Source organism: Spartinivicinus poritis (genome assembly GCF_028858535.1).
GTDB lineage: Bacteria > Pseudomonadota > Gammaproteobacteria > Pseudomonadales > Zooshikellaceae > Spartinivicinus > Spartinivicinus poritis.
Map to the genome: position 1 here is coordinate 57,672 of NZ_JAPMOU010000012.1, position 57,671 is coordinate 115,342.

General features: G+C 43.2%; 50 protein-coding genes and 1 pseudogene (2 of these 51 cut by a window edge). 30 read left to right on the forward strand and 21 right to left on the reverse strand.

What is annotated here, in order from left to right; translation table 11 throughout:
* The 3 genes from ORQ98_RS11380 to ORQ98_RS11390 all read left to right on the forward strand — a co-directional run.
* A protein-coding gene (locus tag ORQ98_RS11380) for an amino acid adenylation domain-containing protein (protein WP_342455197.1) crosses the window boundary here: on the forward strand, window positions 1-5,966 show its 3' end. Its footprint begins 8,137 nt before the window's first position; only the last 5,966 of its 14,103 coding nucleotides appear in the window; its start codon lies beyond the left edge, outside the window; the stop codon is at window positions 5,964-5,966.
* Window positions 5,956-7,362: an MATE family efflux transporter gene (locus ORQ98_RS11385; protein WP_274688932.1), complete on the forward strand. Its 1,407-nt coding sequence runs from the start codon at window positions 5,956-5,958 to the stop codon at window positions 7,360-7,362. The genes ORQ98_RS11380 and ORQ98_RS11385 overlap by 11 nt, the downstream gene beginning before the upstream one ends.
* 171 nt (window positions 7,363-7,533) lie before the next feature.
* The gene (locus tag ORQ98_RS11390) at window positions 7,534-7,908 is read left to right on the forward strand and encodes a GMC family oxidoreductase N-terminal domain-containing protein (protein WP_274688933.1); all 375 of its coding nucleotides are present in this window, start codon (window positions 7,534-7,536) and stop codon (window positions 7,906-7,908) included.
* Window positions 7,909-7,969: 61 nt separating this feature from the next.
* On the opposite strand, the gene ORQ98_RS11395 is transcribed toward ORQ98_RS11390, so the two are convergent.
* The gene (locus tag ORQ98_RS11395; RefSeq protein WP_274688934.1) at window positions 7,970-8,128 is read right to left on the reverse strand and encodes a hypothetical protein; all 159 of its coding nucleotides are present in this window, start codon (window positions 8,126-8,128) and stop codon (window positions 7,970-7,972) included.
* A gap of 175 nt (window positions 8,129-8,303) precedes the next feature.
* On the opposite strand from ORQ98_RS11395, the gene ORQ98_RS11400 reads away from it, so the two are divergent.
* Window positions 8,304-8,558 carry a type II toxin-antitoxin system Phd/YefM family antitoxin gene (locus ORQ98_RS11400; protein ID WP_274688935.1) on the forward strand — a complete coding sequence of 85 codons (255 nt, stop codon included), beginning with the start codon at window positions 8,304-8,306 and terminating at the stop codon, window positions 8,556-8,558.
* Between the two features lie 175 nt (window positions 8,559-8,733).
* Here ORQ98_RS11400 and ORQ98_RS11405 read toward each other — a convergent pair whose 3' ends face one another.
* From ORQ98_RS11405 to mfd, 12 genes are all read right to left on the reverse strand, one after another.
* On the reverse strand, window positions 8,734-10,683 hold the full coding sequence (locus ORQ98_RS11405; protein WP_274688936.1) for a DNA topoisomerase III: 1,950 nt from the start codon (window positions 10,681-10,683) through the stop codon (window positions 8,734-8,736).
* Window positions 10,684-10,774: 91 nt separating this feature from the next.
* Complete coding sequence (locus ORQ98_RS11410; RefSeq protein WP_274688937.1) at window positions 10,775-12,157, reverse strand: site-specific integrase; 1,383 nt, start codon at window positions 12,155-12,157, stop codon at window positions 10,775-10,777.
* Window positions 12,158-12,169: 12 nt separating this feature from the next.
* Window positions 12,170-12,685 (reverse strand): hypothetical protein, encoded by a 516-nt coding sequence (locus ORQ98_RS11415; RefSeq protein ID WP_274688938.1) that lies wholly within the window; start codon window positions 12,683-12,685, stop codon window positions 12,170-12,172.
* Window positions 12,678-13,151: a hypothetical protein gene (locus ORQ98_RS11420; RefSeq protein ID WP_274688939.1), complete on the reverse strand. Its 474-nt coding sequence runs from the start codon at window positions 13,149-13,151 to the stop codon at window positions 12,678-12,680. The genes ORQ98_RS11415 and ORQ98_RS11420 overlap by 8 nt, the downstream gene beginning before the upstream one ends.
* Window positions 13,152-13,384: 233 nt before the next feature.
* Window positions 13,385-14,194 carry a hypothetical protein gene (locus ORQ98_RS11425; RefSeq protein ID WP_274688940.1) on the reverse strand — a complete coding sequence of 270 codons (810 nt, stop codon included), beginning with the start codon at window positions 14,192-14,194 and terminating at the stop codon, window positions 13,385-13,387.
* Between the two features lie 133 nt (window positions 14,195-14,327).
* Window positions 14,328-15,080, reverse strand: coding sequence for a hypothetical protein (locus tag ORQ98_RS11430; RefSeq protein ID WP_274688941.1), 753 nt, complete (start codon window positions 15,078-15,080; stop codon window positions 14,328-14,330).
* Window positions 15,070-17,406: a hypothetical protein gene (locus ORQ98_RS11435; protein ID WP_274688942.1), complete on the reverse strand. Its 2,337-nt coding sequence runs from the start codon at window positions 17,404-17,406 to the stop codon at window positions 15,070-15,072. Before ORQ98_RS11435 ends, ORQ98_RS11430 begins: the two co-directional genes overlap by 11 nt.
* A 108-nt stretch (window positions 17,407-17,514) precedes the next feature.
* Complete coding sequence (locus ORQ98_RS11440; protein WP_274688943.1) at window positions 17,515-18,156, reverse strand: toprim domain-containing protein; 642 nt, start codon at window positions 18,154-18,156, stop codon at window positions 17,515-17,517.
* A 196-nt stretch (window positions 18,157-18,352) separates the two neighbouring features.
* Window positions 18,353-19,123: a substrate-binding periplasmic protein gene (locus ORQ98_RS11445; protein ID WP_274688944.1), complete on the reverse strand. Its 771-nt coding sequence runs from the start codon at window positions 19,121-19,123 to the stop codon at window positions 18,353-18,355.
* Window positions 19,124-19,176: 53 nt separating this feature from the next.
* The gene (locus ORQ98_RS11450; RefSeq protein WP_274688945.1) at window positions 19,177-19,587 is read right to left on the reverse strand and encodes a CsiV family protein; all 411 of its coding nucleotides are present in this window, start codon (window positions 19,585-19,587) and stop codon (window positions 19,177-19,179) included.
* A gap of 37 nt (window positions 19,588-19,624) precedes the next feature.
* Window positions 19,625-19,849 (reverse strand): hypothetical protein, encoded by a 225-nt coding sequence (locus tag ORQ98_RS11455; protein WP_274688946.1) that lies wholly within the window; start codon window positions 19,847-19,849, stop codon window positions 19,625-19,627.
* A gap of 206 nt (window positions 19,850-20,055) precedes the next feature.
* Window positions 20,056-23,526: a transcription-repair coupling factor gene (gene mfd, locus ORQ98_RS11460; protein ID WP_274688947.1), complete on the reverse strand. Its 3,471-nt coding sequence runs from the start codon at window positions 23,524-23,526 to the stop codon at window positions 20,056-20,058.
* A 315-nt stretch (window positions 23,527-23,841) separates the two neighbouring features.
* Here mfd and ORQ98_RS11465 point away from each other — a divergent pair, with 315 nt between their 5' ends.
* Window positions 23,842-24,801, forward strand: coding sequence for a glycerophosphodiester phosphodiesterase family protein (locus tag ORQ98_RS11465; RefSeq protein ID WP_274689022.1), 960 nt, complete (start codon window positions 23,842-23,844; stop codon window positions 24,799-24,801).
* Between the two features lie 605 nt (window positions 24,802-25,406).
* A complete protein-coding gene (locus ORQ98_RS11470) occupies window positions 25,407-26,612 on the forward strand; it encodes a hypothetical protein (RefSeq protein WP_274688948.1) in 1,206 nt (401 codons plus the stop codon).
* On the opposite strand, the gene ORQ98_RS11475 is transcribed toward ORQ98_RS11470, so the two are convergent.
* Window positions 26,569-27,591: a TIGR00341 family protein gene (locus ORQ98_RS11475; RefSeq protein WP_274688949.1), complete on the reverse strand. Its 1,023-nt coding sequence runs from the start codon at window positions 27,589-27,591 to the stop codon at window positions 26,569-26,571. The genes ORQ98_RS11470 and ORQ98_RS11475 overlap by 44 nt on opposite strands.
* A 339-nt stretch (window positions 27,592-27,930) precedes the next feature.
* Here ORQ98_RS11475 and ORQ98_RS11480 point away from each other — a divergent pair, with 339 nt between their 5' ends.
* From ORQ98_RS11480 to sthA, 10 genes are all read left to right on the forward strand, one after another.
* Window positions 27,931-29,319 carry a glyceraldehyde-3-phosphate dehydrogenase gene (locus ORQ98_RS11480; protein ID WP_425347683.1) on the forward strand — a complete coding sequence of 463 codons (1,389 nt, stop codon included), beginning with the start codon at window positions 27,931-27,933 and terminating at the stop codon, window positions 29,317-29,319.
* Window positions 29,320-29,713: 394 nt separating this feature from the next.
* Window positions 29,714-31,057: a Na(+)-translocating NADH-quinone reductase subunit A gene (locus tag ORQ98_RS11485; RefSeq protein ID WP_274688951.1), complete on the forward strand. Its 1,344-nt coding sequence runs from the start codon at window positions 29,714-29,716 to the stop codon at window positions 31,055-31,057.
* 2 nt (window positions 31,058-31,059) lie between these two features.
* The gene (locus ORQ98_RS11490) at window positions 31,060-32,271 is read left to right on the forward strand and encodes an NADH:ubiquinone reductase (Na(+)-transporting) subunit B (protein ID WP_274688952.1); all 1,212 of its coding nucleotides are present in this window, start codon (window positions 31,060-31,062) and stop codon (window positions 32,269-32,271) included.
* Window positions 32,261-33,037 carry a Na(+)-translocating NADH-quinone reductase subunit C gene (locus tag ORQ98_RS11495; RefSeq protein ID WP_274688953.1) on the forward strand — a complete coding sequence of 259 codons (777 nt, stop codon included), beginning with the start codon at window positions 32,261-32,263 and terminating at the stop codon, window positions 33,035-33,037. Before ORQ98_RS11490 ends, ORQ98_RS11495 begins: the two co-directional genes overlap by 11 nt.
* A gap of 2 nt (window positions 33,038-33,039) precedes the next feature.
* A complete protein-coding gene (locus ORQ98_RS11500) occupies window positions 33,040-33,705 on the forward strand; it encodes an NADH:ubiquinone reductase (Na(+)-transporting) subunit D (protein ID WP_274688954.1) in 666 nt (221 codons plus the stop codon).
* The gene (gene nqrE / locus ORQ98_RS11505) at window positions 33,705-34,316 is read left to right on the forward strand and encodes an NADH:ubiquinone reductase (Na(+)-transporting) subunit E (RefSeq protein ID WP_180567017.1); all 612 of its coding nucleotides are present in this window, start codon (window positions 33,705-33,707) and stop codon (window positions 34,314-34,316) included. The genes ORQ98_RS11500 and nqrE overlap by 1 nt, the downstream gene beginning before the upstream one ends.
* A 24-nt stretch (window positions 34,317-34,340) precedes the next feature.
* Window positions 34,341-35,573, forward strand: a complete 1,233-nt coding sequence (gene nqrF / locus ORQ98_RS11510) for an NADH:ubiquinone reductase (Na(+)-transporting) subunit F (protein WP_274688955.1) — start codon at window positions 34,341-34,343, stop codon at window positions 35,571-35,573.
* Between the two features lie 84 nt (window positions 35,574-35,657).
* Window positions 35,658-36,686 (forward strand): FAD:protein FMN transferase, encoded by a 1,029-nt coding sequence (locus ORQ98_RS11515; protein ID WP_274688956.1) that lies wholly within the window; start codon window positions 35,658-35,660, stop codon window positions 36,684-36,686.
* A gap of 14 nt (window positions 36,687-36,700) precedes the next feature.
* Window positions 36,701-36,943, forward strand: coding sequence for a (Na+)-NQR maturation NqrM (nqrM, locus tag ORQ98_RS11520; protein ID WP_274688957.1), 243 nt, complete (start codon window positions 36,701-36,703; stop codon window positions 36,941-36,943).
* A gap of 44 nt (window positions 36,944-36,987) precedes the next feature.
* The gene (sthA, locus tag ORQ98_RS11525) at window positions 36,988-38,382 is read left to right on the forward strand and encodes a Si-specific NAD(P)(+) transhydrogenase (RefSeq protein ID WP_274688958.1); all 1,395 of its coding nucleotides are present in this window, start codon (window positions 36,988-36,990) and stop codon (window positions 38,380-38,382) included.
* Between the two features lie 300 nt (window positions 38,383-38,682).
* Here sthA and ORQ98_RS11530 read toward each other — a convergent pair whose 3' ends face one another.
* Genes ORQ98_RS11530 through ORQ98_RS11540 form a run of 3 tightly spaced genes read right to left on the reverse strand, consistent with a single transcriptional unit; the run spans window position 38,683 to window position 40,298 of the window.
* The gene (locus tag ORQ98_RS11530) at window positions 38,683-39,411 is read right to left on the reverse strand and encodes a glycerophosphodiester phosphodiesterase (protein ID WP_274688959.1); all 729 of its coding nucleotides are present in this window, start codon (window positions 39,409-39,411) and stop codon (window positions 38,683-38,685) included.
* A 9-nt stretch (window positions 39,412-39,420) separates the two neighbouring features.
* Window positions 39,421-39,708 carry a hypothetical protein gene (locus tag ORQ98_RS11535; protein ID WP_274688960.1) on the reverse strand — a complete coding sequence of 96 codons (288 nt, stop codon included), beginning with the start codon at window positions 39,706-39,708 and terminating at the stop codon, window positions 39,421-39,423.
* Entirely contained in the window at window positions 39,705-40,298 is a 594-nt protein-coding gene (locus tag ORQ98_RS11540) for a PilZ domain-containing protein (protein ID WP_274688961.1), read from the reverse strand. Before ORQ98_RS11540 ends, ORQ98_RS11535 begins: the two co-directional genes overlap by 4 nt.
* Window positions 40,299-40,420: 122 nt before the next feature.
* Here ORQ98_RS11540 and ORQ98_RS11545 point away from each other — a divergent pair, with 122 nt between their 5' ends.
* Window positions 40,421-41,665: a lipoprotein-releasing ABC transporter permease subunit gene (locus ORQ98_RS11545; RefSeq protein ID WP_274688962.1), complete on the forward strand. Its 1,245-nt coding sequence runs from the start codon at window positions 40,421-40,423 to the stop codon at window positions 41,663-41,665.
* A complete protein-coding gene (lolD, locus tag ORQ98_RS11550) occupies window positions 41,658-42,356 on the forward strand; it encodes a lipoprotein-releasing ABC transporter ATP-binding protein LolD (protein ID WP_274688963.1) in 699 nt (232 codons plus the stop codon). Before ORQ98_RS11545 ends, lolD begins: the two co-directional genes overlap by 8 nt.
* A gap of 104 nt (window positions 42,357-42,460) precedes the next feature.
* Here lolD and ORQ98_RS11555 read toward each other — a convergent pair whose 3' ends face one another.
* Complete coding sequence (locus ORQ98_RS11555) at window positions 42,461-42,769, reverse strand: hypothetical protein (RefSeq protein WP_274688964.1); 309 nt, start codon at window positions 42,767-42,769, stop codon at window positions 42,461-42,463.
* Between the two features lie 45 nt (window positions 42,770-42,814).
* Window positions 42,815-43,354 carry a DUF2062 domain-containing protein gene (locus ORQ98_RS11560; RefSeq protein ID WP_274688965.1) on the reverse strand — a complete coding sequence of 180 codons (540 nt, stop codon included), beginning with the start codon at window positions 43,352-43,354 and terminating at the stop codon, window positions 42,815-42,817.
* 109 nt (window positions 43,355-43,463) lie between these two features.
* On the opposite strand from ORQ98_RS11560, the gene ORQ98_RS11565 reads away from it, so the two are divergent.
* The 8 genes and pseudogenes from ORQ98_RS11565 (at window position 43,464) to murB (ending at window position 50,489) form a co-directional block, all read left to right on the forward strand.
* A complete protein-coding gene (locus tag ORQ98_RS11565; protein WP_274688966.1) occupies window positions 43,464-45,791 on the forward strand; it encodes a DNA internalization-related competence protein ComEC/Rec2 in 2,328 nt (775 codons plus the stop codon).
* A 42-nt stretch (window positions 45,792-45,833) separates the two neighbouring features.
* Window positions 45,834-46,466 carry a MotA/TolQ/ExbB proton channel family protein gene (locus tag ORQ98_RS11570; protein WP_274688967.1) on the forward strand — a complete coding sequence of 211 codons (633 nt, stop codon included), beginning with the start codon at window positions 45,834-45,836 and terminating at the stop codon, window positions 46,464-46,466.
* Window positions 46,463-46,885, forward strand: coding sequence for an ExbD/TolR family protein (locus tag ORQ98_RS11575; protein WP_274688968.1), 423 nt, complete (start codon window positions 46,463-46,465; stop codon window positions 46,883-46,885). The genes ORQ98_RS11570 and ORQ98_RS11575 overlap by 4 nt, the downstream gene beginning before the upstream one ends.
* Window positions 46,886-47,033: 148 nt before the next feature.
* Window positions 47,034-47,954 (forward strand): annotated as a pseudogene (gene lpxK, locus ORQ98_RS11580) (tetraacyldisaccharide 4'-kinase); the annotation flags it as partial.
* A 51-nt stretch (window positions 47,955-48,005) separates the two neighbouring features.
* A complete protein-coding gene (locus tag ORQ98_RS11585; protein ID WP_180567185.1) occupies window positions 48,006-48,191 on the forward strand; it encodes a Trm112 family protein in 186 nt (61 codons plus the stop codon).
* A gap of 39 nt (window positions 48,192-48,230) precedes the next feature.
* On the forward strand, window positions 48,231-49,010 hold the full coding sequence (gene kdsB, locus ORQ98_RS11590; protein WP_274688969.1) for a 3-deoxy-manno-octulosonate cytidylyltransferase: 780 nt from the start codon (window positions 48,231-48,233) through the stop codon (window positions 49,008-49,010).
* Window positions 49,003-49,479, forward strand: a complete 477-nt coding sequence (locus ORQ98_RS11595) for a low molecular weight protein-tyrosine-phosphatase (RefSeq protein ID WP_274688970.1) — start codon at window positions 49,003-49,005, stop codon at window positions 49,477-49,479. Before kdsB ends, ORQ98_RS11595 begins: the two co-directional genes overlap by 8 nt.
* The gene (gene murB, locus ORQ98_RS11600; protein WP_274688971.1) at window positions 49,479-50,489 is read left to right on the forward strand and encodes a UDP-N-acetylmuramate dehydrogenase; all 1,011 of its coding nucleotides are present in this window, start codon (window positions 49,479-49,481) and stop codon (window positions 50,487-50,489) included. Before ORQ98_RS11595 ends, murB begins: the two co-directional genes overlap by 1 nt.
* Before the next feature lie 105 nt (window positions 50,490-50,594).
* On the opposite strand, the gene rne is transcribed toward murB, so the two are convergent.
* Window positions 50,595-53,339 (reverse strand): ribonuclease E, encoded by a 2,745-nt coding sequence (rne, locus tag ORQ98_RS11605; protein WP_274688972.1) that lies wholly within the window; start codon window positions 53,337-53,339, stop codon window positions 50,595-50,597.
* A 652-nt stretch (window positions 53,340-53,991) separates the two neighbouring features.
* On the opposite strand from rne, the gene rluC reads away from it, so the two are divergent.
* From rluC to sppA, 3 genes are read left to right on the forward strand one after another with little or no spacing between them, the layout of a single operon-like run.
* On the forward strand, window positions 53,992-54,933 hold the full coding sequence (gene rluC / locus ORQ98_RS11610; protein ID WP_274688973.1) for a 23S rRNA pseudouridine(955/2504/2580) synthase RluC: 942 nt from the start codon (window positions 53,992-53,994) through the stop codon (window positions 54,931-54,933).
* Between the two features lie 22 nt (window positions 54,934-54,955).
* Window positions 54,956-55,654 (forward strand): HAD-IA family hydrolase, encoded by a 699-nt coding sequence (locus ORQ98_RS11615; protein ID WP_274688974.1) that lies wholly within the window; start codon window positions 54,956-54,958, stop codon window positions 55,652-55,654.
* Window positions 55,655-55,676: 22 nt separating this feature from the next.
* The gene (gene sppA, locus ORQ98_RS11620) at window positions 55,677-56,654 is read left to right on the forward strand and encodes a signal peptide peptidase SppA (RefSeq protein WP_274688975.1); all 978 of its coding nucleotides are present in this window, start codon (window positions 55,677-55,679) and stop codon (window positions 56,652-56,654) included.
* Between the two features lie 72 nt (window positions 56,655-56,726).
* Here the strand turns inward: sppA and ORQ98_RS11625 are convergent, their stop codons facing one another.
* Window positions 56,727-57,317 (reverse strand): Maf family protein, encoded by a 591-nt coding sequence (locus ORQ98_RS11625; RefSeq protein ID WP_274688976.1) that lies wholly within the window; start codon window positions 57,315-57,317, stop codon window positions 56,727-56,729.
* Window positions 57,318-57,444: 127 nt separating this feature from the next.
* Between ORQ98_RS11625 and ORQ98_RS11630 the strand changes: the two genes are divergently transcribed.
* Window positions 57,445-57,671: the start of a YceD family protein gene (locus ORQ98_RS11630; protein ID WP_274688977.1), read on the forward strand. 307 nt of this gene lie beyond the right edge of the window; the window shows 227 of its 534 coding nt (coding positions 1-227); it begins with the start codon at window positions 57,445-57,447; the stop codon falls past the right edge of the window.

The following is a 57,671-nucleotide window of genomic DNA, read 5'->3' on the forward strand; positions in this document are numbered from 1 at the left end:
TTGTAGGAGCCATGTATCAGCAGTACGGCAATACGGGTTCTTTTTATGCCACTATTGCTAACCGTGTTTCCCACTTCTTTGGCTTTCAGGGCCCCAGTATTGCTATTGATACGATGTGCTCTTCTTCGACGATTGCAATACACATGGCGTGCGAAAGCTTAATCAAGGGTGAATGCCAGCTTGCCATTGCCGGTGGAGTCAACCTTTCATTAACACCAGAGAAGTACATCACTTTAAGCCGATTTCATATGGTTGGTAGTGGCCCTGACAGTAGAAGCTTTGGCGATGGTGATGGTTATCTTCCCTGTGAGGCTGTGGGAGCGGTACTGCTGAAGCCACTTGCTGCAGCCATTGAAAACCAAGATACGGTGTTAGCTGTAATAAAGTCTTCAGCCACCAATCATGGCGGGTATACCCAGGGATTAACCGTTCCCAGCCCCGGCGCACAAGCACAACTGATTGAGGATAACTTTACTAAGTCGGGCATTGACCCTAGAACCATCAGTTACGTTGAATCAGCAGCTAATGGGTCATCCTTGGGTGATCCTATTGAATTGAGTGCACTCAATAAAGCTTTTCGACAATTTACAGCAGATCAGCATTTTTGCGCGATTGGTTCAGTTAAATCCAATATTGGCCATGCGGAAGCGGCCTCTGGAATTTCACAGCTGACAAAAGTAGTGCTACAGCTACAGCATCAGCAATTAGTCCCCTCAATTAAAGCAACCCCTTTAAACCCGAGTGTCAGCTTTGATAACTCACCTTTTTATCTACAGCAGGAAACAAGGGAGTGGCAACAGCCGGTTTTGGCAATTGATGGTGAAAAACACACATTGCCACGCCGGGCGACCATTAGCTCTTTTGGTGCCACTGGATCAAATGCGCATCTGATTATTGAAGAATACTTGGCGGCAGAGCCAGCAAGGGAAAAATTAACCCATAGGGAAGTGACGCAACAGATTATTGTCCTTTCAGCGAAAAACCACGAGCGTTTGCAAGAGATGGTGAAAAACCTTTACAACCATCTTCAAGCTCAGTTGAGCAATGACCAGCTACCTGGATTTGTAACTGATTCAGCTAGTTTGGGGGACCTCGCCTATACACTACAAGTCGGGCGTGAGGCGATGAGTTACCGGCTAGCGATAGTGGTATCAACTCAGCAGGAACTGAGTCAAGCATTGCAGGACTGTCTGCAAGCGGGGCTCAGCCTGTCCTCTGACTTTCCGCCTGCTAATTTTTTATTCCCTACGTTTATTGGTAGTGCTGAAGCAACCCCGGCCAATGTGAAAGCATTATTTGCTGGTAAAACGGCAGATCTCATGTTGCAGTCGCTGTTGGCAGAAAACAACCTGGAAAAATTAGCGTTGTTTTGGGTTCAAGGCGGGCAGCTCCCCTGGGAGAGTCTTCATCAGGGGAGCGCTGTTCGCCGAGTGGCACTACCGACCTATCCATTTGAAAGACAGCGCTACTGGGTAGAAGCGGGCGGTTCATCAACGAGTGATATCACCTCGATACCTGAAGTGACGCCTATTCAGCCATTGTTGACGGGATTTATACCTTCTGACCAGAAGTTGCTGCAGGATCACCTAACCGGCATTGTTTCAGCTGTTATGCAAATTCCTATAGAGCAGATCAACCCTAATACACCCTTGCCAGCCCTTGGTTTCGACTCGATGCTTGCGGTGCAGATGTCTTATAGTTTGCAGGAAACGTTAGATATCACCATAACTCATCGCGAGTTGCTAGAACATACATCAATTGCTGCTATCACCCAGTTACTATTAGCTAAAAGGGCAGAACGGGAAACCCAGAATGCTGGGGCGGTTGAAGATCATGATCAGGTCACACCCTTTAACAGTGAAGCAAATGAAGCAATAGTCACCCAGTCACATGGGCTTTCCGAAGGGCAAAAAGGCTTGTGGTTATTGCAGCAGCTTAACCCGGAGATGAGCGCCTATAACATACCCATTGCATTGACAATACACGATAAGCTTTGTATTGAGAGTTTAAAAAAAGCATGCCAATGGGTGCTGAAACAGCATCCAATTCTTCAAGCCTCCTTTATGGCCGATGCTGACGGTCAACCATACCAAGTTATTCACCCAGAAAAACCGTTGTTTTTTAAACAAACATCTCTTGAGCAAACCTCCGCAGCCGATTTGACTGATGAGGAAATTCTGTCACGGGTTAAGGCCCGATTTAAGCAGCCATTTGATCTTAACGGTGATGCGCTGATGCGCGTTGATCTGTTTATCATTGCACCGGCAAAAGCGATTTTATTGATCACTGTCCATCATATTGTGATCGACGGCACTGCTGTATTGACATTAATCGAAGACATCTTATCGGCTTATGCGCTTTTCCGGCAGGGCCAAAAGCCTGCTTTATCAGCGCATGACAAACCGTTGTATTTTGATTTTATTGATGAGGAACAAAAATGGCTGGCAGGTGCAGCGGGTAAAGCCAATCTGGCCTATTGGCAGCAGCAATTGACAGGGGAACTGCCGGTTTTGAAGCTTCCTCTAGATAAGCCTAGAGCGGCGCGACAAACCTATACCGGGGCTACTTATTTAGTCGAGCTTCCTGCCCTGTTAACGGGTCAACTGCGTCAATTGGCGAAAGCGAAACAAACCAGTTTGTTTGTTGTGCTATTGGCTGTTTATAAAACCCTCTTGCATCGATATACCGCACAAACGGATGTTATTGTTGGTATACCCACTGCCGGGCGTTATGAGCGACGCTTTGAAAAAGCGGTTGGTTATTTTGTCAATTTGTTGCCTATTCGTAGTCACTTGGATGGTAGCCACTCATTTTCAGAGTATCTGGAGACTCTCAAGTTTATTGTGGCTGATGCTATGGATCATGCCCGTTATCCTTTCCCAGCCTTGGTCTCAAACCTGAATATGCAACGGCCGGACAATCATGCTCCAGTTTTTCAGACCACCTTTGTGCTGCAAAGCTTCTTATCATTGCAAGCACAGGATACCTTGACGGAAGCTTATCCCAATATCTCGCTATATTCAGAGCTGCATCAGGAAGGTGAAGATGATCTAGGACTTGAGGTGATTGAACACCGAAAAACATTATCATTGCAGTTGTCGTACAACCCAGACCTGTTTGAAGCAGAAACTATCGAAAGGTTAGCGGCGCATTATCAACAGTTAGCCCTGGCTGTTTGTGAAAACAGTCATCAACTGTTGGCTCACTATGAGTGGTTAACCAGCGCTGAACGAAACAAATTGCTGGTGGAGTGGAATAACACGAAAAGGGATTATCCTCGGGATCAGTGCATTCATTCCCTAGTGGAAGTGCAGGTGGGTAAAACCCCTGAAGCCATTGCTGTGGTATTTGGCAGTCAGCAATTCACCTATAAAGCGCTGGATAGCAAAGCCAACCAATTGGCCTCCTACCTCCAACAACAGGGGGTTAAGCCAGATAGTTTAGTGGGGATCTGCATGGAGCGATCCCTGGAAATGGTAATCGCTATCTTAGGTATTTTAAAGGCCGGCGGGGCTTACTTGCCGATCGACCCTGAATACCCCTCACAGCGAATCCGCTATATGTTGGAGGATAGTCAGGTTGCGCTGTTGCTGGTGCAGGATCAGTTTTCTCAACGTATCAAAGACCTTGGTAGCCAACAGACGTCGGTGTTGGCGTTGGACACCCAGTGGCCACTGATCCAAGCACAGCACAGCAAAATCCAACAAAATGTCTGTCCAGAACACTTGGCCTATGTGATTTATACCTCGGGCAGTACCGGCAACCCAAAAGGGGTGATGGTAGAGCACCGTGCTATCTGCAATCGCCTGGTATGGATGCAAAATCAGTATGGGCTAACGGCTGAGGACAGGGTATTACAGAAAACCCCTTATAGCTTTGATGTATCAGTATGGGAGTTCCTGTGGCCGTTGATGACGGGGGCAAGGCTAGTTGTTGCACAACCCCAGGAGCATAAAAACCCCCAGTATTTGGCAAACATCATCAAACAGGAAAGCATCACCACCCTGCATTTTGTCCCCTCCATGTTGCGCGTCTTTTTGGAGGAGGCAACCCTGTCTACCGAGGATATGGCATTAAAACGCATCTTTTGCAGTGGCGAAGCGTTAGCGCGGGATATTATGGAGGACTGCCTGGAGTGGATGGGCTGTGAACTACATAATCTCTATGGTCCCACCGAAGCGGCGGTGGATGTTACCTATTGGGCCTGTCAAACAGCCTATTCTAATGGTGTTTCTATTGGTCGTCCCATTAGCAATACGCAAATTTATCTTTTGGATGGCCAGTTAAAACCCTGTCCTATTGGGGTGCCTGGACAGCTGTTCATTGCCGGTGAAGGGCTGGCCAGAGGCTATCTCAACTTGCCTTCATTAACCCAAGAAAAGTTTATTGAAAACCCGTTTAACGGCACTAGTCGAATGTATGCAACTGGCGATTTAGCCCGCTGGCTTCCTGATGGAAATATCGAGTATCTTGGGCGTATCGATGATCAAGTGAAGATCCGCGGATTTCGGGTTGAGTGTGCGGAAATTGAGGCCGTGATTAATCAGCAAGCTGGAGTCGATGCAGCTGTTGTGGTAGCAAAAAGCATCAATGGCAGCACCCAATTAGTTGCTTACTATACGTTAAAACCCTCTGCTAACAGCTCACAGGCTGTGCCTGATGAAGCCGCTTTAAGGCGGGCTACCAAAGCGAGACTAGCGGCTTATATGGTCCCTGCCGTTTTTATTCGATTGGATACGCTGCCGCTATCTGCCAATGGCAAAGCTAACCGTAAAGTGCTGAAACAACGGGAGGTAACACTGGCTAGTAAGCGGCGGTATCTACCACCCAGTACCGAAACAGCACGTCAGTTGGCTCAGCTGTGGTGTGATATGTTAGCGCTGGAAAAAGTGGGTATGGCAGATGATTTTTTTGAGCTGGGAGGGCACTCGCTTTTAGCCGTGCGAATGATTGCGCGGATCAACCAGCAATTTGGGCTAGCGCTGCCATTATCAGTGATGCTTGAATGCAAAACCCTGGCTGAAATGACCCGGTTAATCACCCGCTCATTGGAAAGTCCATCAGCTGAAAAGCAGCAGCCTTATCAGTATCTAGTGCCTATTCAGCCAGCGGGTCAACAGGCGCCACTGTACTTGGTACACGGGGCTGGAGGAAATAGTTTTGCCTTTATTCCTTTAAGCCAAAGGCTTGGCAATGAGCAACCGTTGTTTGCCTTCCAACCGCCTGGCAGTTACGGCGAACAGCCACCACTGAAAACGGTAGAAGCACTGGCCAGTTTTTATGTGGACCAATTATTAGCCCACTCAGACCAGGCCCAGTTTATGCTAGGTGGCTGGAGCATGGGAGGTGTTATTGCTTATGAAATGGCGTGCCAGCTTCAGGCAAAAGGTAAGTCAGTGAAGCGATTGGTGCTGATCGATAGCTACCTTCAAGCGCATATTGAACTGCTGACACAACAGGCCACGTCAGACGCTATATCGGCAAGTTTATTGGATGCCCAGGAGCGTTTATCTGACCTGTCTGTTTTCACTCACCTAGTTAAAGAACTGAATCCCAATATTACGGACGAGGCTTTACGAACATTTGCCAGTCGCCATCAGGGCAAAAACCAACAGGCATTGATTGCTGCTTTGGGGGAGGATGCTTTGCTAAATGCTTGGGTGGGTGACGTGGGCCTTGACAGAATACAGCAGTTGCTTGATATCAACCTGGCGAACTTGAATGCGCTTAAGCATTACCAGGCTAAGCAAATGTTTTCTGGTGAGGCTTGGGTTTTTCAAGCGGCTGGGGAAAAGTATTTTCCTGCCATCGAGCAAACCCATCGGGCTGTTTGGAATAAATACCTTGAGCCGTCGCAGTCCCGCTTTATCCCTATCCAAGGCTCCCATTACACGATGATCCAAGAGCCTGCAGTGAAAGCAATGGCCGTTATTTTTGAAAAGGAAGTGTGTTCACATGCTCTCTAGAACAGGGAATTATCTATCGACCAAAGCTGAAATAAAACAATTGGGTTTGTTGGCGTTGCCCATCATGTTTTCACGTTTTAGTTTTGTTGCTATCGGTTTTATCGGGATTGTGATGGCGGGTCAAATTAGTACGGTTGACCTGGCAGCAGTCGCCACCGGCAGTAATATTTTTGGTTTTTTAGTGCATATTTCAACGGGTGTCTTATCAGCGTTAACCCCGCAACTGGCGTTTTTTTTCGGCAAAAAACAATATGATCGTATGGCTATCAAAATGACCCAGGCGCTCTGGGTTGCTTTGGCTTTAGGGTTAGTTATGGCCTTTTGCTTTCAAAATATTGAGCCTCTACTGCAATGGTATGAGGTTTCTCCTGAGCTAAAAAATAGAATCAGCCAGTACCTCTACATTATTTCTTGGGGAATGCCGGCGATGATGTTAGTGCAGTTATTAATTAGCTTCTTCAATAGCATCGGCCAACCAAAGCCTGTTATGTTTATCGTATTGATAGCTATGTTGCTTAATATTCCTGTTAACGCCCTGTTTATTTATGGTTGGTTTGGGCTGGAGCCGCTAGGGGGGATCGGTTGTGGCTGGGGAGTTACCTTTACGGCAGTGTTTATGTTGATGGCACTGTTTGTTTACTATTTAAAACAGTACGCCCATTTCCGGTTATTTCGTTTTTACCTGGCAGTCAGAATTAATCAGCTGAAGCAGTTTTTAAAGCTTGGTTTACCGATTAGTGGTCAGATTTTTGCGGAACTGAGTATTATGACCGCTATCTCTTTATCGATTGCCCATCTCGACCCAACCCTGATTGCTGCCCACCAGATAGCCATTAATGTGTCAGAGTTTTTGCTAACGGTATTATTTGGTATCAGTATTGCCATCACGATACGAACAGGACAGACCTTAGGGCAAAAAGAGCCGCAGCTCGCTGCTCGGCGCAGTTGGTTTGCAGTGAAACTTGCTGCATTAATAGGGTTTGTGTTTATGGCGGTGGTTTTACTATTTTCCCAAAAAATACCCATGCTCTACAGCAATGATGCAGCTATTTTAGAGGTTGCCAGCCCATTGATGTTTTTTGTGGCTATTTTGCATTTTTTTGCAGCTCTAAAAGTAGGGGTTGTGGGGGCATTAAAAGGTTACCATGATACCGCATTGACCGTTTTAATTTATATTATTGGGTATTTTTGTTTAGTGTTTCCTTTGGGTTCCTATTTCAGCACTTTTAAAGGCCAGGCAGTACAAGGCTTTTGGTATGCATTGATTTTGGGCACAGCACTGATTGCGCTGTTAGTCAGCTTGCGGCTTCGGTATATCACCGAAAATAAAAGTTTTTTTCGTAAGCAATTTAAAAATGCTGGTGAAAAAAAGGATTCTGTTGCATCTAGCATTTAGGGTCTGTTGACCCTTGCTCTACAGTTGCTGCTAAAAAGCCATTCTGTATTGTTCGCAATTGTTTTGGAATTTTTAACGCTATAAAAATAGTGGCTTCAGCAGCAAAATACGACTAGAGACGACAGAGTGGAGAAACCCCTCAGTTAATAAAGTAAACAGGTAAGTTTAAAGATGTACGATTACATAGTAGTAGGTGGTGGGTCTGCTGGTAGTGCATTGGCAGGGCGATTAAGTGAAATAAATGATGCTCGCGTGTTGTTGCTGGAAGCTGGACCCGTAGATAGCAATCCTTACATCCATATTCCCGTTGGTTTTCTTAAAATGAAAGGCGGGCCTTTGACATGGGGTTACAAAACGGCGCCTCAATCTCACCTCAATAATCGCGAAATCCCATTTGCGCAGGCGCGAGTTCTCGGTGGTGGTGGCTCAATCAATGCTGAAATATTCACGCGTGGTTGTCCTCAAGATTATGACCGTTGGGCCAATGAAGAGGGTTGTGTAGGCTGGTCCTTTGCTGATGTGCTCCCCTATTATGTAGTGGTATAAGCCCACTTGCTCTTTCAAAAACAAGCCAGCCCCTAGAGTCGCCATGAAAGGAGATAGGTCATTAAGAGCGCGATGCCTTGCCAAAACGAGTATATCCAGTTTGAACTAAGGGTTTGGTATAGGATTGTTTGGGTGCTTGGCCTTTCCCTTTTAGCTGACTAAATGCGCTCACATCTACCTGAGTAATTAATTGATGAAGGGTGTTTGTCATCGGCTCCATAAAGCTTTTATAGCTGGCTTCTTTGTTACTGATGGATGTTAAGTGTGACTCCCATGCCTGGTGCCGAGGTATTGGAAACAGTAAGGCTTTTTATTCAGTATCAGTCAGTGCATGATAGTTAAGCCGCAATAAACGTTAGTGTAAAATAAAGGTATTTATCTGGAAAGCTATCTTAATGAAAACAGTTAAATCTATATTTGCAGATTTTTCAGTCAGTATTACAGACTTTAAGCAGAACCCCATGGCAGTGGTTGAACAAGCTGAAGGGGAAGCTGTCGTCGTACTAGATCATAATCAGCCAGTATTTTATTGTGTTCCAGCTGAAGCTTATGAGCTGTTAATGGATAAACTAGAAGATGCAGAGCTTGCAGCAGTTATTGAATCTCGCAAAGTGCAGAGTGAGCAGGAAGTGAGTATTAATGACTTATAGCAAGTTTTTATTTAATCTGATCTTACCAATTTTTCAGTGTTAGATGCTTTTTTAATATTTATTATTCACTAATTCAAGTAGAGTTAACAGGCACTGAATAAAAAGCTTATGGCAAGTTAGTAAGTCAATAAGCCTACTACACTTGCCACTTTTGAGTCCTCATAGTTGAGGGTTGCTAAGCTTTCGTGGAGCTGGCTCTTCTTTTAGTTTTTTGCTTACCACTGGTTCTTTTACGTTTAAATTTAGGTGGCTCAACCTGAGGAAGATGACGTAAAGATTCGGGGACATCGCCCATTTTAATCTTTGTCATAAGAGTTTGTACTCTCTGTTCGAGCGCGTCCATAAATGGTCGATAGGCCTGGTTTTTTTCTGCCATTGCTTGTAGCTGATGCTCCCAATGGGCTGTCATATCTGGGTATGTAGCCTCAAGTGGTAATGCGTGTATAAGCCCCCTTGCTGCCGGAGTGCTGATAATAATTTTTCCATTACGTGCTAATAGCCCTCGCTTAAACAACGTTTCTAAAATGCCTGCTCTTGTTGCTTCTGTGCCAAGCCCATCAGTTTCTCTCAAGATTTTTTTTAGATCTTTATCTGCAACAAATCTAGAAATACCTGTCATTGCTTGTAATAAACTGGATTCAGTGAAAGGCTTCGGTGGTTCTGTTTTTCGATCTTTGATTTCACCCTCACGGCACAGTAATTCCGTCCCCTTTTTAATTGCAGGTACGCTGTTTTGATGCTCATCTTGACCTTCTTTGCCAATCAATGTTTTCCAGCCTGCATCAATAAGTACACGCCCCTTAGCAATAAAACAGCCACCAGCAATATCAAAAACTAACTTGGATTCTGCATAACGTGCACTAGGGTAAAATTGAATGATGTATTGCCTTGCTACTTGCTGGTAAATCTTTAATTCATTGGCAGTTAAGCCACTTAGGGACTGCTTTTTGGGTGTAGGAATAATGGCATGATGTGCATCTACTTTACTATCATTCCATGCTTTAGACTTGAGCTGTCTATCTGCCTTTACAACTGCGTTACTAAGAATTTGTTCATTGTTTGCGATGGCATCCAGCACTTGCTCTGACTGTTTGTAATGATCATTAGGTAAATATCGGCTATCTGAGCGTGGGTAGGTAATCAACTTATGTTTTTCATAGAGGGACTGGCAAGTATCTAACACTTGTTGAGCACTCAAGCCAAATCGTTTGGCGGCATCTATCTGAAGCGAAGATAGCGAATAAGGTAGGGGAGGGGCTTGTTTAGTTTGTTTCTGTTCAGATTCAATAACATGGGCCGGCTGACCGGCGATTCTTGAAGCAACATTTTCTACCAGTTTGCGGTGAATTACTCTTCCTTCTTCGTTTTGCCAGGGCTTGCAAGCTTCACTGGGCTGCCAGCGGGCACGAATCTCTATCATGGGATTTTGCTGGTAAGGTATGATCGCATCAAGTGTGAAATAATCTTTTGGTACGAAGTTCTCTATCTCTTCATCACGGCGCACAACTAAGCCAACCAGAGGCGATTGAACTCTTCCGACTGATAGAACTCCTTTATAGCCCGCCTTCTGCCCCAGTAAGGTATAGCCTCTGGACATGTTAATACCGTATAACCAGTCGGCTCTTGATCGAGCTAGGGCAGAAATAGACAGTGGTATGAACTCTCGATTACTGCGCATTTGATTTAAGGCTGTCTTGACGGCGGGCAAGTTCAGGTCACTAATCAATAATCGTTGAATCTGATCTTTCTTTGCATTACTTACCTTACAGTAGTCAATTACCTCGTCTACCAATAGTTGGCCTTCTCGATCTGGGTCACCCGCATGGATGATTTGATCAAACTCTTTAAGAAGTTTACGAATAACAGAAAGCTGCTTTGATGCAGATTTTCGTGGTTTGAGCTGCCATTGTGTCGGGATTATTGGTAAATCAGTAAGCGACCAGCGCTTATATTTTTCATCATAAGCATCGGGTTCCACTTGCTCAAGTAGGTGACCAATACACCAGGTAACAACATCCCCGTTACTACACTTGATGAAACCTTGCTCCTTTTTTTGTGGGCTAGGCAATGTTGCGGCAATTGCTCTTGCTAGGCTGGGTTTTTCTGCAATGAAAAGACGTGACATATAGGATAACCAGAATAAAAATAAATAACTAGACGGCTTGCTAGAAACTCATGATGACACAACATAGTACTTAGCTACCGAAGTGGCAAAACTAATTGGTGCTTAACACATTATCTCGAAACTGAAAAATTATCTCTTGCATAGTATCAATGACATCTCTAGTAATAATCTGATGGTATTTAGCTTCATCAGTGGTCTGTAACAGTCTATCAAGCATAATTTCTGCTGACCTAGCAAGCAATACTGAATCAATCGTCTCTTTATAGTTTGTTATTTCGTGAAAAGCTAAATCAATATATGTATCTAGTGATGATGTGTTTCTATGGCCTGTATACTGTTGAAGCTCTAGTTTCAAAGATTCTACATTGAGTAGTGCACGCCTAAACTCATCTTTGTTGTTTATATTATGCCTGCTAATTAAGTCGACCATGATCCGAGTAATATAACCATGTCTAAAAAGATGTCCATGACCTAAGCTTGAGTCAATGGACATTGATTTACAAAGACGATTCATTTCCCCTGTCATTGTCTCTGGGGTAAGAGGTTTTCCGGTTTGATGATTTATAAATAGATAACCATGATCATTTTTGATTCCTATTGTCTTGCGTATGACTCTTTTTCTTGAGAAATCCATATAAAACAGACATTCCTGAAGGAATCCACGTGGTACTGGAATCAATCTTGGTGTGCCTTTTTTTGCTGTTATCATACTAAGTAATGGTGAACTCTCACTTGAATTTAAGGCCTCATTGATGTCCTCTGTCTTGATATTAGCTATTTCAATACGCCTTCCCCCAGTCACTTCATAGGCGTAGATCATGATCTTTCTTCTGAGCCTAATATGTTTGTCTACTGTTTGGATAGCAGCTTGTTTTAATTTTTTAATAATGTTTAGGCTGATAGGGCTACGAGTCTTGACCGGACTAGGTTGAGGAAAGGATGAGTGATGCCAATATTTCTTTTTTATAAGCCTAGCCTTGGTGCTAATACTAAATTCTTTTCTTTGCACTACAATAGAGCAGTTCATTGTACCAATGAAGTTTTCATGGGAATGAAATTCACCAATGAAGTTTAAAAAATCAATGCAACGTCGTCCTATATTAAGGATCGTGTTTGTTGTTCTAATGATCTGGCCGGATTTATCCTTAATGCTTAGCCCATTGATAAATTGAGTGAATCTATTGTCAGTTAGCTCAATAAAGCTGATTTGATTATCAAAGCAAAACCGGATCAATGGTGATATATTCTTAGCGTAAGTTGCTACAGTTCCTCCCCTGGTTCTTCTGCTAAGATGTTGAGACCAAAGTTTAAGCATGTAAGCATTTGCCTCTATACAAGGAACCTTATTGGGCCAGGTTAAAAATGGAAGATTAGCTGCCTCTCTCATTACAACTTCACCTGTCGTAGTATCGACAAAATAGGGCAGGCTAGTGCTTTCAGGTAAAATTGAGAACAGTTGTTTTATTTTATTCAAAAAACTACCTACCTACAAAGTATGAGTTGGATGAGATAGAGAAAGTAATGAATTTATTCTCTTCATATCTTTTTTGTAAAGAGCTTGAATTTTTTCATCTCCACTAGATGCATAAGTATGTGCTATTCTCTTTAACTCTTGACAGATCAAAACTAAATGCATGTTTTGCTGTTGTAGCAACACAATTTCAGCTTCTTTTTCCTTCAATAAATTGATAGCTCCCTTTTTAGTAGTCTTATTTCCTCTTGTCTCTATCTGCTTAGCTGACTCGATAGCTTCAAGCGCATGGAGTCTAAGCCCGTCTAATCCTGAATAGCCACGACTTAATAACTGATCTGCATTGGCTTTGAGCGTATTCAATGCGCAAGGGTAAATGGCTAAGTCATCATTCTGATATGCAGATAGCTTTCGCTGTGATTTCAAAGCAGCTATACATCCTTTTTCTTTTAAAAATGCTTTTGGATCATTTACAATATTTAGCAGTAGAGTTTCTAGTGCCTGAATAGATTTAATCCGAGTATTAGACACACACATTATTTATCTCTCTTACTATCAGTGTTAGATGAATCTTATCTACTACTTCACCTTGTTCATTTTCAACCTTTAAAAACTGTGGTTCCAATCGAATAAAATCTTCTTCAAGTAGCTGAAATATGTTGGATTCTAGCCGTTCCTTTAGTTCACTAATTGATGGAATGGTATCAATATGACCATTGATAAAATCTTCTTCCAAAAACTCAACCGCTTCCTGTAGGGTTCTGATCTCGACATCAGACACGCCAAAACGATTTTTAAGAATTATGCGTAACTTATCTGTGCTTTCAATATCATCAGCACTTAAACCATATAAAATACGTTGTGCTTGAACACCTCTTAAGACGGTTCCTGGTACAATTTCAGTGATATAGTGATAGAGGTGCTCTGTATCAGTATGACCAAGAAAATAGCGTAGTGTCCCTAACCCTTCATATCCTGACCCCCAAAAGAATGCCATGGCGAAAAATCTTCTAAGCTGATGTTGTCTAATGTAATAACGATGTTTCTGGCCATCTTTTGCTTTTATAGTTGGTGTTTCAAAATAATCACAAAAAATATTTAAACATCGATTTGATGTATCTGTATTGAAGATTTTCTCTTGGGTATAGCTGGAAATCTATAATGTGGCATAAATAGAATGCCTCTACCCTCAGATACAGCCTGTTTATTGAGCGAATCGACTATGTCACTTTATGATTTTCTAGCTATATATTTCTTTTTAAAGAGTACCCATAGGCACTGGCTTGGTTCAATTAATTTCTTATCAGTAAGGTTTTTCTTGAACAACTTTAGCTTCCATATAAGTCCCGCCACTGACCTAGGAATAGGCCTAGAAAGTCGTTCACGGTCTGTTTCATCCCCTGATTTTCTATTATAAAAGGATAGAAAAAAATTAATGTTTTTGTTTTTCAGTATGTTGGGGTTTATGTCAGGAATAAGTGCATCATCGTGTAAATCGATAATCTCTCCCTGTCTACGAGCAGCAACGCTACCCAAAACGACCAAAATTGAACCTAAAAGTACTTCATATAGCTCAATAAGCCCTTCATCGGATCTAAGGTGATCAAATGAGTTTTCAAAATTATTATTCTTATAACCAATGGTATATTTTTTTACACCCATTGCTTGGAGAGTGCTTGAAATATTATTTTTTATTATCTCATCCATATTTTTAGACGTTGTATTGGTGATAATACCTTTCTTGCTGGCTGACTCTAACACACCTAGTAAAGAATTAAGAATATCATCGGCATATTTGAAACAAAATTCAAAACCGTTACGCATTGCTTCAAAGACAACGATTGCAGGAACACTTCTGAATCGCCCATTGCCATTAATTTTATCAAATTCAAGTATAATATCCTTTGTATTGATATCAAAGGCAGATTCGTCGCAAACTTCAGAGAACTGTTTTCCACTACAAACTGATAATTTTTGTAAAGAAAATATATAAGTCTGTAACGAATGTGGGGTTAAATGACTTTCCTCTTTATCATTCAAAATAGGAACGGAGTTATACTCAGTAGTTGACCACTCTATTGGTGTTATACGCAACTCAGTAGGAATTGTTGTGTTATAAGGAATTCTAAGAGTGTTGGAGAATATTAGGTTATAGAGCTTTTTTGTAATAATATTACCGCTGATGCCAACCCCATTGGGATAATGAAAAAAAATTATTATTTAATAGCCAAACTCTAGCTTTAATCAATTCATCATGTGATAAGTCTAGGAGCATGTGATTTGGCTTCCACCTAATTAAAGGATAGTTATCTTCATATTTATCAATAGTATTAATGTCTATAAATTTTATTTTTTCTCTAAAAAAACAGGAAACCTTTTCAAAAACCCTATAGGCGCCGATGGAGCCACAGCCATGATAAATATCAGCTAGTAATGATATAATTTCATTCCTCCCAATTAATTCAAGCCCAAATTTTCCTAGTTGATACTGCTTGGAGCGAGTTAGTAGAGAATCAATTAAGACAACACCTTTCTTAAAATGTCTAGTTATTTGAATCCACTTCATGTACTTCCCTCCATTGAAACGGCGAGATGTCAAAGCACATAAATAAAATTTGAATGTATTTAGCAAGTTAAAATTTTTTGTATCGGTCAGCAGTGAGTCATCATCTAAGTAAATTCTGAAATCAAGAATAATTTCATTTTTTTGTTTAAGGTCACATATCCAAACATTGTCTGAGTAGTTTGAAACAAGCCAGATTGGCTGTGTTATTTCATCTCTAAAAACTTCATCATCTGATAGTTGTTCTAGAAAACTAGAGCGCTGCTTAAGATCCATGCTCAATATAAGCTTTTTAACTTCAGCATACTCTGCATCAGTTATTTTTTCTAGGTCAAAGTTATTGTTAACTAATTCAACACTCATAGATAGCCCCTTGCATTTTTATTAGTAAAGGATCTATATTAGTGGAAGACTCGATGATAGCTTGAAGGTCTGGGTCAGCACGCCTTTTTTGGGTTTCATCCAAAGAATTAATAATATATCTTGCAGTCTGGTACCATTCTTTTGCTGTTCTAGTTATTTTGTTACTTTTAGCTGGGGCTATTTCAACCAGATGGACAATGCACTTCAAAACTGACAGTAGTGATGTTGATAAGGGTATGATTAGCTTATCATTAGAAAATTTATTACTTCTATTTTCTTTGAAAATAGGTGAGATATCATCCAATTTACCCTGAAGAATATGTTTAGGTAATGGTTTAAGCCGGTGATTTAGGAGAAATTTATCTAAAGCTTTTTCGTCTATATCAATAGCATCGAATAAATACTCACTATTTTTCATGGCTTCAAATATTATTGCATTTTGAAAAATTCGAATCCATCTTTCTTGAAAGAACTTTAAAATTGGGTCAGGCAAATACCGTTCAAGCAGCCTAGGGCATGGCTTCTTATGGCCTAGTGCCTCTGCTATTGCTTCAATACTGTTGGTTTGTAAGTAAACTTGAACAGCACAGCTTGCTCTAAACCGTGAGAGAGTTAGGTTGGAAAGTATTGTTTTTGCTCTCTCAGTATCTGCATAGTTGCTAGGAGCCAACAAATAATCGTTTAGAGTGGAATTAGAAAATACTTTTTGAGCCCTTAAGTTTTTCACTCGAGAGGGTTTTCCAAAACTATTTCCTGATAAAAGAATATATACATAATCATCTTTATTACATTGCTTTAAGTAGCCTCTAGCTTGAGAAGTCAATTTAATCAAACAGTCAAATAAGTATTCAGAGCGTTCATTTAAAACTATTTTTTGCTCAGCATTTTTTGCAGATCGTCTCGGTTTGTTACCAATAGCTAACTTGCTATCACTACTTTCTATAAACCCGACTGTATTTCCATTTTTATCAAATAACTTGAATGTCTCTAGCCATGAGTTTGTAATAATAGGGTGTTCATAAACCAAAAGGTATAAGAATGGATATAGCATATCATTTTGCACAATTGAATACTTTCTTATAAAGTCAGTAGTTATTCCTGAAATACCAAGAAAAGTAGATATGCTAATGTTATTTTTAATTAAATTATAGTTATATTTTTCCCAAGTAGCGCATTGGTTTTTTTCTTCTGACATGTCGGTATAATATTTATATAAGTGACGGTTACGTTTGAAATCTCTAGCAACTCCTTGTGAAGCAAATTTATCTCGTATAGAATACCCCTTCATGATCACATCTACTGCTTTCTTGCAAGCTGTTACAACATGAGATATATCATTCTCCAAACTTATTAACAGTGATTCCATAGCTTGTGAGTCTGTATATGAAAGTGGGATATCTGTAATTAATTTTCGTGAAAACACCTCTCCATTTATAATTTTCCTGTGAGTTTTAAATGTTTTTGATGATGACTTAAATTCTGGAACAATCAATTCATAAAGTGGCTGACACCAAATCTTAGATTGAATCAAGGTGTCGTAGACTATTTTTACAATAGTAGACCAGTTTTTGTAAAAATATCTAATGTCATTGCCTTTTATTTTATTTTCAAGTTTGCAAATAATAAAAACTTGTTCAACAATTTTAGCAACATTTGTTGACTTTCCACCAATATAAAATTCATCAGAATTTTTAAAAAGTATTGGAAGACAGTTTAAAAACATAACAAATACTTTTGCCTTGTATTTAGCTGTTGAGGCTGGATACTTGATATACAAATGTTGCATTGAAGCGGATAAAGTTTCTGTCAGCTCAAGTCCAAAATGTAGATAAAAATTGTGAAGGTATAATTTAACCTTCTTATGATCTGATGAGGTGGCATGCCACCCATGATAATACTTTAGTTTTTCAATATTTATCTTCTTATGGTCAAACGCTTGAGAAGCTTTTTTAATATCATCTGATATTCTATTATCATACACTTTGGGTAAATCTGGTGGAGTTAATTTATTATTTCTATAAATCAAATGAATTGCATCGGTGTAATCATTTACTATACAGTATTTGCCAGATGAACTTAAATCACATTCTTGATATATGAATACAAAAAATCTTATATAGATTTCACTTAAATTACGATTTAAGTCAATAAATGAAAGGTAATAATCAAAGCAATCAAGAAAAATTTCAAAATAAAATAAAAGTCTAGTTGCTTTTGATTCATTTATACCTTCCTTGTTTTGTAAAGCCTTCAGCAATGTATCCCTTAACACTGCATCCATAGTCACCGGTTTTTTATAGTCTCTTAGGTCATAAATTCTTAACATATAGTCTCGCTTTTGTTAATTTTCATGTCTTCTATATAGATGCATCTTAGAGAGTTGCTCAATGTCAACCTAAAATGACAACTTTACAATTGTAAATAATTATTATAATCAATGAGTTATATTGATTTGACACAAAAGAGAGATATAGGAAAACTGTACACGCCCAACAGAAAGCACCCCTTGGTAACCCGCTTTTCTGCCTTGAATCGAACAGACGCGGCTCATATTAATGCCGTATAACCAGTCGGCTCTTGCCCTTGCTAAGGCAGAGGTGGCTAAGGGGATAAAATCTTTGTTATTACGCAAACTAGCCAATGATTTACGCACAGAGTTTGGGTTTAAATCACTAATTAGGCAGCGTTGAATAGTTGAGCGTTTGTTTTCTGATACGCCGATGAAATTAATAACTTCATCGACTAAAATTTGGCCTTCGCGATCAGGGTCTCCTGCATGGATGAGCTGATCCGCTTGCTTAATCAGCTTACGTAAAACACCTAACTGCTTTTTGGTTTTGCTTTTAGGTATTAGCTGCCATTGTGCGGGAATAATTGGTAAGTGCTCCAGCTTCCACTGCTTATAGGCAGGGTCATAGGCATCGGGTTGAGCTTGTTCGAGTAAATGACCAATACACCAACTGACGCAATCACCATTGCCGACTTGGATATAACCATCTCCCTTTTGGTGGGGCTTGGGGAGAACATCGGCAATGGCTCTGCCTAAACTGGGTTTTTCGGCAATAAACAAGCGCATACTGTATTCTTGTAATACTCTTAATACTGTTGTTTTGTACAGTATGCTATCAGCTTAGTTGGTCAAGGCCAAGTCGGATTATGACTCACTTTGAAATTTACAGCTGGCATCAACGCCGACTCACCCAAAGGGTAGTGAATATCAACCAATTAACGAGTAACCCTATTACTGGTTTTTCACTTACTATCCGTTTGTGTTATGGGCGATACTTACCATCAATACTATCTGTTAGCATTTTATCGTAAACACCAGAGCTTTTGATTTTTGCCAAGCCTTCATTAAATTTTTTGATTAGCTCTTCGCTATTGGCTACTTTTTTGCTGAGAATTAAATGGTAGCTGGTTTCTCGTAACGGCTTAGGGTGATTGGTTAGAAGTTTACCTGAAGCCTCATCTAATTTATCTGCGATTAATGCATAGCCTACTTCTAAGGTGGCAGGAAATAAATCAATCCGGCCCGCGGCTAATTTTTTTAAGCTGGTCTCATCTTTGGCTGTCCGTGCAACGTTGATGAGTTTATCTGCTTCAGCCTTAGCAAATGCATCGCCATAACTGTAACCAATCGATGCGCCAATTTTATATTTGCTTAAGTCTTTCATCGTGCTCCAGTCGAACTGGAGGTCTTTCCGATGAAAAAACACTTCTTTAAGTTCGATAACGGTATCGCTAAATACAAAATCTGCTTCCCTGTCTGGGTTTTTAGTCCAAACCACTGACCCTGCCCACTTTTTACCTTCTTGTGCCTCTTTAAATGCCCGTTTCCAGGGAAAAAAGCCATATTCAACGGTTACCCCAGATTGTTTAAAGGCTTCGGTCACAATATGAGAAATAAGCCCATGGTGTTTATATTCTTTCGATAAATAAGGTGGCCACTCACCGTTGGTTAATTTCAGGGGATCGGCAGCCCACACAGTTGCTCCTGTTAAGCAAGTGATTAATAGCATGCACTGGATAAATGAGCGGAACATGGTTGCTACTCCTACTTCTCAATAACTGGCGTTTCAATAAGTTTAGCAACTTTTTATGGTTGGCTAGGGGTAAGTAACACTAACATGCCTAATACTGGGCTATCGACATAATAAATTTGGTTGGGCTTGAGTGGCTGTTGCTGGCGTAAATGAAAATTTCGGCTAATTTGGTATTCCGTTTGTTCCGGCCCGGCTTTTATCAGATGATGGGGATTTACCTGCTCCCGCTGGTGAGGTTGCACTGGGTCGAACTCTCGCCACCAAAAATCAAGTGTGAGGCGTAGCTCTTTATCTGCCACTAGGCCAACACTGCCAATTAACTCGTGGTGTTCACCATATTGTCCCCCAGCTTTTAATAGGGTAGGAGATGAAATGGGTGAGGTTTGTATCGGCTGCTGCCAACTGGAATAAAATAAAACATTATATTTATTACTTTGCTTAAGCTTTTGCAAGCTATCCGTCAATTGGTTGGTATGTATCGTATTTAATCGCTCAATATCACTAACGGTAATGGTGGGTGGGTGGATTGATTAATTGAGCAAAAGGGTTCAGTTGAATAGGGGGCCACCAACGATCATCAGACAAGGCTTCATGCTGAAAAACGATCATTTCCACTTGAAAAGGCTGCTTTGTAAAATGATTTTCCTGAGCAGTTGAGTGACAAGTACTTAACAGAAAAAAAGCTGTGCTTATTAAATGAATCACCAGTCGGTTTTTATTAACCATTTAGCATTCCTTGCTAACTCTATATACTAACTTTTCTATCGTTTACTTGGATGATGTTGCAATTATCGGGTCTAGATAAGCAATACAGAACACGCAGCAAGTCCGTCCCTGGATGCTCTAATCGGCATCCATGCCTCATAAGGTTCTGTATTACTTATCCACACCCACTATAAGCTACTAGGATTACACATTCTAAATTATAGCCCTCAGGCAGCAGGTTTTAATTCATTTAATAACCTTTCTGTGTATTTTAATCGTTGGTCAGGCTCATCCATGGTTTCAAAGTATTTCAGGATAGTAGCGCCTTCCAAACGGTAACGTTGTGGTTGATTTTGCACCATTTTAACAATGGTTAATGGGTCGACTTTCGCCTCGGCAGAGAATTCCAGTCTACCCACTTCGGCGCCTACATCAATTTTCTCGACACCTATTTCTGAAGCTTGTAATTTCAGTTGAGTAATACGGAATAAATGTTTAGTGGCTTCAGGTAATAAACCAAAGCGGTCAATCAGCTCCACTTGTAGTTCATCCAGTTCTGATTCAGACATAGCATTGGCAATCCGTTTGTACATAATCAGTCGGGTATGAACATCATGAATATATTCATCGGGAATTAATGCAGGTAACCGGAGGTTAACCTCCGGGCCTTGGTCTAATGGTTTATCTAAATTAGGGGTTTTACCTTGCTGAATGGCTTTAACGGCACGGTTGAGCATTTCCATATAAAGGGAAAAACCCACCGACTGAATTTGCCCACTTTGCTCTTCACCTAATAATTCACCCGCACCACGAATTTCCAAATCATGGGTGGCCAGGGTAAATCCAGCACCTAACTCTTGGGCATTGGCAATGGCTTCTAATCGTTTGGCGGCATCTGCCGTCATATTTTTCTTGGAGGCAGGGGTGAGTAAATAAGCATAAGCTTGGTGATGGGAGCGTCCTACTCGGCCTCTTAATTGATGTAATTGGGCTAAGCCAAATTTATCGGCCCGATCGATAATAATGGTATTAGCACTGGGGATATCAATACCCGTTTCGATAATGGTAGTGCAGACTAATACATTATGGCGTTTATGATAAAAGTCTGACATGACCTGCTCTAATTCGCGCTCGCGCATTTGACCATGACCAATGGATATTCGGGCCTCTGGCACTAATTCCGCTAGCTCGGTGGCGGTTTTTTCGATAGTTTTGACTTCATTGTGCAGGTAATACACCTGGCCGCCACGTAATAACTCCCGCAAAATGGCTTCTTTAGTGACAGCTTTATCTGAAGGGCGAACAAAGGTTTTAACAGATAAACGACGGGCAGGTGGCGTAGCAATAATCGACAGGTCACGCATACCGGCAATAGACATATTCAAAGTTCTGGGAATGGGGGTGGCGGTTAAAGTTAAAATATCCACTTCTGAACGAAGGGCTTTTAATTTATCTTTTTGTCGTACCCCAAACCGATGTTCTTCATCAATAATTAATAACCCCAGCGCTTTGAAGTTAAGATCACTTTGTAGCAGTTTGTGAGTGCCGATGAGAATATCCACTTTACCTTCTGCTACATGCTGCTGGACCACTTGCGTTTCTTTGCTGGTTTTAAAGCGGGAAATCACCTCCACATTCACTGGCCAATCAGCAAAACGGTCTTTAAAACTTTCATAATGTTGTTGGGCTAGTAGGGTGGTAGGGACTAAAACCGCGACTTGCTTTTGACTTTGTACAGCTAAAAAAGCCGCACGCATGGCTACTTCTGTTTTACCAAAACCTACATCACCACAAACGAGTCGATCCATGGGTTGCTTGGCGGTCATATCTTTTACAACCGCTTCAATGGCTGTCTGTTGATCAGGAGTTTCTTCGAACGGAAAGCCAGCACAAAACATTTCATAGTTATCGTCAGGATTACTAAAGGTAAAACCTTGACGAGCTGCACGGCGGGCATAAATATCTAATAATTCAGCAGCCACATCGCGGGCTTTTTCGGCTGCTTTGCGTTTAGCCTGACTCCATTTGTCAGTACCAAGCTTATGAAGAGGGGCTAATGCATCGTCGGCACCGGTATAACGACTGATTAAGTGTAATGAGGAAACTGGCACATACAATTTAGCTTCATTGGCATACTCCAGCATTAGAAACTCAGCGTCCTGGTTGTCAATGTTAAGCTTTTCTAAGCCCCGATAACGTCCTACCCCATGATCGATATGCACGACAGGTGCGCCAATGCGAAGCTCTGTCAGGTTTTTGATAATTTGGTCAGATTGATCTTGGGTTTTCTTTCGGCGCCGCCGTTGCATTACCCGTTGGCCAAACAGGGTGGTTTCGGCAATGACCACTAAACCAGGTTGGTTTAGCCACAAGCTGTTTTCGATGGGTGCAATGGTAATCCCGATGGCCTGCTCACTCACCATAAACTGGTGCAAATTGTCGTATTGTTCAGGGCGGCAATTAATTTTGGTTAAAAGCGCTAATAAGGTTTCTCGGCGTCCAGCTGACTCTGCACAAAATAAAATTTTGCTGGATTGCTGCTCCAGCATAAAGGTTTGTAAACTGGCTAATGGTTGTTCAGCGCGAGCATCCACGGGCAAGTTAGGGACTGGGTGAATGGGTAAGTTGAGATGACCTGCTTTATTAGGTGCTGTCGTATCTGCTAGCACCACGCGAGGGAAACTTTTTAGTTTATGGTTTAATTCTTCAACAGGCACAAACACTTGATGGGGAGGAAGAATTGGGCGTTCAGGGTCATAACGGCGGCTTTCAAATCGTTCATTGGCATCTTGCCAGAATCGTTGGGTAGCTGGCTCAATTTGGTCAGTGGTAATGACCAAGGTATCTTTAGGCAAGTAATCAAATAATAAGGCACATTGTTCAAAAAACAGGGCTAAATAGTATTCAATTCCTGCTGGGCTAAGCCCCTGTTTCACATCTTTATAAATAGGGGACTGGCGAAAATCTACATCAAATGTGTCCCGAAACCGTTGCATAAATATTGCAATGGCTTCTTTGGTGAGGGGAAACTCTTTGGCCGGTAGCAGTTGTATTTTGTCAACGGTTTGGTGAGAACGCTGGGTTTCAGGGTCGAAAGTACGAAGAGTATCTACCTCATCATCAAACAGGTCTATCCGATAAGGCACTTGACTCCCCATTGGGAAAATATCAAGCAAAGCGCCCCGAATGGCAAATTCACCATGTTCATAAACAGTGTCGACACAACGGTAGCCTGCCTGCTCCAGCACTTGGCGCTGTTGGTCCAAGTCCATCCGGTCCCCTTTACTGATGACCAGACTGTTGCCGTGTAAATAATGCTGAGGGGTGAGCCGATGCATCAGGGTGGTAATGGGTACAATTAACACCCCACGACTGATAGTGGGTAATCGATAAAGGGTTAATAACCGCTGGGAGATAATGTCCTGGTGGGGAGAAAAACTGTCGTAGGGAAGGGTCTCCCAGTCAGGAAAGTTTAGGATATCGATATCATCCCGGTGTTTGAGAAAGAACCGCAACTCCTGCTCTAATTGATCAGCGGCTGCTGAGTTGGGAGTAATCATTAAACTGAGTGAGTCATGTTGCAAGCAAGCCTGGCTTAATGCCAACCCCATACCTGCTCCAGAAAGCGAACCCCACACCCGCCGATCACCTGCTTTGCGGGGTAAGTCAATAGCCAGTAATTGTCTTGTATCGTTCATGAACGCATCTGCTAGCAAAAATCCAATTGGGCAGATTTTAGCTTGGATGGGAGGGAGATGAAACCTCTGACAATGATGAAACGTAGGGGGTTACTTTGTATTTATGGCTGGTTTAGGGCTAACATACATAGCTTTGAGCGAGCGAATAATGGTGAGGCAACAGAAACTTATGACTTACTGTAGTATAAAAAGTGTAGGTGAAAAAATAATGAGTGGCGGCCATAAAAACAATATAAATAAAAAAGAGATTGATGAATTATTATGACTAAGATAATTTTCATAATAACACTACTGATAGGCAGTATTTTGTATATTATGAATGCTTCATGGCTAGCTGATAAAGGTAATGGCGGTTTTTACCTGCTTGCGCATCGAGGAGTATACCAAAATTATGATAGAACCAATTTAGCAAAGGATGAGTGCACGGCTAGCCGCATCAGTAAACCAACCCACACTTATATAGAAAATACAATATTGGCTATATCGAAAGCATTTGAATATAAAGCAGATACCGTAGAAATAGATATACATCCTACAAAAGATGGTGAGTTTGTTGTATTTCACGACTGGACGCTTAACTGTCGAACAAATGGGAGTGGTATTACCAGAGAGCAGACTCTCAAATACTTAAAAACATTAGATGTTGGTTATAACTATACCTATGATGGTGGAAAAAACTATCCTTTTAGAGGAATGGGGGTAGGGTTGATACCAACACTAAAACAAGTAATTCAAGCATTTCCCAATAAAAAATTTCTTATCAATATAAAAAGTAATGATCCAAACGAAGCAGTTATGTTAGCGAAATATCTTGAGCTAGAGAAAAAGGAAAATGCAGATAATCTTAGCTTTTATGGAGGGGATAAGCCTATTGCTAAACTAGCTGAAGACTATTCTTGGCTTAAAGTGTTTACAAAAAAACAAGTAAAAAAATGCCTTAAAAATTACATGCTAACCGGCTGGACGGGTGTTGTTACAAAGGCATGTACAAATACAACTGTTCTTATACCAGTCAACTATGCAAAGTTTTTATGGGGGTGGCCTAACAGATTTAAAGAGAGAATGGATAGCGTTGGAACGGATTACTATTTAGTTGGACCATACAATCCAGATATGTCAACTAATGGTATTCCCGGGTTTAATGCTATTGAATATATAAAAGAATTACCAGAAGGTTATACTGGTGGGATATGGACAGATAAAATTGAGTTAGTATCTTCACACATAAAACAAGTCAAGTTTGGTTTTGCTGCCTTAAATAACCAAACCAATTAGTACAATTTTCTAAGTCATACTTAAATGAAAAAATACTTTTTGTTTATAGCCAAAATAAAAGGGCACCTCTAATAATTGTTTATGGCCTCTACGCAAGCTGACGGGGTCTTGAACAAGACGGTTTGCGACGTGTAAGGCTGGTTGTCTTTCCAAGCAAGCTAACACAGTTATTAGAGGTGCCCTTATGAAGCCAAACCGCCGAAACAGTATTTTGTACTCAGTCTGGTTGGGAGGTACGTTCAGTAGGACTTAACCATAATGCTGAGATATCGCTGGGCGCAGAGGATGTTGAATGGGTCGACTATATCTTTGTGATGCGAACGGATGTAATGTATCGTGAGGGGTAATTGTTTAGAAAAGTAAAGAATGAGCCCTGTAAAACAGGGCTACTTCCTCTGATTAATCACGGCTTCATCATTGAAGGCTGACATGATTGGCTAAGACAATAGCGGTTTTGCTATAACATGTATACTTTTCTTCGTTGGATTTGTGACGCGATACATTAAATTATACTTTTTCAAACTGATGACAAGAGAAAATTGACGTTTAATTGACATAAGCAATTTGTCATAATGATTGCTTATTCCTAATAAGCTGGATAATTTATGAGAAAGGTTGTAGTTACTTGTTTCGCTCTCGCTGCTCTTTCATCCACATTGGCTTACTCAGAAGAGAGTGGTTTTGACCATATTGCTTATCGTTGTGTAACTGATAAAACAACAGTATTAGCCTATTTGGGTGAAGGGGGCTCATTTTCGTTAACAGCGAATGGAAAGCAGATTGGCTTTGCTAGCTGGCAAAAAAATAATACTTATGTTTCTGTGGACAATTCCTTAGAAATCGAATCCTCAGGCCAAAAAGGTTTGTTGCGTTACGTAAACACACAACAGGAATATCCTTGTGATTACCTGGATTTTATTAACTATTCTGCTTTATCTGGCAGGCCAATTAAAGCGATTTCCTATGGTGGGCGGTTTCGAGCGGGGCCTGATACTTCCTATAATCAGCCGTTCGCGCTTAACAAAATAGTACCAGTTTATTTGTTGCAAGATACAGGGGTATTTCAGCAAGCAGAAGGGGGAGGTTATCACTGGTTTAAAGTGCTGACTGCAAAAGGGGTTGCTTATAAACCCGGTGATTTTATGTGTACACTGGATGTTGCTATTCCTAATATTCCTTACCATTGTAAAACGCCAACTATTAATGATGCCAAGCAAAATGGTACGCATGCAGCTCTCAAATCGAGATTAAGCCCGCAAATATTGGATAGCCTGATTCAAACCAACGCTAAAGTTAAAGAGAAAATTCAATCGAGCCAGTTTAGCAGTCGTTATACCTCAATTGACGAGCAACATTGTAAAACCTTGGAAAGTGATGATCACAGTAGTATTCAAGCCTGCCCTGGCTTTGCCAATATAATGGTCAAAGTGACTGATTTTGACTTGCGGCAGAGTATTACCTTGATAAAAAATAACCAGGAATTTCCTTTACGCTTCAATGAAACCGTCAGCTCAAATTTTAGTGAACTGGGCTCAAAAATTGAGTGGCGATTTCCAACTGATAAGCCTGATCAAGTGACGAGTATGATTGTACGCTTGAATGTTGCCGACAATCCTGAGCAGCCAGAAAAAAATACATCCTATTTAGTGGTTAGTAAAATCTCGGCACAGCAAGTCTGTGTGGTAGGCAAAATACCCCCGCAGCGGGATGGTTCCCAAAATAGAAAAGCTCGTCTGTTGGCTGATAAAGCGGCAACATTGGCATGTGTTAGTTCATCTTCCCAAGCCACAAACCAATTAATGCACAAATAGCGAGCAGTAGCATCACCCAAAATACAACACTGGCCTTCAGATTTTTCCAGGCAGCTTCATGGTGCCACCAGTGCCGGGGATGGAGCCCCTGCCATTTGAAGGCTAATAGTGCAGAGAGGTTAACGGCAATAATATTGGCTAAAAATAATACTGCTGCACCCATGGCCTCTAGCCAATGACCACTTCCTATCATTAACCCAATGGTCACAAGTGGTGGCATTAATGCCACTGCAACCATGACTCCAATTAGCGTGCTGGCTGCACCGCTGGTAAAAGAAAGTGCACCTGCCATACCAGCAGCTAATGCTAATAACACATTAGCCAGGGCTACATGAGTGCGGGCGCTAATTTCAGGGATCGTGGGGTCAATTTCCATTGTTAACCCAATAAGAATGGCAATGACTAAGCCAATTAACATGCCTGATAAATTGGTGAGTAATGCTCTGAGTGCTAAGCCGCCCTCATGTAATATTACGCCCAGCGCGATGGCTACATTGGGCTTTAATAGTGGAGCAATAACCATTGCACCAATAATAATGGCCACATCATTCCGCATTAGTCCTATTGCTGCCACTAACGCAGATAACACCACATTGGCAATAAACATCCAGTTAAGCTGACAGCCTTTGGCAATATCATGATAAATCTCTTCGCGGCTAACCCGCTCTTTGCCTTCTGGCTTGAAGTAATGCCAAAAACTTTTGGGGCCTGGTGATTTTGGCTGATGCGTTTCTGCTAATGGGAGAGAGGCATCGGCTCGTAAAATAATCATGCGAAATCGCTCAAAGCCAGCAAAATGTTTTTGGATGGCATCACAAATAGCTTCCGTTTGTTCCGTCGTTACTAAGAAACGAAAACATTGCCTTTTGGTTTGAGGGGGGCCTTGCCAGTTATCAATAATAGGAAGGGTTTCGGTAATGCTTGTTATTTTATCTTCACATCCTTCTGGTAGGAGGAGTTCTATAATTCTTAGGCCCATGATGGTGATAAACTCGATAACGGGGTTTATTGTGATTTTGATCAGAGTTTAGTTGAGGATAACTAGGGCGAGCATTTTTTAGATCAGTTGCGAAAGCAAGTCACTACCAGGATAATAGAGGCCCTTGCACTAAAGAAGCCCTAAGGCTTGATCAGCCCTAGGAAATAAAAGCTTCCTGATGATCAAAAAAATCATGATGCCTCTAATAAAAGTGAGCTTTTAGAGGGGGCTGTATGTTTGAGCTTAAGTCATTTAGGTATAAAAAGGTATTAACCCGTGAAGCAACAGCAAAACGATCACTTCCGTCAGTGGAAAAGCCGAGAAGCCATTGCGGAGTCAATGATTCCATTGATTGGAAAACTGTATCGGGAAAACCATGTTATTACTTCCGTTTACAGTCGCCCAGTCATTAACCGCTCTGTTATTGATATCATTAAAGCCCACCGTTTTGTTCGCCAGCTAGAGAAAGAAGAGTTATCGGTAGAAGACAGTTATCCCATTTTAAAACTGTTAACTGAATTAGATCTGGGGCCTGCGCGGATTGATATTGGTAAATTAGCCATCAAATACAAAACCCAAGGTCAAGGCCAAGATCTGGAAGCCTTTGTCCGTAATGAAGTTGCGGATGTAGTGGGTAAGAAAGGCTCCGATGAAGAGCAAGGGCAAGATGTTGTACTTTACGGTTTTGGCCGGATTGGCCGGCTGATGGCACGAATTCTTATCGAGCGCGCTGGTGGTGGTGAAGGCTTAAACCTGAGAGCAATTGTCGTGCGTAAAGGTGGGGCCAAAAATGACTTGCTAAAGCGGGCTAGCCTGCTGCGTCGTGACTCTATCCATGGTTCTTTTGCTGGAACAATTACCATTGATGAAGAAAATACGGCACTCATTATCAATGGTAATTATGTTCAGGTGATTTACTCTAACTCGCCTGATACGATCGATTATTCTGAATATGGTATCCAAAACGCCATTGTGGTGGATAACACGGGAATGTGGCGTGATGAAGCCGGTTTGGGTATGCACTTGAAGTGTCCTGGAGTGGGCCGGGTGTTGTTGACTGCTCCTGGTAAAGGTGAAATTAAAAACATTGTTTATGGCGTGAATCATCACTTAGTCAATGATGATGACAAGATTCTTTCAGCGGCTTCTTGTACCACTAATGCCATTACACCTGTGTTGAAAGCCATTAATGATAAGTTTGGAATCAAAAATGGTCATGTTGAAACAGTCCACTCTTACACCAATGACCAGAACCTGATTGATAATTACCACAAAGGTGATCGTCGTGGTCGTAGTGCGGCACTGAATATGGTGATCACCGAAACTGGTGCTGCTAAAGCCGTGGCTAAAGCATTACCAGAACTAAAAGGTAAGCTGACAGGTAATGCCATTCGGGTACCTACACCTAATGTGTCGTTGGCTATCTTAAACCTGAACCTGGCAGAAAATACCTCTGTTGAAGGATTGAATGATTATCTGCGGCACATCTCGCTTCATTCTGACTTAAGACGACAAATCGATTTTGTTAACTCACCTGAAGTGGTGTCATCTGATTTTGTGGGCTCTCGCTATGCGGGAATTGTTGATGCAGAAGCCACCATTGTTGATGAAGATCGTTGTGTACTTTATGTGTGGTATGACAATGAGTTTGGTTATAGCTGTCAGGTTAACCGTGTCCTACAAATGTTGGCAGGGGTTAACCAACCAGTGTTGCCAAAAAGTGAGTAATGAGTAAACTGGCTGACTAAAAAAACGCTCCTTTATGGAGCGTTTTTTTATGTTTGGATAAAAAATAGTCTTGAATGCTCTATCTTAAATAAAAAAAACCAACCAAACCATGATGATAGGTGGCATCTTTGTAAGCCGCTCATTATAATGTGGCCGTTTTTTTCTTGGGTTAACACTCTACAATAGCTTGATGGGCAAAAAATTAGCTTGTTGTATCAATAAAGTGTAAGACACCAATCCCTAGAAACGGGATGGAAACACTGGTCTTATATTTAGTTAATACAACATTCCTTATTTTCACTAGACTGAACTAATAACAAATAAATGTCAGTTTGGTGAAGGAGGGCTATTGAGAGCTGACCTTCATCGTTAACTAGTGATTAGGCATCGACGTATGATCAATATCAAACGGGGCCTGGATCTTCCCATAACTGGTTCACCAGAGCAGGTGATTGCCGACGATGGCCGCCAAGTGAAGTCTGTGGCGGTGGTTGGCTTTGACTATCCTGGCATGAAACCGACCATGCAAGTGGCAGAGGGAGATCGTGTCAAAAAAGGCCAAATTCTATTCGAAGATAAAAAATCCCCCGGTATTTTTTATACTGCACCTGCAGCAGGCGTAGTTGCTGCGATTAATCGTGGTGAAAAGCGGGTATTTCAATCGCTTGCCATCGACATTGAAGGGGATGAAGAAGAAACGTTTGCCCAATATGAGGCTGGGCAACTTGCTACGCTAAGTCGCGAGCAAGTCACTGATAACCTGATTAAATCAGGACAGTGGACAGCTTTTCGCACTCGCCCTTTTAGTAAAGTACCAACAGTAGATGCTATACCTCACTCTATTTTTGTTACTGCTATTGATACCCATCCACTGGCTGCTGACCCTGCTGTTATTATTACAGAGCAAGCTGAGGCATTTGGGCAGGGGCTGGAAGTAATTGGTCGCCTGACAGAAGGCAAGGTTTTTGTGTGTCAGGCACCTGATAAGCAAATCCCAACAGGGCAAGCTAAAGTGGTAACTGAGTCTTTTGCTGGTCCACACCCTGCTGGTTTGCCAGGCACACATATTCATCACTTAGACCCTGTACATGCCCATAAATCGGTTTGGTATATTGGTTATCAAGATGTGATTGCCATTGGCAAACTGTTTACCACAGGCAAACTGTATACCGACAGAGTCGTGGCGCTAGGTGGCCCTCAAGCAGAAAAGCCGCGTTTAGTGCGAACCCAAGTGGGTGCAAGCTTAGAAGCACTGTGTGCTGGTGAACAAAAAGTGGGAGAAAACCGACTGATTTCCGGCTCTGTGTTTGGTGGCCGCAGTGGTAAAGGGGCCTTTGCTTATCTTGGTCGCTACCATGTGCAAGTTTCTATTTTACTTGAAGGCAGTGAGCGGGAATTTATAGGCTGGCTTTCTCCTGGTAAAGACAAGCACTCTGTACTAGGCATATACCTGTCAAAGTTATCACCAAGTCGGCTGTTTAATTTTACCACTACCACAAACGGTAGTGCGCGGGCCATGGTACCTGTGGGCAATTACGAAAAAGTCATGCCGCTGGATATTCTGCCTACCCAACTGTTACGGGCACTGATTGTGGGTGACACCGTGGTTGCTCAACAACTGGGTTGTTTAGAGCTGGATGAAGAGGACCTTGCCCTGTGCAGTTATGTGTGTGCAGGTAAGTACGAATATGGTCCCATCCTGCGTGATAACCTGACGCGTATTGAAGTGGAGGGCTAATCATGAAGGCACTAAGACAGTTTTTAGACAAAATTGAACCCAACTTCCATAAAGGGGGTAAGTACGAAAAGTGGTATGCCTTATATGAGGCCGCTGACACCATTTTTTATACCCCTGGTAAAGTGACCGCCACGACGTCTCATGTACGGGATGGTTTGGACCTGAAACGGATGATGATTACCGTCTGGTTCTGTACTTTTCCAGCCATGTTCTTTGGTATGTACAACGTGGGCTTGCAGGCCAACACAGCCATGGCTGACTTAGGCATTGCTGCCGTTGAAGGTTGGCGTGCTGGTTTTATTGAAATGTTTGCTGGCTATTCTGCCGATAGTATTTGGGACTGTTTCATTCATGGGGCAGCCTACTTTATCCCCATTTACTTTGTTGTATTTGTGGTGGGTGGCTTCTGGGAAGTCCTGTTTGCATCGGTTAGAGGTCATGAGGTTAATGAAGGCTTCTTTGTTACCTCTGTACTGTTTGCTTTGATCGTGCCACCTGATGTGCCCTTATGGCAAGCAGCCTTAGGGATTAGCTTTGGGGTAGTGATTGGTAAAGAGGTATTTGGTGGTACTGGGAAAAACTTCTTAAACCCAGCACTGACTGGGCGTGCCTTCCTGTTCTTTGCCTATCCAGCTGAAATGTCTGGTGATACGGTGTGGACAGCGGTTGATGGCTTTAGTGGTGCGACTGCCTTGAGTGTAGCGGCGACTGATGGAGTGAATGCTTTACAACAGCAGTTGAACTGGTCTAATGCTTTCTTTGGCTTTATGCAAGGCTCGATTGGTGAGACATCAACCTTTGCCATCGCCCTTGGTGGAATTGTATTACTGGTAATGGGCATTGCTTCCTGGCGAATCGTTGCTGGGGTGATGATTGGCATGATTGCCACCTCCTTACTCTTTAACCTAGTCGGCTCTGATACCAACCCTATGTTCTCTATGCCTTGGTATTGGCACTTAGTATTGGGTGGGTTTGCCTTTGGTATGTTCTTTATGGCAACGGACCCAGTGTCTGCATCAATGACCAATAAGGGTAAATGGTATTTTGGCGGCTTGGTTGGGGTGATGGTGGTACTGATTCGTGTCATTAACCCAGCCTTCCCTGAAGGTATGATGCTAGCCATTTTATTTGCCAACTTATTTGCACCCTTGATTGACCATTTTGTGGTTCAGGCCAATATCAAGCGTCGGGAGGCAAGAGCCAATGTCAGCTAATAACGATACCATCCAAAAGACGGTCATTGTTACCGTACTGCTCTGCTTGGTTTGCTCAATTGTGGTGTCCAGTGCAGCAGTGTTCCTGAAACCTGCTCAAACTGAAAACAAGAAGCTGTCAATGCAACGCAGTATTCTTGAAATCGCTGGGCTGATGGAGGAAGGCTCCTCTGTAAAAGAGCAGTTCAAGCAAATCAAAACCAAAATTGTTGACTTACGTACAGGTAAATTCACTGACGAAGTTGATGCTCAAGCTTACGAGCAGCGTTCAGCAGCTAAGAATCCTAAGCTATCTACTGTATTAAGTGGTGAGCAGGATATTGCCAGCATTAAGCGCCGTGCTCACTATGCCACTGTTTATTTAGTTGAGAAGCAAGGAAAAGTGGATAAGCTGATCCTACCTGTCCATGGTTATGGGCTATGGTCAACTATGTACGGCTTTCTTGCTCTGCAAGGTGATACTAAAACTGTGGTGGGCTTAGGCTTTTATGATCATGGTGAAACCCCAGGCTTAGGCGGTGAGGTAGATAACCCTAAGTGGAAAGCACAGTGGCCAGGTAAGCAGGTCTTCAATGACCAGTTTACTGTGGACATCGCTGTGGTGAAAGGGAGTGCTAATCCAGACAGCCCTAAATTTAAACATCAGGTAGATGGCTTAGCAGGGGCAACGTTAACTAGCCGAGGTTTAGAGAACTTGCTGCAGTTCTGGCTTGGCGAAAATGGTTTTGGACCTTTCCTGACCAATGTTAGAAAAGGGGAGGCATAACAATGACTGTAAAAGCAAAAGAAATTTTGCTAACGCCGATTTTCAATGACAACCCAATTGCATTGCAAATATTGGGTATTTGTTCTGCGTTAGCGGTTACTACAAGCTTGCAAGTGACCTTGGTCATGTGTGTTGCACTGACCTTTGTGACCACTTTTTCCAACCTGTCGATTTCTCTGATTCGTAATCATATTCCTAACAATATTCGAATCATTGTGCAGATGACGGTAATTGCCTCGCTGGTGATTGTGGTGGATCAGGTGTTAAAAGCGTACGCCTATAGCATCAGTAAACAACTATCGGTATTTGTTGGTTTGATCATTACCAACTGTATCGTGATGGGGCGTGCAGAAGCCTTTGCGATGAAGAACCCACCACTACCTAGCTTATTGGATGGTATTGGTAATGGCTTAGGCTACAGCGTCATCTTAATTGTTGTGGGCACTATTCGTGAGCTATTTGGTGCTGGCAAGTTACTGGGCTTTGAAATTTTACCGGTAGTGAATGAAGGTGGTTGGTATCAGCCCAATGGTCTGTTGCTGCTACCACCCAGCGCCTTCTTCCTGATTGGCTTATTTATTTGGGCCTTGCGGACTTGGAAAAAAGACCAAGTGGAAGAGCCTGAATTCAAAATGGCGCCACAAAGTCAGTTTAAGGAGGCGATGTAATGTTAGAGCATTATTTAAGCCTGTTTGTTAAAGCTGTTTTTATTGAAAACATGGCGTTGGCCTTTTTCTTGGGAATGTGTACCTTCCTGGCGATTTCCAAGAAAATTCAAACGGCAATTGGCCTAGGCATTGCGGTAATCGTGGTTTTGGCGATTACTGTGCCAGTTAACAATCTGATTTATCAGCATGTATTGAAAGATGGTGCCTTGGCTTGGGCGGGTTTGCCTGATGTGGATTTAAGCTTCTTGGGCTTACTCAGCTACATTGGGGTAATTGCCGCCATCGTGCAAATCCTGGAAATGTTCTTAGACCGTTATGTGCCTGCGCTGTATAACGCGCTAGGCGTATTCTTGCCATTGATCACTGTAAACTGCGCCATTATGGGGGCTTCACTGTTTATGGTACAGCGTGACTACACCTTTGGTGAAAGTGCTGTATATGGCGTGGGTGCTGGCTTAGGTTGGGCACTAGCAATTGCGGCATTAGCCGGTATTCGTGAAAAGCTGAAATATAGCGATGTACCAGCTGGCTTGCGTGGTCTGGGGGTGACATTTATAACTGTCGGTTTGATGTCACTTGGGTTTATGTCTTTCTCAGGCGTGCAGCTGTAAGACACAACAAGAAGGTTTTGAACGATGAGTGAAACGGGTGTAATTCTTACCGGAGTAACCATGTTCACCGTGATCGTACTGTTATTGGTTGCGGTAATTTTGGTTGCTCGTTCTAAACTGGTTAGCTCAGGTGATGTCACCATTAGTATCAATGATGACCCTGACAAGTCCGTTAAAGTGCCTGCGGGCAGTAAACTGCTGCAAACTTTGGCAGCACAAAATATTTTCCTTTCATCTGCCTGTGGTGGTGGTGGTACCTGTGCCCAGTGTAAATGTAAGGTGCTTGATGGTGGCGGCTCAATGCTGCCTACTGAAGAGCCTCACTTTACCCGCCGTGATGCTAAAGAAGGCTGGCGGCTAGCCTGTCAAGTCGCTGTTAAGCACGACATGAAAATTGAGGTGCCGGAAGAATTCTTTGGTGTGAAGAAGTGGGAGTGTGAGGTTGTTTCCAATGACAACGTAGCCACTTTCATTAAAGAACTGACACTGAAACTACCTGAAGGGGAAAATGTAGATTTCCGTGCAGGGGGCTATGTGCAACTAGAAGCGCCACCCCATCATGTTTATTACAAAGACTTTGATATTCCTGAAGAGTATCGAGGGGATTGGGATCGCTTTGATCAGTTTCAGTATGAATCAAAAGTAGATGAAACGGTTATTCGTGCTTACTCCATGGCCAACTACCCAGAAGAGAAGGGTATCTTGAAGTTCAACATTCGGATTGCTTCTCCTCCTCCTGGTACTAAGCATCCCCCAGGGCAGATGTCTTCTTATGTATTCAACCTGAAGCCAGGTGACAAGATATCAGTGTATGGCCCATTTGGTGAGTTCTTTGCTAAAGAAACAGATGCAGAAATGGTATTTGTGGGTGGTGGTGCAGGTATGGCACCTATGCGGTCACATATTTTTGACCAGTTGAAGCGTCTAAGCTCTGAACGGAAAATTTCCTTCTGGTACGGAGCACGTTCGCTTCGTGAGGCTTTCTATACAGAAGAGTATGATAAGCTCCAGGAAGAAAATGAAAACTTCAAATGGCATTTAGCGTTATCTGACCCATTACCTGAGGATAACTGGGAAGGCTATCAGGGCTTTATCCATCAGGTGTTGTATGAGAACTACTTGAAAGACCACCCAGCACCTGAAGACTGTGAGTTCTATATGTGTGGACCACCCATGATGAATGCTGCAGTCATCAAGATGTTGGAAGATCTTGGTGTTGAGCGGGATAATATTCTGCTAGATGACTTTGGTGGCTAACCGTCACTGGATGTACTCAAAAAGGGTTCAGAAGGTAGGCTTCTGAACCCTTTTGTTTTTCAGGCTTTGATTATGAGGTAAATAGTGAAGATAGCAGGAAAGTTTTCACTAGTCGTTTTTTGGTTGTTATTTGTTTTAGCTGGCTGTGATTCAGCCAAAGTAGAAAAAGTAACGGGTCCTACCATGGGTACCCGGTATCATGTGAAGTATATTGCAGATGCTAATGCAGCATCCCAGCAACAGGTTAAACAAGTTGTACAACAGGTGTTGGATGATATTAATGCCCGAATGTCTACTTACATTAATGACTCGGAATTAATGCAGTTCAATGCAGCTGCTACTAATCAGCCCTACGCTCTATCTGCTGATATTATTGAGCTGGTGGCTCTTAGTCAGCAGCTTTCTAGATTATCGTCGGGGGCTTATGATGTGACGGTAGGGCCATTGGTAAACTTATGGGGCTTCGGTCCTGATCACCGGCCAGATCAAGTACCCGCAGCGGCCCAGATTAAAGCCGCGTTTGCCAAAGTGGGCTATGACAGTGTTGAGGTCAATAAGGAACAAAACCAGCTGACTAAGCGTAAACCAGTGTTTGTGGATTTATCCTCAATTGCCAAAGGTTATGCGGTTGATCAGGTAGCCAAGGCGCTGGAAGGCTTGTCAATTAGCAGCTATATGGTTGAAGTAGGTGGCGAGCTGAAAGCCAAAGGGCTTAAGCCTACTGGTGAACATTGGCGAATTGGTATTGAACAACCAAAACTGATGGTGCAGCAAGAGCCTAGCTTGGTGGTTCAGGTCGATGGTAAAGGGGTGGCTACCTCTGGCGACTATCGCAACTACTTTGAAGCAGAGGGAAAGCGTTACTCGCACACGATTGATCCACGAACTGGCTATCCCATTACCCACCGATTAGCTTCAGTGACGGTGATTGATGACACGGTAGCAAGAGCTGATGCGCTATCTACTATGTTTATGGTGTTGGGCTCAGACCAGGGGCTGACAATTGCTAATCAAGAAAATATTGCAGCTTATTTTATTGTCAAAACAGAGCAAGGGTTTAAATCAGTGGCAAGTGAAGCGTTCAAGGCATATCTTGCCCGTCAGCGTAATTAGTTGAGGTATCAAAAATGACTATCTTTCTGGCATTTTGCTTGATGTTGCTCATTGTGGTTGCTATGGCGATTGGGGTTATTTTGGCGAAGAAACCCATCAAAGGCTCATGTGGTGGAATAAGTGCGTTGGGCATGGATACCGCCTGTGATATTTGCGGTGGTGACCAGGCTAAATGTGATAAAGAAAAGCAACAGCAGCTCAGCCAAGCAGAACAAGGTGATGAGCTATTTTATGATGCTGGTACAACCAATAAGTAAGCATAAATCAGTAATAATCAATTGATGTTGGAGTATTTTTTGTCATGGGTGTAACGAACTATGATGTGGTGGTGCTAGGTTCTGGCCCTGCTGGTGAAGGGGCAGCGATGAATGCTGTCAAACTTGGCAAGCGAGTGGCGGTGGTAGAGCAGTCTGCATTAGTGGGAGGTAACTGCACCCATTTAGGCACAATACCTTCAAAAGCGTTACGGCATTCGGTTAAAGAAATTATTTCATTTAACACGGACCCAATGTTTCGGGCCATCGGAGAGCCTCGTTGGTTTAGCTTTCCTAATGTGCTGAAAAAAGCTGAAAACGTTATCAGCAAGCAAGTAAAGTCTCGCACCCAATATTATGCACGGAATCGGATAAACATTTTATTTGGGCATGGGCGTTTAGTTGACCAAAACACCGTTGAAGTCGTCCAGCATAATGGCTCGATTGAGCAGCTGGTGGCAAAGGATATTGTTATTGCCACTGGCTCTCGTCCTTATCGTCCTGCAAATGTGGATTTTAGTCATGAGCGAATCTACGATAGCGACACTATCTTACAACTGAAGCACACCCCGCGTCGTATTATTATTTATGGGGCTGGAGTGATTGGCTGTGAGTATGCTTCTATTTTCAGCGGGCTGGGAGTGAAGGTTGATTTAATTAATACCCGCGAACACTTGTTGTCTTTCTTGGATGATGAAATTTCCGATGCACTAAGCTATCACTTACGCCATCAAGGTGTGCTAATTCGCCATCGTGAAGAGTATGACAAAATTGAGGGTACTGAAGATGGGGTAGTGCTGTATCTGAAGTCTGGTAAAAAAGTAAAGTCAGATGCTTTGCTATGGGCTAATGGCCGGACGGGGAATACTCAGGGGATGGGGCTGGAAAATGTGGGGATAGAGCCAAATAGCCGTGGTCAACTGGAAGTTAACCAGCATTACCAAACCTCTGTTGAAAATATTTATGCAGCTGGTGACGTGATTGGCTGGCCCAGCCTGGCAAGTGCAGCATTTGACCAAGGGCGCTCAGCAGCAGGTAACATTGCTGCGGATAACGATTGGCGATTTGTTAATGATGTACCTACCGGTATTTATACTATTCCAGAAATCAGCTCAGTAGGAAAAACCGAGCAGGAATTAACTGCAGAAAAAGTCCCTTATGAGGTTGGTCAAGCTCATTTCAGAGCCATGGCTAGGGCTCAGATCAGTGATGAACCAGTAGGGATGTTGAAAATTCTGTTTCACCGAGAAACGTTAGAAGTGCTGGGCATTCACTGCTTTGGTGATCAAGCATCTGAAATTGTCCATATCGGGCAGGCTATCATGAGCCAAAAAGGTGAGGCTAATACACTGAATTACTTTGTAAATACCACCTTTAACTATCCCACTATGGCGGAAGCCTATCGGGTTGCAGCACTGAATGGATTAAATCGGTTGTTTTAAGTCTTTGTAATTAGCTTGGTGTTTGATATGGACTAGCAGGTTATTCTTCGCCTCGCTTGAAATGCCATCCCTGGCCTATCAAGCACTAAAAAGGCATCCTGCCTTAGCGACTGAATACCCTACTACCCCATATCTGCTGGCTTTTGCAGTAATCTCTTAGTTTTTTAGGTAGGTAATTAATCCTTCTTTGCCCTCACCTGGATGCTGTCGTCAAAGCTGGAAAATATGAAGTAACAGGGTATTCTTCATACTTATTCTCCAATACCCTTTTGTGACACTTGGCCTGGAAGTAGGGGTGATTTAAGCCGCATCCTTAACTAATGTCATTAATTCACTAGGACGGTCGGTAATTAAACTGCTGATACCATTGATTGCCGCGAGCTTTCTTGCTACATCCAGGTCATTTACAGTCCAGACTGATACAATTAAGCCGGCATCTGTGGCCGCTTTTACCCGAGAGGAGGAGCAAAGTGCCTGATCTAAGCACAAGTATTGGCACCCAAGTTTTTTTGCTGTATGAACGGGTGGAGGGAAAAGGTATTCCGCAACTAACCCCCTTGGCTGAGGGCTTTCCAGGCGAGCGAGTGTGGTTAGACAGTGGCGGTTAATTGAAGTCAGGATTAGGGTGGCACTGCCCTTATACTGCTGGCAGAACTCATGAGTTGCTTCAGCTACAGCGTAAGCTTCGGCGCGATTATCCGCTTTCATTTCCAGTTGGACACTGTTGATTTCAGGGCAGGCAGCCAATAAATCACTGAGTAATGGTACAGAACAGGCCTGATCCCAAAGAGGGTGGGCAAACTGTGCATTCAGTTGGTTCAGCTCTTTTGCCGTTAAACGTGCGACTTTACCATTGCCATTGGTGGTGCGGTCAACCGTTGCATCATGAATTACTACCAACTGGCCATCTTTGCTTAGCCGAAGATCCAGCTCAAAGTCGAATATGCCCAGGCTAATAGCATGTCGAAAACCTGCAATGGTATTTTCAGGAGCCTCATCTCGGGCACCACGATGGCCAATTAATTTCATAAAGGTCAGTTACTCTTGTGATGAGCGGTTCGCGACGCTATGTAGCACCGTATCATTTTCAAAATAGACGGTAAAATCAGCGTAGCGCCAGGTTGAAATGATCGGCTGACCGACGGAGGTTTTTTCACTGGGCTGACCATATTTAGCAACGACTTCTTGTTGTTTCATGCCATGGCCTGGCTGGGCTGATTGCTGACTGGCCTGAGCATGCTGGCCAACGGTTAGCTCTTGAGCATTAGCTAAAAATGCCAGGCAGATAAGCCCACTGGTGAGGGTAGCCTGAATGAGTGATTTCATGATGACGACTCCTGCTTCGACTGTTCCAATTGCTGTCGCCGCTGCTTGGCCTGATACTGAATGATGTGCTTGGCTAGCAGCTGGCGATCGGGCTCAAGTATATGTTCAAACGTGATTCGGTTGTGATAACCAGTTTTAATTTTGTCACATTTTACTATCTTCCCTGTAATCAACAAGCCAGCATGGCTTGGCAGCAATACCAGTTTAATGGCGAGGTATTGATCGATGGGAAGCGAGTCAGCCTGGTTAAAGCTCAAGCCGCCTTCACTTAGGCTGACTTTCCGTTTAGGCAGGTTAAGCAATTCGGTACTACAGGATGCTATGGCGTTGCCCATCAGTTGAAGGCGTCGATCAATATTCTTTAAGTATTGGGCAATCGCGCGGTTCTTATCATTAATAACTCTCAATAAGTGATGAGCTTCACTTTCTAGTGTTTGTAGGTTGCTGGATAAGTGGAAGATTTCAGCTTCGTTATTAAAAGGAAAGTACTTAGAGTCTGGCTGGTGGCAGGCATCCATCACCTGGTAGCTGATTGCTACAGTGTCATCGATTCGATAAAAATCGCGCCGATCAGCCAGTTCTTCTGGCATAATAACCGCCCTGTTAATTATTTAGTAACTCCATTAACATTTTAGCCCGAATACTTCATAAGGTTATGCTCAATCCTTGAGAATTCACTGGGAAACATCTGGTCTGTAAGGCAAAAAACTTCATGTTCAAACCATTACCGTTTTTTATTGGCTTGCGTTATACCGCAGCCAAACGACGTAATCGCTTTATTTCCTTTACCTCGCTGATTTCCTTTCTTGGTTTAGCATTAGGGGTTTGGGTGTTGATTGTTGTGTTGTCAGTGATGAACGGATTTGACCGGGAGCTGAAACAACGCATTTTGGGTATGGTTCCTCATGCCACGATTACTACGGCTCAAGGTACCATAGAGAACTGGCCTGAGCTGATCAAGCAAGTTGAAGAGTCGCCAGAGGTGGTTGGGGCGGCTCCTTTCATCAGCACTCAAGCCATGCTTACTCAAAGTGGTCATGTGAAAGGTGCTTATATTCAAGGGATTAACCCTGATTATGAAAGTAAAGTCTCAATTATTGATGAGCACTTGGATGCAGGGAAACTGACTGACCTGGCACCAGGCAAGTTTGGCATTATTTTAGGCGATATATTGTCTCGTCAATTAGGGGTAAACATCGGTGATAAAGTCACCCTGGTTTTGCCTGAGGCTTCAATTAATCCTGCTGGGGTATTCCCCAGGCTGAAGCGTTTTAATGTAGTGGGTATTTTTCGAGTCGGTGCTGAGCTGGATGCCAGTTTAGCCTATATCCACTATAAAGATGCAGCCAAACTGATGAGAATTAATCAGGGAGTGCTAGGTATTCGCTTACAGCTCAAAGATTTATTTAAATCTCGTGAAGTTGCTTGGCAAGTAGCCAGTAACCTGCCTGGGCGCTATTACGTGAGAGACTGGACTCGTACCCATGGCAGCTTGTTCCAAGCGATTCAAATGGAAAAAACCATTGTTGGTTTGCTGCTAACCCTGATTATTGCAGTCGCTTCTTTCAATATTGTCGCAACGCTAGTCATGGTGGTAAATGATAAGCAGTCTGATATTGCGATTTTACGTACCTTTGGGGCAACCACGCGCACAGTAATGGCCATTTTCATGGTGCAAGGGGCTGTTATTGGCGTACTGGGAACATTGCTTGGGGTAGTCACAGGCGTGATTACTGCGTTGAATTTGCCTGCTTGGATCAAAGCTATAGAACACTTGCTTAATATCCAGTTCTTGGATTCCAACGTTTACTTTATCAGTTACCTACCTTCCCAATTACAATGGCAGGATGTGGGCCTGATCGCTGGGGCTACTTTGTTATTGAGCTTTTTAGCCACTGTTTACCCTGCTTTCCGTGCTGCTAACACCCAACCTGCAGAGGCCTTGCGTTATGAGTAGTCATCCAGTCTTAGTATGCCAGGATTTAGCCAAATACTACCAAGAAGGCCCTGCGACAGTTGAGGTGATTAAAAAAATCAACTTTCAACTGGAAGTAGGGGAGCGAGTCAGTATTGTGGGTAGCTCAGGCTCAGGCAAAACCACATTGCTGAATTTATTGGGTGGGTTGGACACGCCTTCACATGGCACTGTGCTGTTAGATAATCAGGATATTACGCACTTGAATGAAAACCAACGGGGGTTGGTGCGAAATCGTAGTTTAGGTTTTGTGTATCAATTTCATCATTTATTGCCTGAGTTTTCGGCGGTTGAAAATGTTTCTATGCCGCTGCTAATGCGCAAAGAAGTGTCAGTTAAGGAGGCTAAGGCTCGCTCGATTAAATTGTTGGAGCAAGTAGGTTTGGGGCACCGGCTACAACATAAACCGGGTGAGTTATCTGGTGGTGAGCGGCAACGGGTCGCTATTGCGCGTGCTTTGGTTACTCAACCAAAGTGTGTGTTACTGGATGAACCAACGGGCAATTTGGATCAGCATACAGCACATAGCATCCATCGATTGATGCATGAGCTGAGTCATACAGTGAATACCGCATTTGTGGTGGTTACTCATGATTTGGGGTTAGCTCAACAAATGGATCGGGTATTGAAGCTGGAAGATGGGCAATTAGTTCCGGTTAATAAGCTTCAGTAAAAAGCATAAGTAGAATTTTTGTTAAATAAAAAAGGCCGTTTGTGATCATGCTGACGGCCTTCTGCTTTTATTAGTTAGTACTTTTTATGCAAACCAATAGGTATTTAGTCTTCATCTGTTGTTTGGTTTAAATAAGTACTTGGGTCAATTGCAATTCCTAAGGAGCGTTTATCAATACGCTTGATTTTACCAGCCAATTGGTATCGAAAAACGACCTTATCACCCACCTTAACATCAAGCACTTCGTCTGGGCTTAAATAATTATATTCCTCTCCATCGACAGTTAAGGTGTGGATATAGTAATCCGGCATGCCTAACCATTCGTTATGAGGTCCATCAGTCACAATATTTTCCAGTGTGCCGCGGCCTTGCTGTTTGGGGTTTTTACGTCTCGGGTTAAAACGTTTATTCATAGTGCATTTACTTCAAGGGTTAAGAAATGTGTAGTGCTTAAGCCATCAGTGTCTGTCATGAGGTTGACTTTTCCGCTTTTTTTTTCGGTGCTGCCAAGCTTTAGCAACATGCCATCGCCAATATACACGGATTAGAAAATAGCTCACTAACCCCAAGACAGTGCCACTAATGATAGAGCCGAAATACAAAGGTTGCCAGATGTTAGCCAGCTGGCTACTAACCCACTCTGTCGTTAGCTCCATTTCAATCTCAAGTACTGGCGTATTGAGTAGGAAGCAGCCTACTTTATAGGTAAAGTAAAAAATGGCGGGCATAGTGACTGGATTGGTAATCCATACTAATACGACAGATATTGGTAAATTACAGCGAAAAATAAAAGCCAGAAATGCTGAAACGACCATTTGAAAAGGAATAGGAATAAACGCGCAGAACACACCCACAAAGAAGGCTGATGACACTGAGCGACGGTTTAAATGCCAAAGATTAGGGTCATGAATTCGATGGCCTAAAAATCGCTGGAGAGATTTGTTTTCTTTAATCGTATCTGGATGGGGCAGATAGCGCTTAAATAGTTTTTTGGGCATTGATGGGCTCTGCTAGATCACTACTAAGTAAGCAGCCTGTTAAAAATGTTAACTTCGAGGCCTTCTTAAACAGGCGTATTATGCATTTATTTTAAATGGTTCTCTATAGATGCGTAGCAGTCTAATTGCTTTTTCTCTTGGCTGTGTACTCGTGGCTTACTTACCTCAGCTGACTTCTTGGTACTTGGTTGCTGGATTTGCCATTTTAGTGGCAGTAGTTGTTTTGCATTGGCGATATGATTATAGCTGGTTAATTGGCTTATTTGGCTTAGCTTTGGGTTATTGCTGGGGAGTATCTTATGGGCTGATAGGCTTGGCAGAACAGCTACCAAAGCAGTTTGAGCGACAGCCACTACTAATCAGTGGTTATATTGTTGGGTTACCTCAACATAGAGCCCATGGCTATCGCTTCGACTTTAAAGTAACTCATATTAAAAGCCCTGCTCAGCAGCCAATGACGGAAAATTTTTTTCTTCCTGATAAAGTAAGGCTGTATTGGTATCAGCAGCAGCCAGCGCTGGTGCCTGGCCAGCACTGGCAACTGCTGGTTAAGCTCAAACGTCCCCATGGTTTTGCTTCACCAGGTGCTTTTGACTATGAAGGGTATTTATTACGGCTAGGGATAGATGCAACGGGCTATGTGGCTAAGGGGCAGCAAAACCAGTTGTTGGGGTGCTGTCAGTGGTTAACGTTATTTGATCAATGGCGTTGGCAGCTGAAACAACACTATATCTCTCAACTGGATGGTGAGTCAGCTGGCCTATTGCTGGCACTTCTGCTGGGAGATCAAACCGCTATTACCCCAGGTCAGTGGGAAGCGTTGAATAAAACAGGTACAACTCACTTAGTTGTTGTGTCGGGGCTACATATTGGCTTGTGTGCCTTATTAGGTGCACTGCTGGCTTCAGGGCTAGTCAAGCTGCGGCTGTTACCTTTAGTTATTACAGCTAGGCAATGGGCTATTGGTGCAGGTTGGATATTAGCGACAGGGTATGCACTATTAAGTGGCTTCCAACTGCCTGTTCAGCGGGCCTGGGTCATGCTCACCATTGGTGCCATTGCGTTCGCAGGGCGCTGGCAATTTCAACCACTCAGCTACTGGTGGGTAGCGCTGGTTTTTGTATTGTTATGGCAGCCTTTGGCCGTGGTCAGTGCTGGGTTTTGGTATTCCTTTGTCGCTGTTGCAGCACTATTAGTTGCTTTTAGTCATCGCCGGGCAGTCAAAGGGGTTATTTCGCTATGGATCAAGCCTCAGTGGATTGTTTGGATTGCTTTATTGCCGCTGTTTATTCATTGGCAGCAGGTAAGCGTCTGGTATTCTCCACTGGTTAACTTGTTGGTAATACCGCTATTGGGTTTTGTTATAATGCCTGCTTTGCTGGTTGCGGTATTGTTAGCAAGCTTTTCAGCGTTTGGCTGGACTTGCTTAAAAATGATCAACCAAGGGCTGGCAGCTGGTGTTGATCTGCTTGCCCAATTATCAGCGGGTGAACAGGCTGCATTTGCCTTAGCACCCCTTGGAGTATTGCTGTTTGCGCTAGCTTGGTTATTGCCTGCAGGGCTGCCTGGTCGTGGCGGGCTTCTATTGGTGGGGGTGTTAGTAGGCTATTTTAAACCCTTGGTTTCAGCGCTTGAGCCTGGTCAGTTTCGCTTTACTTTGTTTGATGTTGGGCAAGGGTTGGGCGCTTTGATAGAAACTAAAAATCACCGTTTGGTATATGATACTGGGCCCCAGTGGAATCCGCGTTTTAGTGCAGTTAATGCGGTGATTCTTCCTTTTTTAAAACGACAGCAAGTTAACCATCTGGATAAGTTGGTGATTAGTCATGCTGATCAAGATCATAGTGGTGGATTGCTAGAGTTAAACACAGCCATATCCATTGCTGCTATAGAATCAGGTACAGCTGGAGAGATTAAACTGTCTCAACCAGTACAACCCTGCCAAGCAGGGCAAAGCTGGCAGTGGGATGGGGTAATATTTCGCTATTTGGCGGGTACACAAGGTAACGATCGAAATGAGCGCTCTTGTGTGCTCCAAATAATGACAGGCAATCATCAGCTCTTGCTAACGGGTGATATATCAGCAAAGCAGGAACGTCAGCTGGTTGCTAAGTGGCAACAGCAGCTTAAGTCGTCTGTCTTGGTTGCAGCACACCATGGCAGTTATTATGCTACAAGTGTATCTTTTATTAAGCAGGTAAAGCCATCAGTTGTATTGTTTTCCGCAGGTTATCAAAACCGTTATGGCCACCCGAATAAAAAATTAGTCAAGCGACTGCAACAGTCGGGAATCCTTACCTACAATACAGCAGATGAAGGGTCAATTCAGTGGCTGTTTGATAAAGCAACAGAGCCAGCCTTAACAATGCGCTACCGCCTTGATTATCCTAGATATTGGTCACAAAAAGTTAGCGCTAGGCTATTCGGTCGCTTATAACTTTATGTTAGAGTTGGCCCAACATTCATAAGGGGAGATGTCGTGAAAGAACTCATTGTAGCCGGTGGCTGGCTAATGCTGCCAATTCTTATTTGTTCTATTCTTGCCTTGGCTATTATTATCGAGCGTGCCTGGACACTAAGGCCCTCAAAAATTGCACCTAAACATACGCTAGCCTTGGTTTGGAAATGGATTAAAAATAAACAGTTGGATAGCAAACGACTTAAAGAACTAAAAGGCAGCTCCCCATTAGGGCAAATTTTGGCTGCGGGTTTAAGCAACTCAAAGCACGGCCGTGAAATCATGAAAGAGGGAATTGAAGAAGCTGCCTCTGGGGTTGTTCATGATTTGGAACGCTTTTTGAACAGCTTAGGCACCATCGCTGCGATCACGCCATTATTAGGCTTGTTGGGTACGGTTATCGGTATGATTAAAGTGTTTGCCGAAATTCAGATTTCTGGTACAGGTAATGCAGATGCATTGGCTGGTGGTATTTCAGAAGCACTGATCACAACAGCGGCAGGTCTGACAATTGCCATCCCAGCACTGATTATGCACCGGTTTTATGTGCGCCGAGTGGATGAGCTGGTGATTGCTATGGAGCAAGAGGCTACAAAGCTGGTAGAAGTGCTTCATGGTGAACGTGAAGTGGATTACAGTGAGGTAAGCAAGTGAAGTTTCGCAGGCAACTAACGGAAGAGGTTTCCGTTAACCTCACCCCATTGATTGATGTGGTGTTTTTGCTGCTGATCTTCTTTATGGTAACCACCACATTTACCAAAGAAACCCATTTAAGTGTTGATTTACCAGAAGCCACAGGCGAACCGGTTGATAATAAGCCTGATCAAATTGAAATCTTGATCAGTAAAACCGGTGAATATGCAGTGAATACCAAGTCGCTAGTTAATACGTCAATTAAAACATTGAAAACAGCACTGCAAAAAGAGTCGAAAGGCAATAACAAACTGCCATTAGTCATCACTTCTGATGCCAATGCACCTTATCAAGCGGTAGTGACAGCAATGGATGCAGCAGGTCAATTGGGATTTGTCCACTTAAGCATTACTACCCAAGAAAAGTCAAAAGAAGAGTAGAATCAGCAGCTTTTGATATTCTTCGCTATTGAATTAGGCCAGCCTGTTGCTGGCCTAATTTTATTTACTCCTTAGTATTTTAATTGGTGAATCGATGAACTGGCTGGTGAATGCCTGGTATCAACCGGATCGTCATCTGCGTTGGCTAATGCCTTTAAGGCTGCTGTATCAGCAGGTTGCTAAACATAAACGGCAGCGTTTTCTTAGCGGAGCACAGGCTATTTGGCAAGCGCCAGTGCCTGTGATTGTGGTAGGTAATATCACGGTGGGAGGCACTGGGAAAACTCCATTAGTCACAGCAATTATTGAGCAGCTGAAAGACTGGGGCTATTCCCCTGGAATTATTAGCCGTGGCTATGGGGGAAAGTCATCTCATTACCCGTTAGCTGTTACCCCTGATAGTCATCCAAATGTGGCTGGTGATGAGCCGGTAATGCTGGCTCAGCTTACTGGTGTGCCTGTAATGGTAGCCCCTCAGCGGGTTGCAGCAGCAAAAGGGCTGCTGAATCAATTTCCTGAGACTGATATCATTGTTGCTGATGATGGGCTGCAGCATTACCCGTTAGGTCGTGATATCGAGTTGGTGGTCATTGATGGTGCTCGTGGCTTAGGAAATGGCTATTGCTTGCCTCAGGGGCCGCTTCGAGAGCCACCAGAGCGGCTGAAAACAGTTGACTTTGTCGTAGTGAATGGTGACGCACCGTTAGTGGCCATTACACAGCCTCAGCAGTTAATGGCACTGGTTCCCGAGTGTTTAGTACAAGTAAGTAGTGGAGAAAAACGGCCATTGACTAAGGTCAGTCTTGATGACTTTAAGCAAGTGCATGGAGTCGCAGGTATTGGCAATCCCGCGCGCTTTTTTGCTACTTGTAATTCCTTGGGGGTGCAAGTGATTCCCCACCCAAAGGATGATCATGCGCAGCTAACAGTAAAAGACATTCAGTTTGATGATCAGCTACCCGTTTTGATGACATCAAAGGATGCAGTGAAGTGTCGATCATTTGTCTCTACCAACCACTGGAGTTTGCTGGTGGCTGCTAAGCTGCCCGAAAGCTTTTGGCAGCAGCTAAAAGAGAAGGTTAAACAAGTACAATCAAAAAGGTTAACCATAAAGAATATGTTGGATAAAAAACTGCTAGAAATTCTCGCCTGCCCTTTATGTAAAGGGGAGTTAAAGTATGACCAAGAGCATCAGGAGTTGATTTGCCGTCATGATGCTTTGGCTTATCCAATCCGGGATGGGATTCCAGTTATGCTTGAACAGGAAGCACGCACTTTAACAACAGACGAAAGATTAAATAAGTAATTCAATCACTTATCTTATACTATTGAAGCTATTTCTCTTATGAAATTCACCGTTGTCATACCTGCTCGTTATGCGTCAACCCGACTACCAGGTAAGCCATTACTGCTGATTGGTGGTAAGCCAATGATTCAGCATGTATATCAACAAGCATTACAAAGTCAGGCTACACGGGTAGTCGTCGCTACAGACCATCAAGGAATTGCTGAGGCAGTACAATCCTTTGGTGGTGAAGTTTGTCTAACTGCAGCCAATCATCCTTCAGGTACTGACCGGGTAGAAGAAGTGGCTAGAAAATTGGCTTTGGCTGATGATGAAGTGGTGGTGAACATTCAGGGGGATGAACCACTGATTCCTCCTTCAGTGATTAATCAAGTGGCTGGTTTGCTTGGCTCACAACCCAAATGCGAAATGGCCACGCTAATTGAGCCAATTGCTGAAGTTGATGACTTGTTCAATCCGAATGTTGTGAAAGTGGTATTAAATGCCCGAGGGGAAGCCAGTTACTTTAGTCGTGCGCCAATGCCTTGGAGCCGGGAGCAATTCAATTTAGCAAAGCCACCTAACCAGTTACCCTCAGGCCCTTTTTATCGGCATATTGGTATTTATGGTTATCGGGTGGGGCTGTTACATCGTTATGTTAACTGGCCTGTGGCGCCAACTGAGCAACTGGAGTGTTTGGAGCAGCTGCGGGCTCTATGGCAGGGCGTCAAAATAGCTGTGGCACAGGCAGTTGAGGTGCCACCTATTGGTGTTGATACGGAACAGGATCTAGCTAAGGTGCGGCAGCTGGTAGAAGAGGGAAATTCAAATAATGATTAGTGTGATGTTTGTATGCCTAGGCAATATCTGTCGATCACCGACAGCTCATGGCATATTTCAGCAGATGGTTGTAGATGGTGGGTTGGCTGACCGAATTCAAGTCGCCTCATCAGGTACCTCAGCTTATCATATTGGTGAGCCACCTGATGGCCGGTCTCAGCAGGCTGCTAAGCTGCGAGGCTATGACCTTAGCTGGATCCGGGCACAGCAAGTCACTCTTGATGATCTTGAGGCGTATGATTACATTCTGGCTATGGATAAAAGTAATTTATCCGCTTTAAAACAGCTGGCCCCAGTTAATCACCATAATAAACTAAAGCTATTTATGAGCTTTGCTCAGCAACAGAGCGAAATGGAAGTACCAGACCCTTACTATGGTGGAGCAAATGGCTTTGCCCAGGTGCTGGATTTAGTGGAAATGGCTGCACAAGGGTTGTTGCAGCAAATTAAGCAGGAACATCAGTTGTAATGTCTTTATCAGTAAAGCGCCAGGTCGCTCTGCAGTCTCATCATACGCTGGGATGTCCTGCCACGACAGAGTACTGGGTTGAAGTACGTTCGCTCAGTGAGCTGACCAAAGCGGTTCGATATGCGAAATCCAACCAATTAATGCTGCTTCCTTTAGGAGGGGGTAGTAATGTGGTGTTTACTCAACACTTTGATGGGCTGATCGTCAAAATAGCCATACTGGGCAAACAGGTTGGAGTTCAACAAAATGGTCAAGTGATTGTAGAAGCGGGTGCTGGTGAAAACTGGCATCAGTTTGTGTGTTGGACGCTTCAGCAAGGATTATCAGGCCTGGAAAACCTTTCATTGATTCCTGGCACAGTAGGGGCGGCTCCTATTCAAAATATTGGGGCTTATGGAGTTGAGTTAAAAGAAGTGATGGAATGCCTCTGGGCATTTAACCGGGAAACAGAAGAAGTTAAGCAGTTTTCTGTTGATGAGTGTCAATTTGGCTATCGAGAGAGTATTTTTAAGCAGCCAGATTCTCCCTGGATTATTGCTAAGGTTGCTTTTAGGCTAAATACTGAGTTTCAGCCAAAACTGCATTATCATCCATTGAGTCAGCTACTCGCTGATAAACCAGTAACACCCGAGCTAGTCAGTGATACTGTGTGCCATGTTCGTGCTAGCAAACTACCAGATCCTTTAGTACTGGGTAACGCAGGCAGTTTTTTTAAAAACCCAGTTATCTCCCAAACACAACTTCAGGCAATTCTTCAGTCTTACCCAGAAGTGCCCCACTATCCAGCAGCTAATGACCAGGTAAAACTGGCAGCTGGCTGGTTGATTGAACAGTGTAATTTCAAAGGCCAGTATCGAGGTGATGTGGGAGTGCACGATAAGCAGGCGCTAGTGATTGTTAATAAGGGAGCGGCTACAGGCAATGAAGTGATGGCGCTTGCCAGTCAGATTGTTGAAAAAGTAAGTGAACAATTTGGAGTTGAGTTGGAGGTAGAGCCAAGAGTGTACTGAGTTAGCGTTAGGCAGCTCCTTTAGTAGCTTTTCCAATTAAAAAACCAAATCAGGAGGGCACGCCCTCCTGATTTGGTTTTAGCTTGAAGGTTTAGTCAAATAGAATCAGCTTGCTTCCTCTGAGTTGACAGTAGACTGCTGAGTATCTTGTCCTTTACTTTTGTCAGCGGCAGTTTCAGTCTTGGCAGGCTTTGCTTCAGCTTCACTGGGTGCTTTGATCTCAGTGACCAAAGATGTTGTAAAGTTAACCTGGGCTTCTGGCTCTGCTTTAGTGGGCTTTACTTCTTCTCCAGTTGCTTCTGGTTTAAAAGTAACAGCGACAGACTCTTGAGTAGATGGCTCAGGCTGCTTCTTGCCAGTCGTTTGCTTTGCCTGCTGACGACGTGCTTCTCTTGGATCATTTAACGCTCGACGTCTCCGGCGTCTTTGGGGAGTGTTTGCTGCTTCGGCAGACTGGCTTTCACTAGGCTGCTCTGTTGGCTCAGCAACAGTCGCTGGCTGTGGCTTTTCTTCTTTTACATCAGTTGGCTCTGGTTGCTTTTGTGGTTCAGCGTTAGCTTTTTGCTCGGAGCTAGCTTCAGTAGCTGGTAACGACTGTTTTTCTGTAACAGCAGGTTGTTGTGACTCAGTAGGTGTAGGACTGTGAGCTTCAGTCTCAACTACTTTGGGTGCAGTGGGCTGTTGTGCCTCAGCTGGAGTTTGTGTGGGCTGAGCTTCAGAGGTTGTCTCAGTTACCTGTGAGTTGTCATTGTACTCACGTCCTCGCTGTGAAGGGCGATTGCTACGACGCTTGTTGGGTGAGCCGTTTCTAGGGCGACGCTTTGGTGTGTCACTTTCAACAGCCTGTGTTTGTGCCGCAGCATTTTCCTGGCGGCCTTTGTTGGTGGTTGGCTGCGCCTTGTCTTCATAGCGAGGGTTTGAGCGACGAGAGGGGCGCTCTTTTTTGTAACCTGTCTCTTCAGTGAGTTCTTGGTTACTTTCTCGGCTAGGTTTGTTGTCGTAGTCACGGCCTCGGCTAGGCTTATTCTCATAGTCAGAGCGGCTTCGACGACCTGCTGGGCGTTCACTAGAGCGCTCGGAACGAGGCTTTTGCTGTTGACGCTGCTGCTGTGGCCGCGATTGGCTGTAGCTGCGCTGCTCCTTAGCCTCTGGTGGAGGGGCTACTTTAGTTTCTTCTGGGCTAAAAATGCCAGATAAAGAGCTGACAATAGACTTAAATAAACTTGGCTTAGCGGGTACTGGCGCAGGCTCAGTTGGCTCAATGTTTTTAACTGCTGCTTCTGGCTTAGGTGTGTTGCGAACAGTTGAAAGCTCAACATCTACTGGCTCTAGATCGCTGACAATCTCGTAGCTGCTTTCAGTTGTTTGAGTTTGTAAATGATCCTCTCTGAGGCGCTGCACTTCAAAGTGAGGTGTGTCTAAGTTTGGATTAGGAATCACAACCACACGAATTCCATAGCGCTGCTCAATATCAGTAATTAATGAGCGCTTCTCATTCAGTAAGAAAGCGGCAATAGTGATAGGTACCTGAGTGCGGATTTCGGAGGTGCGTTCTTTTTGCGCCTCTTCTTCAACCACGCGCAGGATTGATAATGACAGTGAGCCAACATCACGGATAGATCCCTGACCGTTACAGCGTGGGCAGACAACCCCGCTGGTTTCTCCTAAGGAGGGTCTTAGTCGCTGGCGGGACATTTCCATTAAACCAAAGCGAGAAATTCGACTGATTTGTACCCGTGCACGATCCACTTGTAAAAGTTCCCGCATACGGTTTTCTACTTCCCGCTGATTACGGATAGGGCCCATATCGATAAAGTCAATCACCACCAGGCCGCCGATATCTCTTAGTCTTAGCTGGCGAGCAATTTCCTCTGCGGCTTCAAGGTTGGTTTGTAATGCTGTTTCTTCAATATCACCACCACGAGTTGCCCGAGCAGAGTTAATATCAATAGATACTAATGCTTCAGTTGGATCTATTACAATCGAACCGCCTGAAGGTAGCTTCACTTCCCGCTGGAAGGCAGTTTCAATCTGGCTTTCAATTTGAAAGCGATTAAATAGAGGAGTGCTGTCATTATAGGGTTTGATTCGATTTTGATACTGAGGGATCACCTGCTGCACAAACTTGAGTGCTTCTTGATGAACGGCATCATCATCAATCAATACTTCACCAATATCCTGGCGCAGATAGTCGCGGATAGCACGAATGATAACATTGCTTTCCTGGAAGACTAAAAAGGGAGCGGGTTGTTGAGCTGACGCCTCTTTGATTGATTGCCAGATTCTCAGTAGGTAATTCAGATCCCACTGTAGTTCTTCATGAGTACGGCCTAAGCCAGCAGTTCTAATGATAACCCCCATTTCTGGTGGAATTTCTAGCTTGCTTTTGGCTTCTCTTAGTTCAGCGCGTTCTTCGCCTTCAATCCGCCTTGAAATGCCACCAGCACGTGGGTTATTTGGCATAAGTACCAAGTAACGACCTGCCAGGCTGACTAAGGTAGTTAACGCTGCACCTTTGTTACCGCGCTCTTCTTTATCAACTTGAATAATGATCTCCTGACCTTCAGAAACAACATCTTTGATGTTGAGGCGGCCAGGACCTTGAGGTGAGTTAACAAAGTACTCTCTGGCAATTTCTTTGAGAGGGAGGAAACCATGGCGTTCAGCGCCAAAATCAACAAACGCTGCTTCCAGGCTGGGCTCGATACGGGTTATTTTTCCTTTGTATATATTGGCTTTTTTTTGTTCTCTTGAACCAGACTCAATATCTAAATCATATAACCGCTGACCATCAACAAGGGCAACTCTAAGCTCTTCCTGCTGAGTTGCGTTGATTAACATTCTCTTCATAGAGTTTTGTAGTACCTGTTTATTAATTGAATGCTGACTAACTCAATAGATCAGGCACCACCTATCATTTTGTTGTGTAGGCGCTATTACCGCTGCTTGTCACTCTTCCTTCTATGATTGGTTGTCAGGTTAGCTTCAGGGTTACGAGTAATCACTGTATTAAACGTTGTAACGACCTGGCTTTGCTGCTTTTACCAAGCGACCCTTTCATGTCGGGCTTAATCACCTGTGCGGAGTTTTTGCAAGTTTGGCAACATAGGTTGTTAAGGTTGCTGGTCGTTCTCTCTGCATGCTAACGACAATTTATCTCCACACTTACACAGAATCTGATATGGTGCTTCTATTGATTAGTAGCATATTTATTATACACACCTCTAATAAAGTGAAATTACGTGGTGTGTATGCCCTAATCTTAATAATTTCAATTACTTATTTATGCTTTTAGCCAGTTGCACTCTAAAAATAAGCTAAATGCAATTGACGTCTGCAACTGGTTACTATGGTCTTAAATCTTGAGTGATTGCCATAACGCTTAACCAGTGACCTAATTATAGCAGGGGCCAAATATATCAGTAATTTATAAGTGCTTCAATTAATACAAAAAATGCTAAACTAGCGCTCTTATTATTGGTTAGCCCTCCAAGAGTTGTACGTGAACCTTAATCAAACCGTCCAATATTTAACTATTGATGCTGAACAAGCAGGCCAGAGACTGGATAACTGGTTAACGACTCGCCTAAAAGGTGTTCCTAAGAGCAAAATTTACCGCATTATTCGTAAAGGGGAAGTGCGGGTAAATAAAGCGCGAGTCAAACCTGAGTATCGTGTGTTGGCAGGCGATATAGTACGAGTTCCACCCATTCGTGTTAGCCAAGCTGCACCTGTAGTACAGCCTCATCAAAAGGTGTTAAAAGAGTTAGAGCAGTCGATTTTATATGAGGATAACCAGTTTTTGGTGCTGAATAAGCCATCAGGGCTCGCTGTTCATGGAGGCAGTGGCATTAGCTATGGTGTTATTGAAGGGCTAAGAATGCTACGTCCTGATTGTAAGGGACTAGAGCTAGTACACCGGTTAGATCGAGATACTTCTGGCTGCTTGCTGGTTGCTAAACGGCGTAGTATGTTGCGTTATCTTCATGAGATTATTCGTCTGGGTAATATTGATAAGATTTATCACACAGTTGTATTAGGTCGCTGGCCAAAGCGTCGTCAGCAGATAGCAGCACCTTTAAGGAAAAATGAGCCAAGAGCTGGAGAGCGAGTAGTAAAGGTCGATCCACAGGGTAAGCAGGCTTTAACAGAGTTTGCAGTATTGCAATATTACTCTGAGGTAACCTTGGTTCAAGCAAAGCCTATTACAGGGCGCACTCATCAAATTAGAGTGCATACACAGTACGCGGGTCACCCGATTGTGGGCGACGAGAAATATGGTGATTTCGCTATGAACCGCCAACTAAAAGCAGTAGGCTTCAACCGATTGTGCCTGCATGCAGCTCAATTATCTTTCGACTTACCTGATGGCACGCCATTTTATATTGAAGCACCGTTGCCTGAGTCAATTTTGCAACCGCTTACGCAACTGAAGTCAAAATAGCTGCAATTTGTTAGGAGCCTTAATGGATATATCGTTGTGCCAAGGTGATTTACCTGCCAGAGCAAAAGCTAAGCACTATTCATTAATTGTATTTGACTGGGATGGTACGCTGGTTAATTCAATCAGTCGTATTGTTCATAGTTTGAGGGCGGCGGCGGAAGCAAGTCAACTGCCTGTATTAGCTGAAGAGGCTTACGAAGATGTGATTGGGCTTGGTATGCCTGAAGCCACTATGAAGTTGTATCCAGAGCATATTAATAGCCATGAGCAATTTCGAAATCAATATCGAGAGTCCTATTTAATGGGGGAGGCTAAGCCAGCTCCGCTGTACTCTGGTGTTGAGCAAGGATTGACAGTGTTGAAGCAAGCTGGCTATCGGTTAGCGGTTGCTACGGGAAAAAGTCGTCGCGGCTTGAATCGAATGCTGAGCCAGCGAGAGTGGCATGACTTGTTTGAAGTGACTCGTTGTGCAGATGAAACCCGCTCTAAACCGGATCCACTCATGCTAAGAGAAATTCTAGATGAAACTCAGCTAGCAGCAGATCAGGTATTGATGGTAGGTGACTCAGAATATGATGTGGCGATGGCAGCTGCAATCAATATTGATCGAGTAGCCGTTACCTATGGAGTTCACGCTAAACAGCGTTTATTGGATCATTCACCAATAAAGTGTGTTGATCAATTTCAAGAGCTGGTAAACTGGCTGGTGGACATTAAGTAGTCATATTGGAGCTTTGTTTGGAATGAGTGGAGAGAACCTTAATATACCACCAGAAAAAGATCGGCAGTGGTTATTAATTGAAAATCTGGTGGGTGGAATCCTAGTTGAGCAGCGTCGCTCACGACGTTGGGGGATTTTCTTTAAGCTGCTGACTTTCTTTTATTTATTTTTATTTCTAGTTTATGTCATTGCCATGGCTGCCAATATGAATATCAGTAAGGCAGCAAAGGGAAGTGAATATACGGCAGTTATCAATGTGAATGGTGTGATTGCAGCTGATGAGCAGGCCAGTGCAGACAATATAGTGACTGGGCTACGTGCTGCGTTTGAAGATAAAGGCACTAAAGCGATTGTGCTGCGTATTAACAGCCCAGGTGGTAGCCCAGTACAGTCTGGCTATGTCTATGATGAGATTAAGCGGCTACGTGAATTGCATCCTGAAAAGAAAGTGTATGCAGTTATTGCTGATCTAGGAGCGTCAGGTGCTTATTATATCGCTTCTGCAGCAGATGAAATCTATGCTGATAAAGCCAGTTTGGTTGGCTCGATTGGGGTAGTGGCTTCTGGCTTTGGTTTTGTTGAAGCTATTGATAAGGTAGGTGTTACCCGTCGTGTTTATACTGCAGGCCAGCATAAAGGCTTTCTTGATCCATTCCTACCGCCTAAAGACGATGAGACGGAGTTTTGGCAGGATGTGCTTAATACTACTCACCAGCAGTTTATTGATAGTGTGAAAAAAGGGCGAGGTGAGCGCCTTAAAGAGGATCCGAAGCTATTCAGTGGCTTGGTTTGGTCTGGTGAGCAAGCGGTATCGCTTGGCTTGATTGATGGTTTAGGTAGTACCAGCTATGTGGCTAGAGAAATCATTGGTGTTGAAGAGTTAGTTGACTTTACACCTCAGGAAAACCCTCTAGAGCGCTTTGCTAAACAGCTGGGTACCAGTATTGGTGTTGGTATCAGTCAGTCACTTGGCGTTAACAGCACCATTAAGCTGCAATAGCACAAGCAAAAGCTACGTAATAATAGGAAGGCTGATCAGCCTTCCTATTTCCTCTATAGCTACAACGCCTCTTTAAAGCACTTTTACTCCCATCCTTTCTAGCATGTTTACTAGCTTGATCAGTGGAAGTCCAACTAAACTGTTTGGGTCGTCAGTTTCCAGTTTGGAAAATAAAGCAATACCTAGCGACTCACACTTAAAACTACCTGCACAATCGAAAGGTTGGTCGATTTGTAAATACCGATTAATAGCCTGGTCTGTTAGCACCTTGAATATAACTTTGGTTTGTGAGGTTGCATAAAGGTGCTCGTTAGTCTTGCAATTCCAAACGCATAGCCCTGTATAAAAAATAACGGTATTACCACTACTGGCTCTTAGCTGCTGCTGGGCATTTTGAAAGTTACCTGGCTTGCCTAAGAGTTGGTCTTTAAGGCTGGCTACCTGATCAGAGCTGATAATCAAATGACAGGTACCTTCATAATGTTTGGCAACTGCAGCTGCTTTGGCAATGGTCAGGCGCTTTGCTATTTGCTCTGGTAGCTCATTAATCAGCGGCTTTTCATCAATATCAGGTGACCTGCATAGGAAAGCGAGCTGTAGTTTGCTTAATAATGCTTTGCGGTAGGGTGAGCTGGACGCTAGGATTAGTTGAAAATCAGTCATTTGCAGTATTAATAGTTAGCAGCTTAACTTTAGTGACGTTAGATAATAATGCGCATTAGCTGTTTGCACCAGAATCGGCAATAAACCCTTTGACAGCTACCACTACTATGCCTATTATTGCGCGCTTATGTTAGAAGGTCATTTACCCAAAATAGTTGATCCCCGACGACTGGCTAAGCAAAGTGTCAGCTTAAAGGGGCGTTGGCCTGTTGCTGATCTTGAGCAGTTAGCAAATTACCTTACCAATACTGAAGGTGAGGTTGAGGCTGATTTGAATTTTTCTCAAGATGCAGAAGGTCACTTTGTTATTTCTGGGCAGCTGACTGCCCAAGTGCAGATGACCTGCCAGCGTTG

Bases quoted from the DNA above. Each gene is read 5' to 3' on its own strand.
- ORQ98_RS11385 (WP_274688932.1), top strand. From the start codon at position 5,956: ATGCTCTCTAGAACAGGGAATTATCTATCGACCAAAGCTGAAATAAAA.
- ORQ98_RS11390 (WP_274688933.1), top strand. From the start codon at position 7,534: ATGTACGATTACATAGTAGTAGGTGGTGGGTCTGCTGGTAGTGCATTG.
- ORQ98_RS11395 (WP_274688934.1), bottom strand. From the start codon at position 8,128: ATGGAGCCGATGACAAACACCCTTCATCAATTAATTACTCAGGTAGAT.
- ORQ98_RS11400 (WP_274688935.1), top strand. From the start codon at position 8,304: ATGAAAACAGTTAAATCTATATTTGCAGATTTTTCAGTCAGTATTACA.
- ORQ98_RS11405 (WP_274688936.1), bottom strand. From the start codon at position 10,683: ATGTCACGTCTTTTCATTGCAGAAAAACCCAGCCTAGCAAGAGCAATT.
- ORQ98_RS11420 (WP_274688939.1), bottom strand. From the start codon at position 13,151: ATGGCATTCTTTTGGGGGTCAGGATATGAAGGGTTAGGGACACTACGC.
- ORQ98_RS11430 (WP_274688941.1), bottom strand. From the start codon at position 15,080: ATGAGTGTTGAATTAGTTAACAATAACTTTGACCTAGAAAAAATAACT.
- ORQ98_RS11435 (WP_274688942.1), bottom strand. From the start codon at position 17,406: ATGTTAAGAATTTATGACCTAAGAGACTATAAAAAACCGGTGACTATG.
- ORQ98_RS11440 (WP_274688943.1), bottom strand. From the start codon at position 18,156: ATGCGCTTGTTTATTGCCGAAAAACCCAGTTTAGGCAGAGCCATTGCC.
- ORQ98_RS11445 (WP_274688944.1), bottom strand. From the start codon at position 19,123: ATGTTCCGCTCATTTATCCAGTGCATGCTATTAATCACTTGCTTAACA.
- ORQ98_RS11455 (WP_274688946.1), bottom strand. From the start codon at position 19,849: ATGGTTAATAAAAACCGACTGGTGATTCATTTAATAAGCACAGCTTTT.
- mfd (WP_274688947.1), bottom strand. From the start codon at position 23,526: ATGAACGATACAAGACAATTACTGGCTATTGACTTACCCCGCAAAGCA.
- ORQ98_RS11465 (WP_274689022.1), top strand. From the start codon at position 23,842: ATGAATGCTTCATGGCTAGCTGATAAAGGTAATGGCGGTTTTTACCTG.
- ORQ98_RS11470 (WP_274688948.1), top strand. From the start codon at position 25,407: ATGAGAAAGGTTGTAGTTACTTGTTTCGCTCTCGCTGCTCTTTCATCC.
- ORQ98_RS11475 (WP_274688949.1), bottom strand. From the start codon at position 27,591: ATGGGCCTAAGAATTATAGAACTCCTCCTACCAGAAGGATGTGAAGAT.
- ORQ98_RS11480 (WP_425347683.1), top strand. From the start codon at position 27,931: ATGATTCCATTGATTGGAAAACTGTATCGGGAAAACCATGTTATTACT.
- ORQ98_RS11485 (WP_274688951.1), top strand. From the start codon at position 29,714: ATGATCAATATCAAACGGGGCCTGGATCTTCCCATAACTGGTTCACCA.
- ORQ98_RS11490 (WP_274688952.1), top strand. From the start codon at position 31,060: ATGAAGGCACTAAGACAGTTTTTAGACAAAATTGAACCCAACTTCCAT.
- ORQ98_RS11495 (WP_274688953.1), top strand. From the start codon at position 32,261: ATGTCAGCTAATAACGATACCATCCAAAAGACGGTCATTGTTACCGTA.
- ORQ98_RS11500 (WP_274688954.1), top strand. From the start codon at position 33,040: ATGACTGTAAAAGCAAAAGAAATTTTGCTAACGCCGATTTTCAATGAC.
- nqrE (WP_180567017.1), top strand. From the start codon at position 33,705: ATGTTAGAGCATTATTTAAGCCTGTTTGTTAAAGCTGTTTTTATTGAA.
- nqrF (WP_274688955.1), top strand. From the start codon at position 34,341: ATGAGTGAAACGGGTGTAATTCTTACCGGAGTAACCATGTTCACCGTG.
- nqrM (WP_274688957.1), top strand. From the start codon at position 36,701: ATGACTATCTTTCTGGCATTTTGCTTGATGTTGCTCATTGTGGTTGCT.
- sthA (WP_274688958.1), top strand. From the start codon at position 36,988: ATGGGTGTAACGAACTATGATGTGGTGGTGCTAGGTTCTGGCCCTGCT.
- ORQ98_RS11530 (WP_274688959.1), bottom strand. From the start codon at position 39,411: ATGAAATTAATTGGCCATCGTGGTGCCCGAGATGAGGCTCCTGAAAAT.
- ORQ98_RS11535 (WP_274688960.1), bottom strand. From the start codon at position 39,708: ATGAAATCACTCATTCAGGCTACCCTCACCAGTGGGCTTATCTGCCTG.
- ORQ98_RS11540 (WP_274688961.1), bottom strand. From the start codon at position 40,298: ATGCCAGAAGAACTGGCTGATCGGCGCGATTTTTATCGAATCGATGAC.
- ORQ98_RS11545 (WP_274688962.1), top strand. From the start codon at position 40,421: ATGTTCAAACCATTACCGTTTTTTATTGGCTTGCGTTATACCGCAGCC.
- lolD (WP_274688963.1), top strand. From the start codon at position 41,658: ATGAGTAGTCATCCAGTCTTAGTATGCCAGGATTTAGCCAAATACTAC.
- ORQ98_RS11555 (WP_274688964.1), bottom strand. From the start codon at position 42,769: ATGAATAAACGTTTTAACCCGAGACGTAAAAACCCCAAACAGCAAGGC.
- ORQ98_RS11560 (WP_274688965.1), bottom strand. From the start codon at position 43,354: ATGCCCAAAAAACTATTTAAGCGCTATCTGCCCCATCCAGATACGATT.
- ORQ98_RS11565 (WP_274688966.1), top strand. From the start codon at position 43,464: ATGCGTAGCAGTCTAATTGCTTTTTCTCTTGGCTGTGTACTCGTGGCT.
- kdsB (WP_274688969.1), top strand. From the start codon at position 48,231: ATGAAATTCACCGTTGTCATACCTGCTCGTTATGCGTCAACCCGACTA.
- ORQ98_RS11595 (WP_274688970.1), top strand. From the start codon at position 49,003: ATGATTAGTGTGATGTTTGTATGCCTAGGCAATATCTGTCGATCACCG.
- murB (WP_274688971.1), top strand. From the start codon at position 49,479: ATGTCTTTATCAGTAAAGCGCCAGGTCGCTCTGCAGTCTCATCATACG.
- rne (WP_274688972.1), bottom strand. From the start codon at position 53,339: ATGAAGAGAATGTTAATCAACGCAACTCAGCAGGAAGAGCTTAGAGTT.
- ORQ98_RS11615 (WP_274688974.1), top strand. From the start codon at position 54,956: ATGGATATATCGTTGTGCCAAGGTGATTTACCTGCCAGAGCAAAAGCT.
- sppA (WP_274688975.1), top strand. From the start codon at position 55,677: ATGAGTGGAGAGAACCTTAATATACCACCAGAAAAAGATCGGCAGTGG.
- ORQ98_RS11625 (WP_274688976.1), bottom strand. From the start codon at position 57,317: ATGACTGATTTTCAACTAATCCTAGCGTCCAGCTCACCCTACCGCAAA.